Origin of the sequence: Corynebacterium sp. EPI-003-04-2554_SCH2473622 (genome assembly GCF_001665955.1) — a bacterium.
Classification (GTDB): domain Bacteria; phylum Actinomycetota; class Actinomycetes; order Mycobacteriales; family Mycobacteriaceae; genus Corynebacterium; species Corynebacterium pseudodiphtheriticum.
Window position 1 is genome coordinate 1 of sequence record NZ_LZMN01000077.1, and the last position, 57,671, is coordinate 57,671.

Here is a 57,671-nt window from a genome sequence, read left to right on the forward strand (position 1 = left end):
GGTGGCTGACACAGCTCCAGAAATGGCGCGTTTTATAGCAGAACTGAACTCCGAGACGTTTGCGGCCCTGCACCCCGTGGTGCAGGCTGCGTATGCGCATTATGCGTTTGTACGTATTCATCCATTCGCCGACGGCAATGGCCGGATAGCACGGGCATTGGCAAGTATCTTCTTATACCGCTCTCCCGGGGTGCCGCTGGTTATTTACCATGACCAACGAGCCCATTATCTGGATGCGTTGGAAGCCGCCGACGCCGGTGATTTCAAGCAGCTAGTGCGGTTCTTTGCCGAAAAATCAGTGGACACAGTGCTTTCGATCACCGAGGACCTGCGTGAACATGCAAGCGAAAGCTACGGCCAGGTAGATGATGAGCTAGCCCAGCTTCTCAACGCTGACGCAGCGCCGAAAGACGTGCAAGAAGCAGCGACCAGGCTGCAAGAACTAGTACGCAGTGCACTACAAAGCGAAATTGATAAATGCTCGGTCAAAGATCAGCTGCAGCTAAAAGTTTTCAGCTATGCCGACCCGCCACAGCATATCGTCGACTCCGTGGAGGAACCGTTTACTTTGCTTGACGGCAGCCTCGGGCTAGTAATTAGCGCAAAGACGATGAAAGTAAAGAAAGAAAGCCACTATTGGGATGTGGTGGCACTGGCAGTAACGGATACGAACGACGAATCACCCGCAACAGCAGCTGATTTACGTCTGCGGTCCGTTGGAGGTCAAGACTTTGATGTGTTTCAGCGTGAGCTCATCCCCGCGGTCTCCCAAAGTCTGCGAAACCGCACACAATCGTATGCCAAGGTGGTGCTCCGAGAGTTCCTGCACCACTTGAAGCAGCTTCTCTCCAAAGAACAGTGAGCACACCCAGAATCCGTCAATAGGAATCGCTTAATCCCGCCGGACCAACCGCTGCGCCGCAACGTCGTAGACATAGTGCACGATTTCGCCGCTGATGATCTTGTCGACGGCATCGACAATTGCTTCCAACGGGGCGATAAACCACTCGGTGGCTGCCGGTTCCGTGCCGCGTGTGATCTTTAGCCGCGCCGGGGCAAAAACCCGGTGCAACAAGTGCTCCAGCGCAGACGGCCGCAGGTTATACGTGCGGAACGTCTCGACGATCTCCACCGGCGCGTGCAGATACGTCGCGGATTTCTCTGCACCTCGGATGCGCTGTTCCACGGTGGTGGTCGAATACCCAATCTTGTATAAATCGCGCAGGCTAGCGATCTCGGGGTCCGTGCTCAACGAGCGCAAGACGTAGATCCAACCGGATAGCTTATCGGCATCGCCGATCTCATCCATCGTCACACTGCGGTTATAGGCGAGGACTTTACCGTCTTCCTCATACAAGCGGATGGCAAAGGACTTCCGGTACATCGACGATTCTGTGCCGTTTTCAAACACCACCCGGAGGCGTTGCTTGGGCAGGCCGTTGTTTTCCAATGGCGCGCCTGGTTCTGGATCGTAAACTTCGGCAACGAATGCCAGACTGCCGCGGACCACATAGAATTTTCCATCGGTAATGGATTGTTCACTCTTGAACTCCGCCAACACCACCGAGCCGTCGGCAAGCTGCTGTTGCTTCTCCTTAAACGCCTGGCGGAATGGCTCGAAGTCCTTGACGCGGGTGCGCTCAGCAACCGAATCTGAGGATTTTGGTTTGCGCCTCGGCAAACTTGCAGTGTCGTAGAGGTCGGCATCAACACCGTCGGCCTCGTCCAACAGATCAGCTAAAAAGTCGAAGTCAGAACCCGCACCGCTGCCATCGGCGCCATCACCAGTACCCTCGAACAACTCTTCCAGTGTCTCCGGAACTTCCGGCTCGGCGAGCAGCCCGACGTCGTCAAGATGCCGCAGATGCTGCTTCTTCTCCTCGCTGTTGAGGATGCCCACCAGGCGCGCGCCCAGTTTGCGCTCGGCAATCTCACGGGTATCCGGGTCCGGGCGACGCTTATGCTTGTCGTAGAATTCCAGGATCTCGATAAAGGCGCGCTCCAGCCGATCTTCCGTGGTGATCGGGCGTGGTTTCACGGGAGCCTCGAACAGGCCTTCGTCGTCGCCCTCGAAAAGATCGATCAGCTCCGGCGAAAGACCAGAATCATTCGGGGATGCTGCATCGGACATTTACGCCTCCTCGTTCTGAGCTGAATCCTGCGCGGATTGCTCGGCTCTCCTGCGCTTCTGGGCCTGGTATTCCGCACGTTTTTTCTGTAACCACAACAACGCCTCACCCATGCGGCGCTCGCGTGGCTCCTTCGAGCGGTGGTTGGGCACCCGCCCGTGCATCTGCTTAAAACGCTTGATATCCGGGGCCAGCTGCATGGCCTCCTTTTCCGTCATTTCGATCTTCGTCGCCGCGATCGCGTCCTGCACCGTGGCCAGCACCTTCGCGTTGACGGATTTGGACATGATCTCGTACGCCTTCTGGAAAGCGTTGATGGAATCAATCAGGTTGATATTGATGTCGTTGATGTTGATGAAGCGATCGGCCAGCCGCAGGAAGCGGTCGTCGCCAACTTCGCGCACCTCGCTGGCTTTCAGGGTGGTGTTCGCGATGACGGCCTGGCGCACTTCCTCGACTTCCTGTTCGCTCAAGTCAGGGTAGCGCTCGCGGATCACCCGCGGGATATGCACCTGGTTTGTGGTTTCCGGTTTGCAGCCACCAATGGAGCCCTTGGCGACGTTTTCGTCTTGCAGTACTGCCGCGGTGAGATCCGGCAGGTCTGAGGCCACGATCTGCTTCGTGCGTTCTGTGGACGGCTCCTTGAACCCAGTGATGTAGATGCTTTCCTGGGTGCCATCGGCAACGGTGGAGCTTCGGCGCTCACTACCAGCGCCGGTACCATCGGCGGCATCTGCGCGGTCCAAGTCGGCGTCGGCAAGATCCGGTTTTTTCGCTTTGAACTGGAAATTGGGCGCCAGCACTTGTTCCATCAGCAGGGAAGCGGTGATTGCTTTGAGCATGCTGTTCACAGCCAGCGTGACGTCGTCGGTCTCTGCGTCCGGCTGCGCGATCAGGTTGGTGAACTGCGCGTGTTCTTTGCCGGGGCTATCGCGGGTGATGCGGCCGATGATCTGGATGATCTCCGTCAGCGAATTACGGTAGCCGATGGTCAGCGCGTCTTCGGCGAAAGGCCAGTCGAAGCCCTCTTTGGCCATGCCCAGGGCGATGATGATGTCGACGGCGTCGCGCTGTTTGCCTGCGACGTCGGAAAGATACGTCAGCACCCGGGCGCGCTGTTTCATGTCCGTGTCCGTCACCAAATCGGCTACGCGCACCAGCTCGCCGGTATCGTGACGGCGTACCTCGAAGATGCCGTGCTCGTCCGTGCCCACTGGGGTGCCGATGACGTCCATGATGCGGCCGACTTCCTCGTATTTGTCTTTCGTGGAGTCGGAGGAATTGACCGACGGGATGTGGATGATGGTTTTGCGGTCGAGGTTGAGCACTTCGCCGATCGAGTCGGTGTAAGCGCCTTGGTAGAAGTGGTGCCCGATGCCCAGGGATTTGAGGTAGCGGTAGCCGTTGAGCTGGTCGTAGTAGTTGAAGCGCACCGGGGTGAATTTTGCTTCGTCTTCCGGGGTGAGCACCGGGGTGGAATCGCCCCGGAAGTACGAACCCGTCATGGCGATGACGTGCACGTCGGATTCTGCCATGGCTTTTTGGATCAACGCGCCCAGGCGGTTATTTTCCAGGTCGGCGCTGACGTGGTGGAATTCGTCGATAGCGAGTACGCAACCGTTGAAGTCGTGTGGGCTGAGTACGTTGAAGGCGTAGCGCAGCGTGGCATGGGTGCATACCAGGATGGCATCCGGCCCGGCCATGAACTGGCGGAAGGCCTCGACTTTGCTTTTTGTGGAGCTGGGCCCGCAGAGGTTGTTTTCTGGCTTGATGGTCCAGTCGGTGAAAAACCCGTGGGTGGTCAGATCCGTGTTGGAAAATGATCCGCCGATGGAGCGTTCCGGCACCGCCACGATCACCTTCGTGCGCCCTTGGTTGAACAGCTTGTCCAGGGCGACGAACATCAGGGCGCGGGATTTTCCGGAGGCCGGTGGGGCTTTGATGAGCAAGTATTGTGCGGCGCGTTGCTCCCACACGCGGGCTTGCATCTCGCGCATGCCCAGCTCATTGGTGGTCACCGATCGCCCCGATTGTTTGTAGGTGACGTCGATCATGTTCATGGTTTTGTCTTCGCTTGCCGACGGCTGCTGGTTGCTCATGGTTAGTTTTCTCCTGCGGTCATTTCTTCGTATCGTTTGAACAGTTCGGCTAGGCGCTCATCGTCGGAGTGGAAGGGCTTGCTTCCACGCTGGTAGATCTTGTCGACGAGCGCGTCATTGTTGTCGTGCGCTTCGCGGAGCAAGTCCGGCATTTTGTCTGGATCGTAGAGTTCTGCCAGGGTGTTTTCGCAGTAGTACTCACGCACATCCAGGATCCGCAGTGCAGTTTGGGTGAGCTGTTCCTTGGTTTTCGGTTTGAGATCCGGCACCGGGAAATTGTTGTAGACGATGGTGTTGGAGTATTGGAAATCTTCTCGCATTCTTCCACCGACAGCGCCCAGCCAAGCCATGTGCATCTTGGAGGTCAGCAGAGCGAAGAGCCATGGTTCGGCGTCATAGATCGCGAAACCTTTGTTAGAAATAACCGTGTCTGGCCCAAGGAACCCGATTGGGACATACTCGCGACGACCCGAGGAAATACTAGGCACAATGATGGACTCGGTGGGTTTATAGGCCCGCTGACGGAAACGATGTGGGTATTCAGCATAGTCGCGGGTGGATGCGGCCTTGCTATCCAGACGGAATTTCTTAATTGCATCAAGACGCCGGTCGATGTCAGGGATTGCTCGGACCTCCGGGACATCTTCGTCATTGATCCATAAACAATAACGCTCTTCGCCACGAATAAAATCAGCGGCACCCACGTAGTGCTTAATGAATTTGCGTGCGTGGGGGCTGTTTCCAACCAGATCGTCTCGTTCACGGCGATCGAGATTGAGAAATCCTCCGTCTGTAGGTTTAGATCCAAAGAGCATTTTTGGGAGTTCTGGGCGCAACGGAGTTGTTCTCCGCGGAATTGTAACTAGCGGGCCGTCGGCAAGATAACCGTTGATTTGCTTTGCCTCAATACGGGTATCGCCATCGAACAAATACTTCTGTTTAGTACTAGGCAGGCGCAAAGAAATTACGCAAACCGTAACACCGGCATTACCCCGTGCGCTGTTCGTCCATTTGAATGAGGTGTACGCGTAGCCAATTTCTAAGCCCATATTGAAGAGCTCAGGAAAGAGTAGAGATACATGATCACCTTGGGCTACCGAATTCGTACTGACGAATGCGAGCTGAGCATTTGATTCGCGAATGAACTTTGCACCTTTGATGAACCAAGCAGAAATATAATCTTGGTTTTTTGAAAAAGGTCGACTGCCGTATGCGAGTGCAAGATCTTCCTTTTGTTCCTTCGACTGCATGCTAGAGCCGAGGTACGGCGGGTTGCCGATCAAATAGACCTCGTCGTCAGAATCGTGCGGGCAGATTTCTTCCCAGTCCACGCGGGTGGCATTCGCACAGGTGATCTGGCCCATGCTGCGTAGCGGGATCATATGTAGCGTGACACCAAACTTATCCTCGAATTCCTGGTTCATCTGGTGCTTGGCGATCCACAGTGCAAGGATGGCCACTTCCGTGGCGAAGTCGTCGATCTCAATGCCGTAGAAATTGTCGATTTTCACCACGGACTGTTCGAACAGTGTCTGGCGCTTTACGCTCAGAGTTTCCAGACGCTGCAAGATTGCGTGCTCCAGGCGACGTAGCTCCTTATATGCAATGACCAGGAAGTTTCCGGAACCACAGGCAGGGTCGAAAACCTTGATATTGCCGATGCGGTGCAACAGCTTTTCTAGCCGTGGTGCGGAATCATAGGCGGCTTCAAACTGCTGCTTGAGCTCGTCGAGGAACAACGGCTCGATGGTTTTCAAAATATTCGGCACCGAGGTGTAGTGCTGGCCCAATTCCGAGCGAGAACCACTGTGGACCACTGCCTGGAACATGGAGCCGAAAATATCCGGGTTGATGTCCTGCCAAATCAACCGGCCCAGGCGAATCAACAGATCCCGGGATTTAGCGTCGAAGTGTGGTACCTGGAAGCGTTCGTCGTTGCTGAACAAGCGACCGTTGACGTAGGGGAAAACCTGCAGATGGGCCGGGGAGTCCGACTTATCTGCGACATCGAGGGCAGCGAAAATCTCCTCGATGATGGTGTTGGTACCCGTGCCGTCCTCACGCGAGTGCGAGGCAATAGCCTGGGTGAACGAACCATCCGGGAACAGCCCGGTGTCCTCTGCGAAATAGCAGAACAATAGGCGGGTGAAAAAGACGTTGAGGCGGTGGCGGTCTTCATCCGTCTGCAGGGAGACCGCGTTAGCTTTGACTAGCGCGTCGAAAAGCTCACCCATATGCTGGGCGGCTTTTGTGTCCGCGTGCTTTTCCGCAGCAAACTGCGCCTTTTCCATGCCGGCCCACGGCAAGAAGAAAGAATAGTGCTTCGCCAGCTGGCCCAGCGGGAAAATGCGGTTCTCGTTAGTCTTAATATCCACCGCGGCCAACCAGTGGTAGTCCGTGGCGATGACAAACCGCGTGTTATAGCGGATGACGCGCTCGTGCGTGCGCAGGTGCTGGACGGCGTCGAGAAGCTTCGCCTCGCGCTCCGCCGGGGAGGCGGGGGCGTCGGCGTCGACAAGCGGGCGGAAGTAGACGATGTTCTTCTGGGCATAATCCCGGGAAGGATCTTCCGCCACGTTGTAGCTGCCCTTGCGCAAACGCGTGACATTAGACTGCGCGCGGCCATAGGCGAGCAGGAGGTCGAAAAGGAGATCATCGCCGAACTCATCCTGCTCCGCGATCTGCGTGACGCGCTGCTCAATTTCCCGGACGCTAAGCGTAGCCACCTTGGGTTTATCCTTTCGCCGACAATTCTCTGCTTAGAGTGTAGGCGATTGGGGTGGGGAAGAGGGGGGCGGCGGAGAGCGTTAGTGAGTGGAGCAACGGTAGGTAGTGGCCGAGCCTGGATAGAGATCCAGCCCACTCTCGGCTGAGGTTGAGGCGGGCTGAACGATTGTCAAGATTATATTTTTTAATAGTGTTGACCCAAATTTGCATGGATAGCGTGTAAAACGTAGCGAACTGTTTCAGGTAGAGAACCGATTTTAACTAGAGTATCGAGAAGTTTAGCTTCGCGTTTAGTCGGGGAAGTAGCTGTGCCGTCCTCGAGAAAGAAAGCAGAAATTGAGGTTACCACTCGTTTAGTGGACACCCTATTAGTACGGACCTTGTGTCCGTAGGACAGGATGTTCATTGTGAGTTCGTCAAGGAAAAACTACACCCCGGAATACCGGCAGGAGGCTGCCAGACTGGTCATCGAATCGGGGCGCCCAATCGCTCATGTAGCTCAAGGAGATAGGTGTAGCCGAAGGCCTTGTGGACAAATGGGTCAAACTCGAGCGGGAACGTCAAGGCTCGGTAGATGGCCGCAGTGATGCCGATATACGAGCCGAAAACGCTCGTCTGCGTCGTGAGTTAGCTCAGGCCAAAATGGATAATGAGTTCTTGTCAAAAGCCACCGCCTTCTTCGTGGCGTCGCAACACAATCGGAAAAATTTGAGCTAATACAGCCAGAGCAAGGCGAACTACAGCATCAAACGAATGAGCAGGTTATTAGAGGTTTCCCGTTCTGGCTACTATAAATGGGAAAAGGCTCAAGCAGTACGGCATCGTGGTGAAAATCAGCGCCAGAGATTCCTCGACCAGTTGGACAAGCGTATTCATGACATCTGGGAGGATTCTGACGAAGTCTACGGTGCCCCACGTATTACCGCAGAACTCGCTGAGGATGGGGTCTATGTGAATCGCAAAACCGTGGCCAAGCGTATGCGGATGATGGGTATTGAGGGCATCTCGCCCAGGGCGTTTGTTCCGGTGACTACGATTCAATCCAAGCACAAGTCCACGCTTGCCGACCTGGTGAAACGGCTATTTGATCAAGGGCAGCTTAATCGGGTGTGGATGTCGGATATTAGCTATCTACGCACGAATAAGGGCTGGCTGTACCTGTGCGTTATCCGCGACGGGCACTCCCGCCGAGTCCTAGGCTGGCCCATGGATAGTGTGCAAGATTCTTATCTGGTTGAACGCGCATTGCGTATGGCTCATGCCTTGCGTGGTGAAGTACCCGACGGTGTGGTCTTCCACGCGGATCGTGGTACCCAGTTCACAAGCGAGAAGCTGTGGCAGGTCTGCCAAGAACTAGGGATTGCGCAATCGGTCGGCCGGACTGGTGTGTGCTTTGATAACGCGATGTCAGAATCATTTTGGTCGACATTGAAGACTGAATTTTATGACCGGAAGAAATGGGCTTCGCGTGATACAGCCCGAAAGGCTGTGGCTTGTTGGATTGAGATTGTCTACAATCGGCGCCGTCGCCACTCAGCAATCGGGATGATCAGCCCTGTCGATTTCGAAGCCCAGCTCGCTGACCAAGACGATAAAAAGAAAGCCGCTGCTTAACCACTAAGTAGCTTAATTACGTGTCCACGATTTGCGGGCAACCCCAGAGCCCCTTAGAGGGCTCCACTAAAGGAACAGATACAGGCGATAGCCTGGAGATGTAACTAGGTAGGTTGATACCGGTCTTAGGGGCCGGTCTCCAGTAGCCCCTTGAGGGGGCTAAGGGAAATTAGCCAGCCTCACTGAAGAGGCTGGAGTTAGTAACGGTCTACGTTCGTAGCCTCGTTGATTCGGTTATTCACCGCGTCAGGAAGTGTCCTGTTTCGGTCTACGGAATCGACCAGCCTAAGCGAGGTACCCGCTTCTGTCAGGCTCAACACGACGGGTAGAAGTATTCTTAACGCATGGGAATATTGAACACCCTTACCGCAGCAATCGCGTCAGCCGCCGCCGGTGCGTTAGTGTCATGGGTTATTTCATTCTTGCAGGGTGAAAAGTTAATCAAGAAACTGGAGTGGAGCGCCTTAGCACTATCGGAATCGTCCACGTCTAAGCACGCCGTAGCGATGCAGAGTGTAAGAAACCAAGCAGAGGCAGGGCTTTTAGCGTCGCATTTCGCACCGAAAACAAGCTACCGTGCAGCGGTTCTATTCGCGATAGCCATGAGTGCCATTCTCGGACTTAGGACAGATGAACCAATCCACTTTCAATTAATAAATGATGCGATTTTCGTGATGGGGATTATTTTTGTGTCTTTTTATGCTCACAAAAAATTCTGCAAACACCGAGCCGTGCGACTGTATTTTTTGAACAACAGTATCGATAAGGCCCTAGCCATTGACGAACAAGATTATAAAGAGATTCTGGACACCAAAGCAATCTTGAACATCTTATCCCTAGCAGCCTCAGGTGTGGCCATCACCTTTATTAGTTACAGTGCCTGGAGCCAAGAGCCGGTACCGGCGTGGACAATTCTAGTTTTGGGATTGTCTTTGTGCCTATTCGTAACCGGGTTCCTTGAATCGCGGTTCGTAGCCGACAGAATCGCCCGGCGATGGTGCGATAAACTCGCTGAACAGCGATAACGGACGCGAGTAGGTAGCGCCGACAAAACCGTCATGACCTGTTCGATGTCACTACTACTAACCTTCACAACACCCGAGGGCAGGAGGTGCAAATGGCAATCATCAACGAGTCCGGTCTCTACGATGTTGCGGGGCGGTCCTCGAACAAGTTCTACGGTCCTAATCCTCGTTTCCCGCAAGCCGGTGCCATAACTACCCCGACGGGGTAAAATAAGTGATTTTTGCGAGTCTGTGACCAGCGTTTTTAGAAACGCAATTTCGCTATACGCCCGTCTAAGCGATTTTAAACAATATCCTGGAGTGATTTGCCTAGAGAGCTAATTTCAACGCCTTAGAATCGATTCTAGGGCCTTGAAATTCTACCTCTTAACGCCCTGTTAAAGCAGGGCGTTTTATCTTTTTATCCCCTACTCAACAGAAAGCGATTACCACCGTGCCAGCGTATTCAAAAGACTATCTCGAAGAGCGAGAGGCCCTAGCTCTTATCGGTCAACGCCGTTGTGTTAGATGCGGCGTCGTTTACGGCCTCAAAGACGGTTTCTCAGTAGACGCATCGTGTGCCAATCGGAGGGTTAGCGTCTGTAAGCGATGCAGAGCTAAACAAGCCCGAGAGCGCCACCACCGCGCGGACTCGTTGCAGGGCGCGCTAGACAACGGATACAAGCGCGCCACCCGCCACCGGCGTAAGCGGCGCAGGATAAAACCAGAAACACTAATCAAACACTGGGAAGCTCACAGGGTTGACCCTATGACGTGTTTTTACACCGGGGTTGAGCTAACCCGGGAGTTGCACCAACCCAACACCCGGAACATAGACCACGTGGAGCCGTTGTCTAAGCCCGGTAGTCGTGGCCACGTCGTAGACAACCTAGTCCCGTGCTCAGAGGCGTTCAACAACTACAAGCAATAACAACGCGCCGTAGAAGCGGCTCTAAGAGCCCCTGAAAACCTAAGAGCGGTCAACACCTACAACGGAGCTACAGACGCTCTAGGAGCACCTATAGCCCCTCCACTGGTAGTCACGGACGCCTAATCCAGGTTGACCTTACCCATGAGTTCACCCGGCCTTGACTCACGAACTTTCATGTAGACACCAACGATGGTTGTTGTGTCTTCCTGGCTTAACACCCGGCCTATTTCCTTTGGAGTCGCCCCGGATTCAGCCAGTTTTGTGATAAGTCAGTTTCGGCCGTAGTGAGGGGTAATCTCAGCGGTCACCCCGGCCTTAGCCTTAGCGATGCTGAAACGAGAGCGATAAGAGGTATCAAACACCGGCGCGCCCGATTCTGTGACGGTCACGAACTGGTTATCCCCGGGTTGGTACGTGGCAATATGGTCACGGACGTAAGGCAGAAACTCTTTCAAGATAGGAACTGTTCGATAGCCCGCGTTAGTCTTTGGGGGATGAAGTTCCATCTTCACACCACGGCCTTGTTTAGGCACGCGCACGAGGTTTCCCTCTATTCTCACACTCGCAGAATCAGAGTTCACGTTAACGTGTTGCCCCTTGAGTCCGAGCGCTTCCCCGAGTCGTAAACCGTGGAAGAGAACCAACACCGTTATGAGCTTGTAGCGATGCGGCATAGCGTGAAGAATCGCCTTGAGGTCTTTGGTCTCTGGTAGTTCCTTTTGCTTAGCCTTAGTGGCTCTTAGCGACGCCCGGATATACACCGGGTTAGAACTGATGTAGCCGTAGTCAACGGCTAGTTGCATCGCAGCGCGCAGCTTTTGATACGCCCTGGAGTTCCGAGCCTGATTAAGCGGATAAGCAGCCACCGTCTCACGCCACCAATCCGCAACGTGAGCCCGGGATAGTTCGTCCACTCGCATCCTGCACAACCGTTCGTTGCCTAAAACGCGTATCTGAACCATTTCCTAATAAGCCTTGAAAGTGGAATTGCGAACGTTAGGCTTAGCGACCTCGAGCCAGATTCGCACCATTTCCCCCACCGTGGGAATCGCGGGCGTCTGTGGTTCTGGCTCTTTTGGCTTAGGCGGTTCCCATTCCCCGCTCTTGATTGCCTTACGCACCCCGGCAAGGTAAGCGTAAGCGTCTAGTTCGTCCGCAAAAGTGGTTTCACCGTTGTAACGAACACCGTCCACTGTGTAGCGGGCTTGAAAACGGCCCCCGGGAAGTTCCCGGATACTGCCAAAATTTTTGCCCTTAGATTTGCCCAATTCGTGACCTCGCTGTGCCAATAAGCACCCCGCGCCAGCCGGGCGGGTGGACTAGCGCAAGGGCGCCGGTAAAATAAAAAGCGGGTTATACGACAAAAAGTGTGTCCGTATGGGTGGGATCGACGCAGATGAGAGTGTCAGGATGTTTGTGTGTGAGGCTCTGATCTAGAAGGAGTTTCACAGATAATGACTACTGTGTTACCAATGAAATGCCATGCCCCGGCAAGGGTCAACGAAATCAGCGAGAAGCTGATGGAAAACCCTTGAGATGGAAAACCCTTGAGCTCGCCAGCCTGATAAGCGAGCTGTCGAGCTCTGCTGATGATACAAGAGACCTGGTCAAAGGTCTGTTGCAGGCAATCGATGAGCGCTGGTCTGCAGGCAGAAATGGATGCACATTTGGGCTATGGCCATTCCGACCGCAAGGCCAAAGCCCAGCTTGAGACCACCTACGGAAGCAATCACCGCAACGGGGTGTATACCAAGACCATCAACTCTGGTTACGGGGCCTTAGAAGTAACCGTGCCTAGGGATCGTGCTGGCACGTTTACGCCCCAAATGGTGCCTATTTCTATAGGGTTGTCAGGCAGCTGTGTGTAAGTTAAGCCACCAGTCGCAGGCGATGCGTTGTTTCTCGTCGCGCAGTCCGCGGTGGGCGTCATGGGTATAGCAACTTTTTGTTGCCGCGTTTGAATTTAGGGATCTGCTCGAAGGCGACGTCTTTGATGTAGGTTCTGGCTTTAAGCTGGGCACTCCAACACTGCCGAGTAAACTGTGGGCTAGCCGCCGAGGTTTAGCGAATCCAATGAGATGCTAATCATTTCTTTGGCGGGTTTGTTCATGTAACAATGGGTGCATCGAGAGCTTCGTTCTGAACGCGATTTAAGCCCGTGATCAATCCCGAAAGCCCAGAATGAGAGAGGATGTCAGATGAGGACTCCACATCTGCACAATCAGAATGGCCGGGTGATCGCTCGGCTGAGCGACGGCAGGATCGTTCGAGAAGCTCAGATTCACGATCCAGCCGATGGCTTAGAAAAAGGTTGGGAAGCGACCGGGAGATATCTTCGCGAGGCGATCGACAGCTACAAGACCATGACGATGAATTAACCAATCCCGATACCGTAGAAATTGATCGCTCACAACGCGATTGCGGATTCCATCCGCCGTGAGGCTGTGCCATTAAAACGCGGGCAATGGATATTTGCTGCACTTACCTTTGTTTGCAGTTCACACTGTCATTACACAGCGTGAATACAGCATTTTGTGCGGTGTCGTTCATCTAGTTAAATTCCTTATATGGGTGAAACTATCGCACGCCTGATGCATTGGCGCCTGCACCTGGTCGTGCTGGTGCTCGCATGCCTGGCAGAGGCCATCGGCATCATCCAGATCGACATCGGCATCGGCACGGTGGTTCTGCTGCCGTTGCTGTACGCGTTTTTCTTCTCACTGTTGTTCAACCCGAATATTGTTTCTGGTCTGGGCAACGTCGTCGGTAAGCAGGGCGCAGGAATTGCGCCGCGGTGGATTCTCATCTGCATGATGCCGTTCATGGCGAAATTCGCCATCGGTATTGGTCCGCAAATCGGCGACATCATCGCAGCCGGGCCAGCGTTGATCCTGCAAGAACTCGGCAACGTTGCCACACTGCTGATTGCCATGCCCGTGGCCGTGCTGCTGTTCAACATGGGGCGCGAAACCATCGGTGCAACACACTCCATTGCGCGGGAACCAAATATCGCGCTGGTTGCGGATAGATACGGTCTGAAATCCTCCGAAGGCATCGGCGTGATGGGCGTCTACGTCATGGGCACCGTCTTCGGCGGCGTGTACTTCTCGCTGGTGGCCGGGCTATTCGCTTCCTGGGAGGTATTCGATATTCGCTCGCTGGCCATGGCCTGTGGCGTGGGCTCCGGCAGCATGATGGGCGCGTGCTCCACGGCCTTGGCAGAAACCGTGCCGGATGCCGCCAACGAGATCAGCGTCTTCGCGGCCACCAGCAACCTACTTACCTACGGCACTGGATTATTCGTCTCCGCGTTCATCGCGCTACCGCTAGCAGAACGCCTGTTCACGGTGCTGGCGAAAGTGCGACGGCAGAAGGCGTCGGCAAGCAACTTCAGCGCATACACCGACGAAGAATGGGAATCCGGCCAAGAAGGCGACACCGAGCTGCCGATCCGCACAGTACTGGCTGCGCTGGTGTGGGTTTGCGCGCTGGCGCTGGTGGTGAACTGGGTGAATTCCGGGGTGAACCCGCTGGCTGCGGCCCCGGGCATGGTGATCCTCTACGTTTGCTGCATTGGCGGTCTGCTGATTACGAAGTACGTGCGCATTGGTGTGCCCAATGTGGCGTGGATTTCTGTGGTGGCTATCCTGGCAGCGTTGCCGTTTTTGCCATGGTCGGAAGCATTCATTGCCGCGACGGATCAGCTGAATATGCTGGCACTGCTCACCCCGGCGTTAACGTATTCCGGGTTGGCGATCTCGCGCACGGAAGTCTCGATCTTCAAAAAATCCGGCGTACAGATTACCGTGATCGCCCTGCTGGTGTTCACCGGAACCTTCGTGGGATCCGCTGCGATTGCGAATGTGCTGCTGTAGGGCGCTTGCTGTAGCGGGACTGTCGTGGCGGGCCGTTGCGACTGGCCTGTTGCGGCTGGCCGCTGCGACGGGCTTGTAAAAGAACTGGATAGCTGAAGCTGTAAGGAGCAAACTTCATGGATGCTAGTAGCGCGGTTACTACGATCATGGGCGACTACGCCTCGGTGGAGCAGTGGCAAACCGAGATTTACCTGGATCTGCACCGCAACCCCGAGCTGAGCATGCAGGAGGTACGCACGCGCGGGGTGATCGCTCGTGAGCTGGAGGCGCTGGGGTATCGCGTCGACAAGATTGGTGGCGGGCTCGTTGGCACGCTGGACAATGGGCCAGGGGCGACGGTCATGTTGCGCGCAGATTTTGATGCACTGCCGGTGCGTGAGGAAACCGGGCTGGACTATGCCTCGACGGCAACGGCGGTGAACCCAGAAGGCAAGACCGTCCCCGTCATGCACGCCTGCGGGCACGACTGCCACGTGGCATCGTTGCTGGCGATGGGGGCGCTGATGATGCGCCACAGTGAGCAGTGGTCCGGCCGGTTGCAACTGCTATTCCAGCCGGGGGAAGAGACCGGCGAGGGCTCGAAGTCGATGGTTGCCGACGGGCTAGTGGAACGCGTCGATAAGCCAGATGTGGTGCTGGGGCAACATGTATTCTGCGGCCCAGTGCCAGCCGGTCAGATGGGCGTGGTGCCAGGGCCGTTCATGTCGACGGCGGTGAACGTGGACATCACGCTGCATGGGCGCGGCTCGCACGGGTCGATGCCACACCTGGGCGTCGACCCGATTGTGCTGGCAGCGCACGTGGTGCAGCGCTTGCAGACGATCGTGGCGCGTGAGCTGAGCCCACATGAATTCGGGGTGGTCACCGTCGGCGTCGTGGAAGCTGGCACGCGCCCGAACGTCATCCCGGAAACCGCGCGGTTGAAGCTGAACGTGCGCGCCTACGACGAAGCAGTGCGCGCACGGATCCTCGCCGCGATCGAGCGGATCACTCGCGGGGAGGCCGTAGCTGCCGGTGCGCCGCGGGAGCCGGAGTTCCGCTATTACGAGTCCTTCCCGGTCACAGACAATGACGACGTGGTGGCCAGCCGGTTAACCGCGAGCTTCAGACGTGACCTCGGCGAGGCGAATGTGCACCGCATCGAACCACTGACGGCATCGGAAGATTTCTCCGTGCTTGCCGACGCCTTCGGTGCACCGTACTGTTTCTGGCTACTGGGTGGGGCGCCAGAAGGCGTGAGTATTCCGAACCACAGCCCGAAATTCGCGCCGGTTCTGCAGCCGACTCTAGCAACCGGAACCCGGGCGTTGGTCTCGGCAGCGTGTGAGTATTTGCGCTGATCAGACGATTGATTGGATTATTCGATTAAAAGTAATGTCGATTTTCAGGCGAAAAATCGACATTAAACATGTCTAATGTCGATTGCGTAAACATATCGGGGGATGTGCTCGTTGCCGGGCGCCGTCCGTCGCAGGTAGTTGCCCGCTGTGGGGTGGCACCGACTGTGGGGCGGGCACATACAAACCGAAGCGCATAGCCTTGTTGAGCGGTATTTGTTTAGGATAAGCTAATCCGGTGCAAAAATCTCATAACCTCCGCAAAATATGGATTGCGGCCGCAATAAGCATGTCTGTTACCGGCATACATCTTAGCGTTGTACAACCAGCTTTTGCCCAACCTGCGACGCAAGAAGCAGCACGTGGCACAACGCCGGATAGTGAAAAAGCGCCCGGCGAAGTACCACGCGGTGAAGTGCCACACAGTGAAACCGCGTCAACGCCGCAAAAAGAGCAACAAAGCAAAAACCATCAAGTCACCGCGACGTTTGCTGCCGGGGAAGTCACCAGAGACATTCTTATCGACGAAAAGCGCGGACGCGGCTGGGTAGCCGTCGACAAGCTAGGAGAGAGCCCCAGCGGAATAACGTGGTTCGACCTGGAAACCCAGAAACCATCTGAGACCGTGTACTGGGCGCCAAGCAAAGAAGCGCTAGTACAGATTTCTCTGAGCAACGACGGAAAATACATCTACGCTCTGCACCAACGAGAAGGAAAACTCACCGTCTTTAATGCAGATGACGGAACCGTGGTACGCCAGATTTCTGGGACCCCGAAGTTTCCAAAGGGCATGGTGGAAGACACAGATACCGGTGCAATCTACATTTACGATTCGAAATCCCTGGTTCATGTAGATCCCACGAACGCAACCGTGAGTGCGCCGATCCCCGTTAGCACCGAAAAATACCCGTCGATTAATGGCCTAGTCTACGATGCAACCCGCAAGATGCTGTGGATCAGCGCAGGCCGCGAAAACGTCATCACTGGGTATAACACCGCAGCCAAGCAATGGGTACAAGACCTGGCTATTCCCGTCGCGGAAACCAGTTTTCAGGGGGCCGCAGTAGGCGGGCGCCCATACGAGCTAGCTTTTGACTCAGAACTCGGGCACCTGTACGTCGTCGTCAAGCCAACTTTGCAAGACGAGTTCACAGAAAGCAAGATACTCACACTCGATGCAGCGACCGGCAAATTCCTCGGCATGCCGATCGAGGTTGGAACCAAGGTTAACTCGCTACACGTTAACCCGCGCACACACGAAATTTATGCGGCAGCAGCTGACGACAACCGTGTGTCAGTCGTGAGCCCAGAAACCTGGACTGTCGCCGAAAAGATCGATTTCACTGAGCTGGGCGTCACCAGCGGCTACGGTACTGGCGAAGCCAACCTCGCTGTCGTTACGGGAAACTCTACGGGCGATGTCGCCTACGTTTCACACCCCTATAAAGAACGATCCCGAGTAAGCCAGCTGCATCGAACCGGGCCAACACCGGCGATTACCCCCTTGCAGCCTGCCGACGAGAACCAGAAACCACCAGTCGACGCCGACAGCACAGGCTGGAACGGCCCCGAACAACCCCAGGATGTGGCAGTCCACAAACCGGCTAGCGCCGTCGATGTAAAAGAGGCGAATTTGCGCTGGGGAATCAACGAATACCTGAAGGCGTGGTCCGTAGAAGCCCTAGGAGAAGCGGTGACAGTGGACAACTACCTGCCAAGCTTCACCCGGGCTCAGGGGTGGTTCGATACAGCCACTAAACAAGCGCACCTGTCCTTCGGCAACGGTTTCCGCATCAAGCATTACCCCACGCTCGCCCCGCACGTAATTACGACGATGGGTAATCCCGAACTACAGGTCAATGCAGACGGCTCCGGTGCCTTGACAATGGACGTTGCCTGGTCAGTCTACGAAGATAAAAAGAGCGACGGTTATAAACGCGTCACGGTCGCCACGTTTAGCTCTTCGACAATAGACATTGCCGGTGGAGACATCACCTTCGAAGCAACACCAGAATTCTACGGACGTGCCTACCAGGGAGAAGAGAAGCAATATCCCAACTCGTGGCCGAAAGAATTCATCGATTATCTTTCCCCGGACACCCGGGCATGGTGGTACACCACGGGGGCCAGCCTGGATGCGGATAAAGCACCCGCACCGATCAAACTGACTGCCAAAATCCCAGTCGCGGATGCGCCAGCAGGCAGTGATCATGGAGATAACCAGGACTCCGCAACCCCGGACGCGAAACCTGGAAAGACCATGGCGGAAGAATATTCGCCCGAACCACACACCTCAGTCACAGTTGCCCCTGGCGTAGCCGTCCAGGCAGAAGATGCCCTGATAAATACTGCGCAATTGCCAGCAGACACCACCTATGCTTGGAAAACACCGCTTGACACCTCCCGGCCGGGAATACAGACCGGCACAATTGTCGTGACCTACCCAGACGGCTCGACGGATGAGGTCACAACCTTCATCGTTGTCGATGACCAACCAGCAACGGCACAGCCGGATAACACGCTCGGTAAAATCTTCAAGGTCATCACCGGGCTCGGAGTAATGGCAGCAGTATTTGGGGGCATTATTCATTTGTTGAATAACGATCCAGGCTTTGCACAACTGAAGCACAACGTCATGGAGATGCTAAAAGGAATCGGGATTCGCCTATAAACGGGGTAGCGCCCGCTGTGGGTTGCCACCCGTCGACACAGCCCACAGCAGCCGATACGGTGAGAGCATGTTGTTTGATTCTCTGCCGCGCCCGAGTGAGCGCATCGCGCCGGGCGTGGCGCACCTGCCGGGGTGGTTGGGCGTCGACAAACAAGCAAAGCTGGTGCGCGAGGTTCGCGAGATCGCCCGCACATACGCGGATACTCCGATGGCGATGCTGCGCCCGACGTTAAAATCCGGCGGACAGATGAGCGTGTACCAGCTGCATTTAGGCAGGTACTGGCACTATCCGAGTTACCGATATGTCGACAAGATTGCTGGCACCACCGTCCCACCAGTACCCGAAAGCCTGGTGGCGTTGGCGCCGGTGGCGTTGCGCGCGGCAGCAGAGGTTGCCGAAGAATTAGCCCCGTGGGTAGAGACCTTCGTGCCAGAGATGGTGCTGGTCAACTACTATCCGCCGGGTTCCGGGATGGGCATGCACGTCGATGAATTTGAGGAATCCCGGGCGCCGGTTATTTCACTATCGATTGGTGACGAAGCGTTGTTTCGCATGGGGCATACCGAATCACGCACACAACCCTGGGACGATGTGACGCTGTGCTCCGGCGACCTGGTGGTTTTCGGTGGGCCGAAGCGTTTTGCTTATCACGGGGTGGTGCGCGTGAATGATGCCACGCTTCCCGACGGCTGCGGGCTGGCAGAAGGCCGGATCAACATCACCATCCGGCAGGTTTCTGCGGCGCCGAAGCTGCAGGGGCGCTGAGCGGGGGATTTGCTTAAGGATTTCCTAGGCGATCGTAGATGCAGGCGTGCTAAGAAGACGACAACCCCAAGCTGGAGCCACCAGCACCACCACCTGGGGTGGCTAGCGGCCCGCGTGGTGGCAAGGGCTGTGGATTCTTGGAATTCGGATTTTCGGGCTTAGCGACGGGAGGTGCGGGCTCAGTGTTTGGCTGCTCGGGCTTGGCGACGGGGCCATTCTGGTGCGCGGCTCCCTGGTGATTGTCTGGGGCAGTTGTATCCGGGCGTTTGGCTTCGGCGTCGGAGGGCGTCTCGTTAGTGCTCGGCTGTGCTGGGGTAGCGGTGGTCTGCGCAATCCAATCGCCTAGCCCATGCAGCGAAGCAAACAGCGAGAAACGCCCACCACCTTGGGGAGCTTTAAACGAGGTCACCCCGGCGACCTCACCGTTGACAAAAAGCGGCCCGCCGGAATCGCCGCGCCCGGCTGTGGCCTCGTCCAAATACTGCACGAGGAATGCATCATGCTGGCTTTCCTGCGGCCGAACCCCGGAAGAAGTTTTACCAACAGCAGCGCGGGCATACTGCAAGGTCTTGCCGGTGCCAGCACCCCAGCCGTACACGCGTCCCTGCTCACCAAAGCTCACCGGTGTGTGGCGAACCTCGCGGATCAGATGCTGTGGCAACGCATCGGTGACATGCACCAACGCCACATCGCCGTGCGGCGCCCACACTGCGTAATCCGAGGTGAACCGATTTTCTTCCCGGTGTTGCTGCTCGCGGGTGGTGCCAACGTAGACCGATCGCTGCAAATTGGGAACCTCGACGCAATGCTGGGCGGTCAGCACCCACTGAGGAGCAACCACGGTGCCAGTGCAGCTGGCCACTTGAACCACGCCTTCGGCAGCGGTGTCGGTGGTGGCAACATCGGTTCCGTTTGTCAGCCCGGTGGCTGTTGCTGTTCCGAAGACACTGAGAAAACTTGCTGCAACAAGGACGGCTATTTTCCGCATACCCTTATCTTAGTACTAGCAATCAATATGTTCTATAAGCGAATAATATACATAGTTGTTAGAATTCAGCTATCGCAAGTTGCTCGATTTTTTGACGAATTACGTCTCTGTGGGGGTGGGATGAATTCAAGCCGAAAAAGCGCGAATTTTCTCGGCGAAAATCCGCCGTTTTCTAAAAGCCGAGTAAATAAACAAGGAAGTCTTTGGCGTGATGGTCAAGACTTTGAAGTCAAAGTGATTAATGAATACATCGCATTTAATGCAGTGTATGTTGAAGAATTACTCTCGATTACAGAGCAAATTACGTCTGGATTCATGATGAACATCAGTCCTGCAGGTGATGCCGTGACTCCAGACTCGGGTTCGTACTTATTATCTGCACGAGTAAAGACTAAAGACACCTTGCTTGAAAAACTGCAGAGGTTGCAGACCACGCCGTTAATGAACATTCAAGATGTAGCTGGCATTAGGTTTGATTGCGATCTGTCGCTGACTGAGCAAACAGAGGTTGCAGAAGTTTTTAAGCGCGGATTCGAAAATAGTGGTGCGAAGCGTGTAGATATCAGGGACTGTCGGGACGAACCCCACTCGGGATATCGCGCTATTCACCTCCATATCCGAGGTAATGCTGGTAGAAGCGAGATGCAGATCCGGACGGCTTGGCAATCTAAATGGGCGAACTATTACGAAGAAGCTGCTGATATTTTCGGAAGAGAAATTCGTTACCTGCACGAAGGAGCAACGATGCCTCCGAAGGCACAAGGCGTTGTGATGCAGCTACTTGAAGCGTCGACGGAAATTGCTGAGTTTGAACAACGCACAGACAGCGATTCACACTACAGTCGTGACCATGTTCGTAATTTCCGCAGACAAATCGATGATAAACTTTCACGTATCCAAGCTGAATTGCGGCAGCAGCGAATCTAAGACTGAAATGGAAGGCTAATGTTATGGCGTCATATCTAATTCAGTACCACCGTCGTTCAGGGGAACTAGACATCCATGAATTTGACTCGCTGCCAGAGGCAACATTGAGGCGCCTCGAATTGGATGAGGCCAATGATGACCCTGATCTCGAAGTTGTTGCCGTTGCCAGTGAGAGCGAAGAACATCTGCGGCAATCCCACTCTCGGTATTTTTCGAAGGCGTAATCCAACCGCAGCAGTGAACCCTTCAATCTCATTAGATGCTCTGGGATAATTCATTGTGAAAATGTTTCTTACATCCCGACGCCGTGCTACTTCGCTGTTAACTGCCGCCGGAGCCCTAGCAGTTGTGGCTGGGGCTCCTAGCCTTGTGGAACAGCACGGCGGCACTGCGCACTCCATGGCAGCAGAAGCCTCATTGCAAGCCCCACTTAACGCGAACACCACGCACCTGGCACTCCCATTCGAGATCCCACAGTTGCAGCTGCCTGCCCCGAAACTTTCCAGCGAGCACGGCGCGGGGCCAGAGTACAGCCCGCTGAGCTCGATCGGCGCGAACCCACAACACCACGCGGGCGCCCCGGTGCCGCAGCCTTTCGATGTCAGCTACCTCACCGGTTACGTCTCCGATGTGTCTTCTTACCGGTACGGCATCTATTACGAGGTGGTGCGAGAATTTAAAGACCTGCGCAGTAACCACCCGGAGGTGATGCAGAAAAACCTGGACATCGTCGCCGAGTACAACAATAATGCGCAGCAAGAACGCGTCGACAAGGCCATTCGCGATGCCCTGGCGGATAAAGATGGCGTGCTTTTTACCGCAGCTGAGGCTCTTGGCGACGAATTCGGCCGGCATTTTCTGGCTGCGTTACACGAAAAGCGGCTGCCGAAAACTGAGTTCCTACTGGGCAATGGCTATGCGGCTCGCGCGGGTGGAATCGCTAGCTGGGGTCGCGCGGAAAAGCTGCTGTTCAATAACGACCGCCCATTCGTGCAAGCCCCGGAGCGCATTCAGCGCCATGAGTCGCCGGAACGTGAGCTGTACGACGGCTCGAGCAAATCTTTCCCGTCTGGGCACACTAACCAGGCGACGTGGATTACTACGCTGCTGGCCATGATGCTGCCGGAGGTGGGTACGCAATTGCTGGCGCGCGGTTCTGAGGCTGGGGAATCGCGACTGGTGATGGGCGTGCACTTCCCTCTGGATGTCATCGGCGGGCGCATGACCGGGCAGGCGGCCGCGGCTGATCGGTGGAATGATCCAAAAATGCGCGATGCGTTGCTGCAAGCGCGTGCAGAGATCGTCGCAGAGATGGAATGGCGTGCGGGCAAGCCTTTCGCCGAGATGATTGCCGAAGACTCGCATGCGCTCAGCGACCAGCAAGCAGAAGCCGATTACACACGACGCATGACCTACGGCTTCGCACCAATTTTCGCGACCGATGAACCGGTGAACGTCCCCACAGCGGCACCAGCGTTACTGGAAACCCGCTTCCCGGAACTCAGCTACGAGCAGCGTGCTGAAGTACTGCGCCACACCGCCTTGCCGTCCGGCTACCCACTGGATGATCGTGACCCAGCCAAAGGAGACTGGCAGCGAATTAATCTAGCCCGCGCCTGGAATGCACAGGTAAGCATCGGCGCGGGCGGGGAAGTAGTGGTGAAATAAGTTAGTCGTCGAAGATGAGGTGGGTGTTCCAATTTCGGCGCCACCATTGTTTAAGCTTTGTACCAATACTGGTGTCGGCTGGAGTGCTTGTGCCCCGTTGGAGTTCATCGGTAGCTTCTGGAGGCACCGGCGCACCGGCGAGCTCGTAAACATAGCGAGGGAGAATTTCGCCAGTGAACTTCGTGCCTTCTACTGCGACTTCAGCAATCGTTTGGCGTACCCGAGGATTGGTTTCTTGGGGCATCGCTACCTCCTGTATCGTCCTGCTTCCGATTATCGTCGTTCAATGTTTCTAAGGCAAGACCAGCAATTAGTGCTTTTTCGGTTTTTGTAATGAGTGAGCTTTGGTATAAGGCTTTTGTATTTTGCCAGGCGGCGCTACGAACTCGTTCATTGTCATTAGCGATATTTTCGATTGACCAAGTATAACGTTTCCACCATTCCGAACGATTATCGCTGTTCGTTCGCTGTTGGATGGTGACAACTAGCCCTATAAGGCCTGCTAATGCAACAACTAACTGTGCTGCTTGCAGAACTATTTCTGCCGTATCCATAAAAATCCCCCGATTGTCCTCACAAGCTATAGCTCACAATAAAGCATAGCGCAGAGAAAAACGGGGGAAAGAGTTAACCAGGAAGAGCTATTTCTCCAAGCCCTTGCCAGATGGCGAGACGAGGATCTTCACGGCGGTTTCGTTGCGGTGAATGAGTGTGTCGAAACCTTCGTCGATCAGTTCGTCCAAACCAATGCGCGCGGTGACAAACGGCGTGAGGTCCACGCGTCCATCTTCGACCAATTTGATCGCAGCCGGGTGGTTGTTGACATAACCAATGGTGCCGCGCACGTCCAGCTCTTTCAGCACAATCTTGTTTAGGTCCAGCTCAGCAGGCTTGCCCCAAATCGATACGATCTGCAAAACCCCGCGTGGGCGCAGCGCATCCATGAGCGTGTCGAAAACCACCGGAACAGAGGTGCATTCGAAAGCCACATCGGCGCCGACACCGTTGGTAAGCTCCTTGATCTTGGCGACGACGTCGACTTCTTCTGGGTTCAGCGCATGATCAGCAACCCCGGTTTCCAGGGCCTTCTCGCGGCGCGCTTTGGACAGCTCGGAGACGACGACGGTCACGCCAAACGCCTTCAACACAGCCGCGGTGAGCAAACCGATTGGGCCCGCACCACCGATGAGTGCAACTTGGCCCGCGGAATCCTCGCCCACGCCAGCGCGTTCCACGGCGTGGTAACCCACGGTCAGTGGTTCAATGAGCGCGGCGTGATCGAGGGAAACTTTATCGCTGATCTTGTGGATCCACCGACGCTTGACGACGACATTTTCCGCCAGCCCGCCGCCGCGGCCACCCAGCCCGATGAAGTTCATGTTTTCCGACAGGTGGTAGGTCTTGGATTCTGGGCCGGTATTAACGTCTTCACTGATGATGTAGGGCTCGACAACGACATGATCGCCCACGGCCAGGTCATCGATATCATCGGCTACTTCGGAGACCACGCCACAGAATTCGTGGCCCATCGTCACTGGTGGTTCTTCGCCACTGATGGGGTGTGGGTTGCCGTGTGAAGGGCAGAAGATCGGGCCGTCGAGGTATTCATGCAGGTCAGTGCCACAGATCCCACACCAGGCAACATCAACGCGGGCGGTACCTGGTTGTAATTCTTGTTGCTCGATGTCTTCGATACGGATGTCGTTGCGATCATAAAAACGTGCAGCTTTCATGGTGCCTCCTCAGGTCACGGCGTGTGTATAGACAGCCTGCGGCGGTAGCGTGGCCAGGCTGCAAATCGGATGAATGTCGAAGAATGATGTGCTATAAAATTCCGGAACCTTATGGTCCCCATCATATAAGCAGTGGCGTGTGACTGGCGTATGTTTTTTATCACGAAGACTGCGCCGCAAAGACCAGAGACATTGCTTGCCAGCGTTGCATTATGAGTACCCCACAGAAATCGTCGCCAGGTTGCGCAGCGAAGTCGAAGATGGCTCGCTGGAATCGTTTTGCTTAGAACTGGGGATTGACCTGCTGGTTTTATTCGGAAGCGCATGTACTGATGCGCACAGTGCGGGGGATGCGGATCTTGCTTATTCAGTTGATTTTTCTCGCACCAAAGAAGACAGGCCGAATCTTCTCGACGTAGCCACGGCGTTTTATGTCCGATACGGGGTTGATGCTGGGGACACCATGGACTTCATGAATTCAGCATATTGCTACGACGACTTTGGATATCGTGGATTCACATAGTCGGCGCGGTTTTGAAACGCTAATCCGTGCTGGAAAATAATGCTAACCACCCGCGAGCAGCCGTTTTTCTTGCGTCTTCGGGCGCCAGTACGCGGCTTCCACTGCGGTGAGTTCTTTGAAATGCGACGAGGTCAGCTCATCCATGGCCTGTAAATAGCCGGGGATGTGTTTGCGGGGCAGGCGCAAACCCATGGTCAGGTGGGGCGTCCACAATGGGCCGTGGCCATCGGGGTTGGCTGCGCTGATTGTGCTGGCGGCAATTTCTAATTCCCGGGTGGTCTGCAACAACCACGCCACGGTCTGTTTGCTCTTAGTACCGAAGATGACGTTGCCCACCCGCCGGAATTGAGCCGGGATCACCGCGGGTAATAACTCGGCTGCCAACTCGACGACGCTGGGATCCATCGCCGCGGAAAACGTCACCGTAATATGTGGGCGCTGGTTTTGCACCGGAAAGCCCCGGGCAGCCAAGCCAGCGAAAATCTCGCGGATGCGCTGCTCTTGTTTTTCCGGCAGATAGAGCAGGATATTGTCCGGGGAATTTTTACTCACACCAACCACCACTCATAACACCCAGTAATAGCAGTGTTGGCGAGCAAAGTCAGCCAAGCGCGGGCGTCCTCCTACTAGTAGTACTAGCGCTATTGCATGACTCGGGTTTCCCGGATGCCTTTCTGCAGCCGCTGGTGGTAGCTATCCATCGCGCGACGCAGCCACAATCCCAGCACCAAAGCCGGGATGGCGAATAACAGCAGCATGCCCAGGTCGCGGAAAATATCCCCTTGGTACACACCAGCGATTGCGCTGCGGAACGCATCAATGGCATAGGTGGCAGGCAGCCACGGACTCACAGACTGGAACCAATGAGGCAGCAGCGGTAGCGGATAAGCACCGCCGGAGCCGGAAACCTGCACGATCAATAGCAGCACAGCGAGTGCCTTACCGGCACTATCGAAGGCGATCACCAGTGCATGCACGATCAACATGAATACCGATGAGGCAAGCACAGCACTCAACCAGAGTAAGAATGGGTGCTCTGGTTGAATCTGCACGAAGAAGATCAAACCGCCCACGGCGAAGGTTGCCTGGGCAATACCGATCGCCAAGAACGTAGCCACCCGGCCCAGATAAATCTGGTTGCGCGTGAACTCGCCGTCGTCGCTGAGGTATTTGTGTTCAGCGTTGCTGCGCATCAAAACGCACGTCAACAACGCACCCACCCACAGTGCGAGTGCCAGGTAGAACGGCGTCATACCTACACCAAACGACGCCACTGCGAACACTGGTTTGCGTTCCACAGCCACTGGCGCGGAAATCCGGGAGGCAAGCAATTCTGGATCCGAGCCGATGATGTCAGCTAATTTGCTCAGGTCACCACCTTCGCGCACCTCTGCAAATTGGCGTTCCAGATCAGCAAAGCGACGTGCTTGCTGATAGAGAGTATCGGCCAACCGGTCGGCGCCATCCCGGGCGCGCAACAAACTGGACTCCGGACCACCCGAGGTGCTCGATAGCGTATTGCGCACATCGGCGATTTCCGCGCGCACCGCAGCGATATCATTAACGACGGTGTTTACGCTCCCGCGCAGCGTATTCAACTGGGGCTGCAAATTCTCGCGGTAGGCAGTGCGTGCATTATCGACAGCCTGGCGGGCTGCCGCAATCGCTTCCTGGGTTTGTTGCCGGGATTGCCGTGCATTACCGGTGCCCGATTCGACGCGATCGGCGGTCGTCGTCAAAGAAGCATGCAGGGCATTCGACTGGGCGATAGACGCATCCAATTGCGCGCGAACTTGCTGGTAGCCAGCAGAAACCGGGCCTGGTAGCGGCAAGTTGCCGATTTCCCGTTCGAGTGCATCGCGTACGCCTTGGAACGCTGCTGTTTGCTGCGCTACCCGTTCTGCCGCCGTGCGGTAAGTTTGCGCCGTTTGCGCCGTGGCAGCCTGCGCATTATTCAATAACTCGTCGAATTGATCCGATAATGCCACATAAGCTTGCGAGGTCGCGCCCAAGGAATTTTCTAGCGCGCCGGTGGAATCATTTAGGGTTGCCGAAAGCGCATCAATGGGGGAAGAGCCATCGGCCCCAGCTCCGGCGCCAGAGCTAGTACCAGTATCAGTACCCGAGGCAGTGTGGCTCCCGGCAGCACGCAAAATATTATCAGCGGCCTGCGCCAGCGGGATTGCGGAATCGACAAGGTTTGCCAAACTACGCACCGTGGCGGCAGAAGAATTCAACCGTGTACCGATGTTTTCAACACGGTTGGCGACATTATCCAAAGCCGCCTGGGTTTCTTCCTCCTCTAGATAATTATCCAACGATTCGACAACACCCAGCCCAACGGTGGTGACCACGCGGGTGAAAGATTCGTCGATACGCTCAATCACACCGCTGGCACTGCGCTCGGTGATGGTCGTTGACAAGGCGTTTTTCTTCTCGTTGGTATACAGATCCAACTTTGCCGGCTCGGTGCCTTCGATATAGAAGGTCAGCAATTCCCGGCTGAAGTTTTCTGGCAACACGATGCCGGCGTAGTATTCGCCGGACTTGGTGCCCTCTAAAGCATCGTCGGCATTGGTCAGAACCCAATCGACCTGCTCATTTCGGGAAAGCTGGGACAGCACTTCGTCGCCAAGATTCAACCGCAACGAAGCCAGATCGGACTCGTGGCCCTCATCCTTGCTAGCCACGGCGATTTTCAAGCGGTCGGTATTGCTGAAGGGATCCCAGCTAGCCAAAATATTGAAACCAGTAAACAGCAACGGGATGATGACCAAACCGAAAACAATCACACCCGTCATGACATTGCCGCGGATTGCACGCAGATCATTGCGGAGAATACTCAGGATGTTGTTCATGACTTCTCACCTTGCTTGGCCAGTTGTTCTTGCAGCTCGTCATCGCTGAGATCCGCCAAGCTGTTATCGCGTGCGACGGACTGTTTAATGTATTCCAACGCGCAAATAATGACTACCGCGATCATCACCACTAGGCACGCCAAACCGAAAAAGACAGCTTTCTCATCCGGGTTGAAGCGGGAAACGATGCCCAAGATCAGCACCAGCAACGCACCCACACCAATGGTGATACCCATCCATTGCGAATAATTGCGGCGCGCGGAACGCCACTTGGAATCCAAACTCTCTTGGTAGCCTTCACGGTCCCGCAAAGCAGCGACGACGTCGGTGATGCGGTACGGGCTGCCGGTCAAATGCACCTTCTCGTTGATTACCAGGCCACCTTTTTCCAGCTGGTCGTTGACCAAAATATTGACATGTGAAAGGCCGCGGCGTGCCAACATGCCCACCAGGAAGGCCACCGCTGCCATCCCGATGATTGTGGCCAGGTTGCTCCAGTAATGGTTGCCATAGAACCCGCCGACGGTTTCTCGCATCGCACCAATGCCGTAAGTAAACGGTAGGAAAGGGTGTATCGCGCGGAAGAAATCGGGGGTCATCTCAATGGGATAGAGCCCAGAAGCGCCGGGGATTTGCACAAAAGCGTAGACCACCGCGATGATGCGTCCGATGTGGCCGAAGGCAGAGACCAAGCCGTAAATAATCGCTAAGTAACACAGGCTCAAGATGGTGGCGGTGAGGACATAACCGATTGCGGAAACGTGCTCGACGCCAATGACCAGGTTGCCGATGGACACGATCAGCGCTTGCATAATGCCAAATACACCCATGAGCAGGTAGCGCGCCTGATACGCGCGCTGCACGGTGAGGCCTTCCCGGCCGCGGGAATCGACCTCTGTGCGGAAAATGATCATCAACATGAATGCGCCGATCCACAGTGTCAGGTTGATAAACAGCGAGGACATGCCAGAACCGTAGTGCGAAACCGGGAAGACCGCGTGCGATTCCATCTCTGCCGGGGAGGCCAAAAATGACGAAATCTCGTCGGCATTCAGTGCATTGACCGAGCGCAAAGCAGGATTATCTTGGGCAAGATTGGCTAGCGCCAGAATGTCCGTGCGTGCAGTGTTGAGCCCATTTTCGATGCCGTCGAGATCTTCCCGGAAATTACCGATGACGTCTTTCGCACGCCCCAGCTGCGTGTCGACGCCGTCGAGCAAACCATCGGTCTCGCCGAGCAAACTCTTCTGTGCACCCAGGGTGGCGGACAGATTCGCGGCGGTAGCAGATACCCGCGAGATGGCCGAATTCAGCTGTGGCACGGTGTTGTTGATGGAATCACGCAGCCCCACGGAATCTGCACGCACTGCGTCCGTGGCGCGGTCGAGTGCAGCGGCAGTGTCGTTCAAAGAATTCAACGTATTTTGTGCGCTATCGTGCAATACGGAAAGCTCACCGAGCACGGCGCGGTTTTGCGAATTGCGGGCGTGCAGATCATCCACGGTTTGCTGGATCTGTCCGGAAATTTGCGGCGGTAGGGCCGGCAGTCGCGCTAACTCGCCTAAACGGTCGATGGCTTGTTCTGCTTGGGCGACGATGCCGCTGGCACCATCGGTGGCCGCCCCCACGCGGTTGAGTGCGCCGGTCAACTGGCCAGATACGGAGTTCACGCTGGCGTGCGCGGAAGCAGCGCCTTCGGCAAGCGCGGTGGTGCCCTGCACATAAGCAGCGGTGGCCTCATCGGCAAACGTGGTCAGCTGGCGCTGCACCTCATTGGTGATGGACTCCACCTGGCCCAGGGCAATTTGGGCGTCGTCGATGGTGCGCTCCACCGTAACCAGTGCTTCGCGGGCCTCGGCGATGGCTGGGCGGGAATTATCCAGGCTGGATTGCACCGCAGCGAGCCTGTCGCGAGATTGCGCTACCGTTTCTGCAGTGCGGATAAAAGAATCTGAAGCCCGACTGGCAGTGTCGCCGATGCGGAAATCCAGGTCGTGGCCCGACTTCCGCAATTCCGCGGCCACTGATTGTGCGACCTGCTCGTTAAACGCAGCGCTGATCGTTGAATCAATGGTGGAAGCGCCCTGATCCGTGATTTTCGGGGCAATCGCGTTGAGTTTCTCGTTCACCGCATATTCCAGCGTCGGCTGGGAATATGTGCCCTGGAACAAGCTGACGAAGTCCTGCGAGAAGGTTTTTGGCACCGTGATAGAAGCGAAAACATCACCCGTGTGCACCGCGTGGTTGGCCTCGTCGCGGTTAATAAACTGCCAGCCCAGGCGGTCGTTGTCTTTGAGCTGCTTTACTAACTCCGCGCCGACGTCAAGATCGCCCGTGAGATCCGAACTAGCGCCCTCGTCCTCGTTAACCACAGCAACTTTGATATTGCCGGTGTTTTCATACGGATCCCAAAACGCCGCGATATTAACCCAGGAATATAAAGCTGGGGTGATCATCAATCCGACCAGAATCACCCACACTTTCCGGGTGCGCCACAACCGGGCTAAGTCCTCGCGAAAGACCTTCCAACTAATACTCACCCGTAGAACGCTAGCACCGCTTTTAGGCACTTGCACAGCTCAGAGCCTAATTTTTGGCCTTTTTCGGATAAGTGATAGCACTTTGGCGAATCTGTTTTAGAACCGATGGTTTTTCTCGAGATGCTTAACGACGCCGCGCCTCGGATGGTTGCTTGACGACGCCATGTGGCGGATGCTTACTTGACGACGCAAACCGTGGTTTATCGACGCCGCCTGCCACGGAATTTTGCGAGTTGATTCGCGCTATCCCCGCCGTAGCGATCCTGTAAACCACGCGAACGCGTGGCTGCCGCGGGCCGCGCAGAAGCTGCTGGGGCATTGGCGCCTGCCGGGGAATTCGCCTGCGCGGCAGTCTCGTCGGCATCTGGTTGCTCGTTGGCGTCTGCTTGTTCGCCGACGTCGACTTGCTCGTTGGCGTCTGCGATCTGAGACTGCCCGTCTGTCGCGTGTTCCGCGCGCTCCCGGCGTCGCTCGCGCAGTTCGGCATACACAAAATATGCCAGGCCAGCAGGGGCCATAATGCCGAAAGCGATCCACTGGAAGCCATACGATAAGTGCGAACCACGATCCAGCTTCGGCACCGGAATTGGTTCCAGTGCTTCTGGTTGCTCAGCCGCGGTTACGTTCACGATGGCGTCGGTAAGCTCCAGGCCGGTCAGCTCTTCGACCTGTTCCGGGCTGACCGAGCGCACCTGGGTATAGCCAGCGTCGTCAATCGGCGGGGCCTCGTGGGGTGCTTCCCCGAAACGCAGCATGGCCTCGGTAGTGATGTGCGTTCCAGAAGGCGGGGTGATTTCTGGAACAGAACCGTCACGATTAGCCACCGCAAAGCCGCGGTTAACCAATACCGTCTGGCCCGAATCCAACTGGAAAGGCACCAACGATTGAAACACCTGCGAGCCTTCCAACGGGCGCAAGCGCAGCAACATTTCGTGTTCTGGCAGGTAGTGGCCGCGCAGGATGACACGGTGCCATTCCTCGTCGATGGTAATTCCGCCGGAGGCGTCGACAAGCTCTGCAAACGGCACCGGATCCTGCTCATAGGCTTGCTGAATGCGCTCGTTGCGGTCGACGATCTCATCATCCTTATTCAGCTGCCAGGGTGCGAGCACCGTGAAAGCCAGGATGGAAAAAGCGATGAGCGACAGCGCCAGGATAATCCAACTGGGCTTGGCAAAGACTTTCCACCAGGAGGTTGGTGCGCCGTTGTTGGCGGTGCGGTTGGTTTGTGGCACGTCGGTATTGCGCGGCTGATTCGGTTGATCTGGAGCTTCTGGTAGTCCAGATTGTTCAGGCTGCTGGGGTCGGGCACTCACACCGACCATGATAGACCTGCACGCCGGTTACTAGCGCAGCTGGTAGCAGCACAGCCCGGTTGCTAGCGCAGCTGGTCTTGGATGTACTCGAGCAGCCCAGGCAAGCTGGCTTCGATCTCTTTGCGCACGCGCGTGAAGCCGTCGCTGCCCCCGTAATAAGGGTCAGCGACGGAGGGTTCTTCTTCTGCCGTTGGATCGAAACTGCGCATCAAGGCCACGCGGTTTTCATCGACACCGCGGGCGATGAGCTGGGAGCGGTGGCCGGTATCCATGGCAATGAACAAGTCCGTATCACCAGCCTGTGGGCCAAACTGTTGCGCTATGTGTTCGGTACCGTCCAGGCCGATCTCGTGTAACTCTGCCACGGTGCGCTCATCCGCACCTTCGCCGACGTGCCAGCTGTCTACACCACAGGAAGCGACTTTGACGAGCTCGCCCAAACCCGCCTCCTGAATGGCCTCGCGTGCCATGACTTCTGCCATTGGCGAGCGACAGATATTTCCGGTGCATACAAAATTAATGGAATAGGTAGCAGTCATGCTGCTGTATTTTATCGTCTCGGATTTTATCGTCTCAGGTGCCTGCTGCGTGCCATAATTGTAGGAGCGTATGACGGAGTTAAAGGAGCAGCACATGAGCACCGAGACCACGGTAGGCGAAATTTGCCAGATTATGGACCGCGCCTATCCACCGCATTTGGCGGAAAGCTGGGATAGCGTCGGGCTTATTTGTGGGCGTCGTGAAGCCCCGGTGCGCCAGGTGGCTTTTGCTCTGGACTGCACCGACGAGGTGGCAGATGCGGCGGTAGCGGCCGGTGTGGACATGTTGATCGTGCATCACCCGTTGCTGCTGCGCGGGGTGGATAGCGTGGCTGCGGATACCCCGAAGGGGCGGATTTTGCACTCGCTGATTGAGGCGGGCATCGCGTTGTTTGCTGCGCACACCAACGCTGATTCTGCACGCCCGGGCGTGAACGATAAGCTGGCTGAACTCGTCGGCATCACCCCAGGGCGCCCGTTGGCACCGAAGCCAGGGCCGGGGCGGCACTTGTGGGGCGTACACGTGCCAGCGGCACACGCCGAGCCGCTGAAGCAGGCCTTGTTTGCCGCGGGAGCGGGGCGGATTGGTAATTATTCCGAGTGCGTCTACGAGATCGCAGGCACCGGGCAGTTCAAACCAGAACCAGGTGCGGATCCCACAGACGGTGAGGTCGGGCATACTTACCGTGACGATGAGCTGCGCATTCAGTTCGTCGCCAAGCCAGGCGATAAGCAGGTGCTTCTCAACGCCTTGTACGCCCACCATCCGTATGAAGAACCCGCCTTTGATATCACCGAGCTTGCCGACGCCACCCCGCTGGAAAGTGCCTATGGCTTGGGACGGATAGGTAAGTTGCCAGAACCAATGAGCTTGCGGGAGTTTAGCCAGCAAGTCGCTGATGGTTTACCTGCCACATCTTGGGGAGTGCGTGCGGCAGGAGACCCGAACAAACAAGTACAGACGGTGGCGGTGGCCTCAGGAGCTGGCGATGGTTTTATCGCGACGGCTGCGAAACTGGGCGCTGATGTGTTTGTTACCTCAGATTTGCGGCATCACCCTGTCGATGAGCACCTGCGCACCAGCGATATGGCAATTATTGATACCGCGCATTGGGCCTCGGAATTTCCGTGGACTGCGCAAGCTGAAGAAATTGTGCGCCGGGAAGCTGGTGTTAAGACCACAATTCTGCAGGTGCGTACTGATCCTTGGACGGTGTCTGTGCACAAGGGCTAAGAGCATAAATACTAATAAACGCGACTAAAGAAAATACGGAAATTAACGGAGATCCACGGAGATTCACGATGATGAAGCTAGCCCCGAAACAGCAACAACAGTTACTGGAACTGGCCAACCTGGAACGCGCGCAAGCCAGCGCTGGTGCTCAGGCTGGGTCTGGTGACACAGCTAAGCGCAAGTCTGTCACGCCAGAACGCGCCGAAGCCGATAAAGCAGCCAGCAAGCTCAAACGCGCGCGGGATGCCGCTGCGGCCGCACAAATGGCAGTGGACGATATGGAAGCTGAGATCTTGCGCATCCAACAAGACGAACGCAAGCTGAAGCGTCGCAATATCGACAACAAAAAGCAGCTGGCCACCGAACAAGACCCGGAAATCCGGAAAGACCTAGAACACGACAAATACACCACAAAATCCCGCATCGCGGATTTGATGAGTGAACTGCAAGAAGCCCACAACGAGATCCACGCGTTACGGCAAAACCGTGACGTGCACGGAGCAAAGGTAGACCAAGCCAAAAACGAGCTGGAAGCTGCTGAGCGCGCCGCCGATGCTGCGGATGCTGTCAAGACTGAAGAACCGGACCCGTTAGAAAACATCACGAAATTACGCGCGGAACTGCAAGAACAAGCCCCTGAAGCGTTGGCGGCCTATGACGAAGTCCGGGGCGAAAATGGTGTGGGCGTGGCCCGCTTTACCGGGCGTGGTTGCGGCGGCTGCTACATCCAGCTGCCACCAGCAGACCAGTCCGCGGTACGTGGAGCCAAGCCAGATGTCGTTCCGGAATGCCCAGATTGTGGCACCTTCCTGGTACGCGGCCAGGCAGAATAAGTTGCAGGCAAAATAAGGAGTAGGCAGCGATGAAGCTGATCATTTATGCAGACGGTGGCTCGCGCGGCAATCCCGGTATCGCCGGTTCTGGCACCGTGGTCTATGCCGCTGATGGCACAACCGTGCTGCGTGAGATCGTCTATGTCGTCGGCAAGAAAGCCAGCAACAACGTTGCCGAATATCACGGCTTGTTGCGCGGGCTGGAAGCAGCTGTGGAGCTGGGGGCGGATGACGTCGATTTTTATATGGACTCCCGGCTGGTCGTCGAGCAGATGAATGGCCGGTGGAAGATCAAGCACCCGGATATGAAACAGCTCGGGTTGCAAGCGCAAAAACTCATGCAACAGTTAGGCGCGGTGCATCTTAGTTGGGTGCGGCGTAGCGACAATAAGGTTGCCGATGCCTTGTCTAACGAGGCCATGGATGCTGCAGCTAAAGGACACGCGCCGGGCGTGGTGGAGCGGGGTGATGCTGCTGGTGCTGCTCCCAAACCTGCTGCGGACTCTCAAAGTGGAGATCCGACAGAAGTTCCGGGTGAAAGCCCTGTTTCCTCTGACGATGACACAACAAGTACGGGCTCACACGGCTCGTGGACTGGCGCGACCTGCCAGCCGACCACGTTGATTCTGGTTCGGCATGGCCAAACAACCTACTCCGCTGAGCACCGGTATTGCGGGCACAGTGATATTGCACTGACCGAGGTCGGCGAGCAGCAAGCCGAAGACTCTGCTGCTGCGGTTGCTGAGCGTGGAGTGATTGACCTGGTGGTTTCATCTCCACTGCAGCGGTGTCAGGTGACAGCGAAAAAGATCGCGGAAAAAACCGGTGCCGAGTTAGAAACGCACGATGCGTTGATCGAAGCAAACTTTGGCGAATGGGAAGGGCTGACCTTCCAACAGGCCCAGGATGACGATGCGGAGCTGCACGATGCCTGGGTGACAGATGCGTCGTTAGCACCACCAGCAGGGGAGTCACTCGCGCAGGTGCATCGCCGCGTACGAGAATTCCGGAAACAACTCGTCGCCAAGCACCCTGGTAAAACCATTGCGGTGGTCAGCCACGTGAATCCGATTAAATCGTTGACCCGCCAGGCGTTGAATGCTGGGCCTGCGACGTTTAGTCACCTGTTTTTGGATCTTGCCAGCATTGGCGTCGTCAAGTTTTATGATGAGAACTCGCCCGTGGCATCTGCGGTACTCAGCGTGAACGAAACTGCGCATTTGCGGCGCTAATTTTTTGTGCAGGTGGTCCCTGGAAGGCTGTCAAGCAGCGGCGGTAATTTTTCGGCTGCTGCATCGAGCATGTGCTGAGCGGTCTCGTAGGAACCGTCGGCGGCTTCTGCCGTGAGTGCGAGACCGATGACGCCATTGTCAGCAGCATTCTTCCCAGCCAACAAACCTAGCTGCCGGACTTCATAGGCCCCTGAGGGGGTGGTTGGTCCCCAGCCTCCCTTGAACTCGATAGCTAAGCGTCCTAGGCCATAGGCCTGCGCGGGAACGACAGCGCCCATCATGGAGCGGACAGTTTCCGATCCTGCGATACACGGTAGGTACGCGGCAAATTGCGCTTGCTGCACAGGTGTCCATGCGGTTTGTCCGAAGGCGGAAAATTCTGGTCGGGGAGGCACCACAGGGACGTCCACATGCACGCCAGATTGTGCAATGACCGCAGAGACTGCCTGGGCTGCTTGCTCAGGGGTGCCGAGTGACTGCCACAAACGCGTTGCCGCTGCGTTATCGGAGACTGTGATGGCAGCGGCGGCGTCAGGCTCTAAGCTTGGATCGCGATTAAGCGCAGCGATGGCTAACGGCACTTTGCTGCTGGACCAGGCAGGACGTGCAGTGTTGTCGCCAGCGGAAACAGGTCCGTCGGCAGTATAAGCCGCGATGTCGAGGCTCCCACCAAATTGAGCGGTGATCTCAGCAACAGCGATAGTCAATACATCGTGGATCCCGTGATCTGTTTCCGGCGCGCTTGATTGGATCGTGCTTTCGGTGGTGTGGCTGGGCGCAGGGGCGGAATCCTGGGGGCTGCAGCCAGCGAGAATCATCGGGATGGCGACGATGCCGGCGAGGTAGGGGACTGAGTGTGAGCCGAAAAGATTCTGTGAGCCGGAAAGATTCATAGTCGTTAGATTTCGTTGCGATCGAATTATTTTCAGCTTAGTGCTTGGAGCAAACGAAATCCTGCTTGGTTGACGGCGACGCATGGGGGAAGAATTGAAAACAATATCCGATAAGTGATTCACTTCACATTTAAAGATTTTGTTTCTATACTGAAAAATGGCAAGCATAATGTTCGCTAACCAAAGGAGGAGAGCAATGTCTGCACCAACTAGAGCAACACAGCCCACCCATACACCGAAAGAGTTCACAGCAGCAGTCGTAGAGAAATTCGGCCCTAACGTCACAGTTCGCGAATCCGCCCTACCAGAACCCGGCGAGCACCAAGCACTCGTGAAACTCGAAGCCTCCGGCATCTGCCACACCGACCTGCACGCCGCAGAAGGCGATTGGCCAGTGAAACCAACACCACCGTTTATTCCAGGACACGAAGGCGTAGGGCGCGTCGTCAAGCTGGGGCCGGGCGAACAATTCGTCAAAGAAGGCGACCTCGTTGGCAACGCTTGGCTCTGGTCCGCATGCGGCGAATGTGAATCCTGTTTAACCGGATGGGAAACCCTCTGTGTGAATGCAGAATATGGCGGCTATACCGTCGATGGCAGCTTCGGCGAATACATGCTCGTCGACACGCGATACTGCGCGCGCATCCCGGATGGTAGTGACCCGGTAGAAGTCGCGCCGATTCTCTGCGCGGGTGTGACCGTATACAAAGGTCTGAAAATGACTGAAACCAAGCCTGGCCAGTTCGTCGTGATCTCCGGAGTCGGCGGTCTGGGGCACCTAGCCGTGCAATACGCCGACGCGATGGGCATGCGTGTAATTGCCGTGGATATTTCTGATTCTAAACTGGAACTCGCGACACGTCACGGGGCAGAATTCACCGTCAACGCCCGCGAAGTGGACCCTGTGCAGGCGGTGCAGGATTACACCGCAGGTGGCAGTCATGGGGTACTGGTTACCGCTGTGCACCCTGATGCATTCGGGCAAGCGATCGAGATGGCCAAACGTGGCGGAACCATCGTCTTCAATGGTCTACCGCCAGGGGAATTTCCAGCATCCATTTTCGATATTGTGTTAAAAGGATTGACGATCCGCGGCTCACTCGTCGGCACTCGCCAGGACCTTGCCGAAGCGATCGACTTCTATGCTCGTGGCAAGGTGAAACCAGATGTCAGTGAATGCAGCATCCATGATGTCAATGATGTGTTCAAGCAGCTGCACGACGGCAGCATCGACGGGCGAAAAGTCATCCGCTACGACTAAAACGTTGAAACAACGTGTGCCAAGCGTCGGGCAAGGCCAAGTTGCAGCCAAACACTGCACATTTGCACAGGTGCGCGACTATCGACGAAGATGGAGCGAGTGAATGAGCTGGCCGGGCGATCGCGGCTGACAAACTACGCTGACAACCGTGTGGCGTAAGTGAAAGTCGAGGAAAGTCCGGACTCCACAGAGCACGATGGTTGCTAACAGCAACCCAGGGCAACCTGCGGGCAAGTGCAACAGAAAGTAGACCGCCACCGGGAACGCTGCGAGCACTCGCGACGCTTCCGGCGGTGAGGGTGAAAGGGTGCGGTAAGAGCGCACCAGCATGCCAGGTGACTGGCGTGGCTAGGTAAACCCCATTGGGAGCAAGGCATCACGGCGCGCCACGGTGCGTGCCTGCTCGAATGCTTGAGGGCTGCTCGCCCGATATTCGAAGGTAGCTGCTTGAGGTCACCAGCAATGGTCGGCCCAGATGGATGATCGCCCACGCACCACCACGGTGCGGGACAGAATCCGGCTTATAGGCTGGCTCATTCACTCACTATTTTGGCGACTTCGCCCGGCAACAAGCGCGTGACCACCAAGCCATCAGCGCTGAGATCATGCGCGAAGTTGTCGGCTTTTTTCTTGTCGACGTAGGCGATCACGGCCTTGGAGGTTCCCGCAGCAGCCGCCCGCGCGGCGATTGCGCCACGAACCTGACACAACTGCGCCAGTTCCATGGCAGCATCGAGCGTGTAATCATCTTGTAAAGCCTGCTGTGAGCTGTGCAGCAATGGCCAAATATCCCGGGAACGCTGCGAACGAAGCGCGTGTGCAAACTGTTGAGCACGCTCAGTTTCCGCTTCGTGGAAATCCAACCAGGTGCGCGACTCATGTAGCTCCGGGACACCGTCGGTGCCATGTACCTTGTGCACCGCGGACAACCATTGCGTAACGCGCGCAGGGGCGTCGGGAAGCAGCCGCAGCGACTGTGCACCAAATGCATGCTGGGCGGACTCCACAAACCGGTGGCGGGAACGGATTTCGTCGGACTGGTCGGACGACTCGGTATCCTGTGGGACTGTCACCGCAAAGGCTGCTAATTCTCGCGTCACCGGGTGCACTGCTTTGGTGAGTGAACCATCGGCATAATCCAGCACAGAGATTTGTGCAGCAGCTCCACGCAGGGCTGTGGAATACCGTGCACGTAAGGTGGCGGTGCTGGAAAACACCTCGCCGGCCTGCCCGCAGATTTCCGCCAACCGTGCTCGCAGCGGGGCTTCGTCAATATCAGCTGTTTTTGCTTGCAATGCCAGCGCTAAAGCGGAATCAATAGCAGCGTATTCACCTAAGCCCGAATCTGGGGTGATTTCAGACAACACCGTGATATTCATGCCGTTGGTTTCGCGAGAAAGTAGTTGGCGCTGCACCATCATCCAGACGATCCCGCCTAAGCGCTCGGCCAATCCGCCGCGCGGCAGTGGTGGGGTAGTTGGCTTACCGGATTCATCAATGCCCGGTTGTTGTTGGGAATACAGTTCGGCGACCTCATCCATGGTTGTGGACGCCTGCGTGGTGGAGCCGTCGGTAAGCCAGCAGCGGCGAAAGTTCACCACGAATTGCTGGTCCTCGCGGGCAGATACCGCAACTGCGGCGCGCTGCGCGGCCAGACTCATGAGTACGACGCCGCCTGCGTGATCGACGTGCTCTCCGATCAGTGACCAGGTGGCGGGGGCGTCGGCTTGCCAGGTTGGGGCACAACCATGGAGTTCTGTGTGCCATGCGGCTGCAGAAACGGTCAGTGAAACGTCAGGTGAACCGTTCGTCTGGGGCGCATGTGGCATGGGGGAAGAAAACTCCTTGGAAATCGGGAATAGCGAACCGAAAATCGAAAATACCGATCGAGAATATCGATATGGACACATCCGTTTTCGGCAATCTCGGGCGATTTTACCTGTTTAGCTGTGTCGGTGGGTAGTCAGATTTATACTGAATAGGCATGGTTCTGGCTTTTGTCTACGCAGCAAAGCTAATGGCCGGGAACTCGAATGAAGGAGCAGCACTAAAACATGGCACACGCAGATGAACAATGGTTTTTCAACCCCTCTACTGGGGAGGTGACCGAAGGTAAAGTCGCTGGGTGGAATGATCGCATGGGCCCGTATGACAGTAAAGAATTGGCCGAAAATGCGTTCGAGATTGCGCGGAAGCGAAACGACGCTGCTGATGAGGCAGAAGAAGACGATGACGACTGGGGCCAGCCTGCAGCTTGGGAGAAATAATTCTCAGAAGAGACTTTCGCCCCGCCCAATGTGACCGCGGTTGCCTAGACTGGGACTCATGAACAGCCAACACGATTACGTCTTGCGCACGGTTGAAGAACGCGATGTTCGTTTTATCCGCCTGTGGTTTACCGATATCACCGGCGCACTGAAATCCGTGGATATGTCACCGGCCGAGCTGGAAAATGCGTTTGAGGAGGGCGTCGGCTTCGATGGTTCCTCCGTGGAAGGGTTTTCGCGTGTGGCTGAATCCGACACTATTGCGATGCCCGACCCTTCGACGTTCAAGATCATGTCTTCGGAAAGCGAAAATGAATCGTTGCTGACAGCGCGCATGTTCTGCGATATCGTCCAGCCCGATGGCAGCCCGTCGCTGGTGGATCCGCGCTATATTTTGCGTCGCCAAGTGCAGGAGGCCGCGGATGACGGTTTTACCTGCATGGTAGGCCCGGAGATTGAGTTTTATCTGCTGCAACAGACCGACGATCCAGCTGATCTGCAGCCGACCGACAACGGTGGTTATTTCGACCAGTCGACGATGAACCTGGCACCAGAATTCCGGCGTACTGCTATTCAGATGCTGGAAAACCTTGGCATCGTTACTGAATTTTCGCACCACGAAACCAGCCCGGGGCAGCAAGAAATTGACCTACGCCACACCGACGCGCTGACCATGTCGGATAACATCATGACCTTCCGTTATCTGATCAAGAAGGTAGCCCAACAGCAGGGCGCACGAGCGACGTTTATGCCCAAACCGCACAAAGACTGGACCGGCTCGGGCATGCATACCCACATGTCCTTGTTTGAAGGAGACAGCAACGCTTTCCACGATCCCGATGACGAATTCTGCTTGTCGACGACGGCCAAGCAGTTCATCGCTGGTATTTTGCATCATGCGCCAGAGCTCACCGCGGTGACCAACCAATGGGTGAATTCCTATAAGCGGCTAATGTTCGGCAAAGAAGCCCCTGGCGCAGCAACCTGGGGTGTGTCTAACCGTTCTGCAATGGTGCGCGTGCCCACGTACCGGTTGAACAAGCCGGAGTCACGTCGGGTTGAGATCCGCAGCCTGGATTCTTCCGCAAACCCTTATTTGGCCTATTCAGTGTTGCTGGCTGCTGGGTTGCGCGGCATCAGGGAAGGCTATGAACTGGGAGACCCAGCCGAAGATAACGTGCAAGAGCTCACGCGCCGCGAACGCCGGGCGATGGGCTATATTGATTTGCCGAATTCTTTGGACCATGCTCTGCGCAAACTCGAAAAGTCTGATTTCATGGCAGAAGTGTTAGGCGAGAACGTCTTCGAATTCTTCTTGCGGTCCAAGTGGCAAGAATTCCGCGCGTATCAGGAACACATCACTCCTTTCGAGCTCCACAACAACCTCAACATTTAACCCCGAAGATCTGAGCGATACTGTGACTTCGAACCGCCCATCTATTCCCTCGATTGCCACACTGGGTCTTTCCAGCCCGAAAGCTAGCGAAGATATTGCATGGCTGGGGTGGAACGATCCCGACCACACCACGCTTTTATGGTGTTTGGCTGCAGCGTCCGACCAAGACCTTGCGCTGAATACACTCATGCGCATGGCAGGCAACCTTGCCGACGATGGCGCCGAACTGACCGCACGCCTGTGTGAAGATGAAGCATTGCGCGTGCGGTTTTTCGCCTTGCTAGGTGGATCCACTTTGTTAGGCGATCACCTTGCCGCACACCCGGAGACTTGGCAAGAGTTGACGAAACCATTGCCGGAAGAACACGAAATGTTCCAGCAGATGTTGGGATCGGTGGGCGCGCACGTCGCAGATTTTGCTGAGCTCGAATCAGTGGAAGACGACCCGGCCAGTAAAGATCTCACGACGCCAGGAACTTACCGGGCGTCGGTGACTGGCAGTGAGGCGGTTTCTGCGCTACGCGATGCTTATCGAACGCTGATGCTTCGGATCGCCGCGCATGATCTCGCTGGCAGTTATTTCGCCCGTAAAGGGCAATCTGAGCCGCAACCAAAACTGTTATTTAGCACGGTTACCGGTGCGCTGTCGCGTTTGGCGGATGCGGCTTTGACTGCTGCACTTGCGGTTGCAGTCGCGGAAGTCTACGGGCCGTACCCCACGGACCCCACGGAAAATGCAGATGACAAAACATCCGGAAGCCACTCGGCGACGGAGACGACGCAGACGGCGGCCCGGACAGCTGCCGGGACAGGGCCAGGGGCAAGGAAAACCACCGCAAAAAAGGCTACACCCGTCGACGCCCGCTTGGCCGTGATCGCGATGGGGAAGTGCGGTGCGCAGGAGCTGAATTACATCTCAGATGTCGACGTCATCTTCGTCGCCGAGCCTGCGAGCAATAAAGCCACCCGGCTGGCGGCAGAATTTAACCGCATTGGCTCAGCCGCGTTTTTCGAAGTCGACCCCAACTTGCGCCCGGAGGGCAAATCAGGCGCGCTCGTACGCACTTTAGATTCACATATTTCTTATTATCGCCGCTGGGCAGAAACCTGGGAATTTCAAGCATTGCTGAAAGCCCGTGCACAAACAGGGTACCTACCACTGGGGCGTCGCTACGAGGACGCCATCCGGCCGATGGTCTGGACTGCCTCGGAGCGTGATTCCTTCGTCGAAGACGTGCAAGCAATGCGTCGTCGGGTCCTAGCCAACGTGCCGAAAGACATGCGCAACCGTGAGCTGAAACTTGGCACCGGCGGCATGCGCGACGTGGAGTTTGCGGTGCAACTTCTGCAGCTGGTGCACGGACGCTCTGACGAGCGTTTGCGGGTTTTATCCACAGTGGAAGCTTTAGATGCTCTGAAAAACGCCGGCTATATTGGGCGCGAAGATTCCTGGCAACTCATCGAGGCCTACGAATTTTTGCGGCTGCTGGAACACCGCCTGCAATTACAGCGCTTTCGTCGCACGCACACGATGCCTGCCGATGACGACACAGAGGCTTTGCGTTGGCTGGCACGCGCGGCCGGCTTCGATGCCCACGGCGCGAAATCATCCTATGACTTAATGGTGAACCACCTGCGCAAAGTCCGCCTGCGCATTTCCGAACTGCATTCGCGCCTGTTTTACCGGCCGCTGCTGGATGCCGTCGCCTCCATGTCCGCCGAAGAACTGCGGCTGTCCCCGGCAGCGGCGAAGCTGCAACTCTCCGCCCTCGGTTACCGACACCCAGGGCGCGCATTTGACCACCTCACCAAGCTGGCATCAGGTAGCTCCCGAAAAGCCCGCATCCAGTCGATTTTACTGCCTGGGCTGATGGAGTGGCTCGGAGAAACCGCCGATCCTGATGCCGGGTTGTTGAACTATCGCAAACTATCGGATGCGGCATTCGATAGGGCTTGGTTTTTGCGCATGTTGCGCGATGAAGGAATCGTCGGCAAGCGCTTGATGTCGATCCTCGGAAATTCGCCATACACGGCAGAACTCATTATCAATTCGCCGGATACCGTGAAGCTGCTTTCCGACGGTGCGAACGGACCGAAGTTCTTAGACACTAACCCACAGCAGGTGTCGAAATCGCTAGTAAACTCGTCGAAACGCCACGCGGACCCAGACAAGGCGGTCGCGGTGGCGCGATCCTTAAGGCGTGTTGAGCTAGCGCGTATTGCTGCAGCAGATCAGCTTGGATTCATGCCGGTAGAACGCGTGTGCCGGGAACTTTCCTTGATTTGGGACGCGGTACTAGAAGCAGCAATCCGCGCGGAAGTCCGCGCCAGCCTACGTGAGATGGACCGAGAAGAACCACCTGCGCGCATTGCAGTGATCGGCATGGGCCGGTTGGGAGGCCAAGAACTTGGTTTTGGCTCAGACGCAGATGTCCTCATGGTGGCCGAGCCAGCCGAAGGCGAGGATGAGACTGAGGCGATGGCCTGGGCGAAAAAAATCGTCGACAAGCTGCGTGCTCGGCTGGCGAAACCCTCCGGGGATCCACCGTTGGAGGTAGACCTTGGGCTGCGCCCAGAAGGTCGCAGCGGGGCGGTGGTGCGCAGCATTTCTTCGTACCGACGCTATTATTCGCAGTGGGGTGAAGCCTGGGAAATCCAAGCCCTGCTACGAGCAAATGTGGTGGCTGGAGACCCCGAAGTCGGGGCGGAATTTATCGAGATGATTAACGATTTCCGCTACCCGGCAAGCGGAATTTCTGATGCCACAATTCGCGAGATTCGCCGAATCAAAGCTCGCGTGGATAATGAACGCCTGCCGCGCGGAGCCGACCGTAATACTCACACCAAGCTCGGCCGAGGTGGATTAACGGACGTGGAATGGACTGTGCAATTACTGATCATGATGCACGGCGCAGAACACCACGAACTACGCACCCCCTCAACGTTAGACGCACTCGATGCTTTGCGCGATTGCGTAATCTTAAGCGCTAAGGAAGTCACACAACTACGGGAAGCGTGGTTGATGGCTACGAATGCCCGCAACGCGCTGGTGTTGGTGCGTGGCAAACGCGTCGACCAATTGCCACAACCCGGCAACCACCTGGCCCAAGTTGCTGGTGTTGCCGGATGGGCGCCGGAAGAAAACCAAGAATTCCTCGAGGCTTATCTGAAGGCAACCAGACACGCGCGCCGGGTCGTTGACCAAGTTTTCTGGGGTGAACCAGACTCTTATGAATACGAATAGGCCCTGCGTATATCAAAAAACTGCATCCCAGCAAACCTGTAACTAGGTGCTGCCACCAGTGCAGCTGGAGATAGCTGTTTCCGGTGGCTAAATAATGTGATATACCTAGCAAACTGACAGGAATATCTACTGTTGCAGTCACATAACCTGGTTAGACTAAACGATGTCGAATCGTTATTGGTGAAAATGCATCAAGGAAGATTACCCAAATGCCACAACAACAAGCACCTACACAGAAGCCCAAAACAAGCACACGTTGGGTCTGGGGTGTAATCGGTCTAGTGACCGTCGTCGCTGGCGTCTTTGCATGGCAATTCGCTTTACACAACGACGAGCAACGCAGCGGGCGTACCGTCGGTGCGATGCTAACTGATCAGCCACACCCGTTCGACGATGATGCAACTGCTGGCAGCAGTTTCGCGGCCACCCCGAACGGGGAAATATCGGCAGAAATCTATACCAACCGGCTTTCTGAGCTTGCCTCTGCATTGGGGCTGCCCATGGAACTTGCCACGTCTTCTGACCGGCCGGACATCACCATCACCGTGCACAACGAAAACCGTGCTGCCATGCGAATCGTTCTCGAAAATATTCTGAACCAAGCGGTAGAGCGCAGCGAAATTTCCTATGTGGACCGAGACCGAGTGCTTTATACCTTTGACCTGGGTTTGATCGATGCGCCCACTAGTGCGATCGCAGAGCACGCAATCGGTGGGGCAGAATCCGATGCGCAGGCCCCGGATACTTCCGCCATGCAGAAGCAACCAACAACCCAATAACGCCGACGGCCCACACCACACCAGCGGCTAAGGCCGCAACCTGAAAATCACCCCAGGTGTATTCACCACCAGCAGAAGAAATATCCAAAACAACGCCGATCCCCTGCGATGCCGCCATTCCGGCCAGGAAACCACCCATATTAGCTAAACCAGTAGCAGTAGCCACAACTTCGCGGGATACTCCCTCGCGCACGTTATCGAAACCATAATTAGCTGAAGACGCGCACAAAGCCACAATCACGTTAACCACCACGATGGCGGCTAGCCCCCGCGGCGTAGTGCTGGCGAAAAACACCACCCAGGTGAGCACGATCGTGACAGAAAAACCCACAACCGCCCAGTGTCTGGCAGCGCCGATACGGGCAGAGAAGATGCCATGCAACGGCCCAGAAAACACGGTGACGACGGTGTTAATTGCCAAGACCGCACCGGCCTGTTGTGCGCTGAGCCCCATTCCGAGTGTCATCAATGGGAAACCCCACATCATCAAAAACACCAGCTGAAACATTAGGCAGGAATAGTGCATGAAAAAACCCTGCCAGGCAACTGGTGTGCGAAGCAGCATACGCATGCGGGCGCGCAACGAATCGCGCCCGCTAGCAGCCGTACCGTATTCCGACGCATCCGCTGCGTGCCGATCTACATCGGGAAGATCTTTAATGGCCAAGCCCGCTAAGCCAGCAAGCAAAATGCTGGTCGCACCCAAGGTCACAAAAGCGCCCGTCCAACCAGCGCTACCGAGCAAAGCCAAAAATGGCACAGCGGAAATAAACTGGCCTGTCTGCCCAATCGCGCCGGTCAACTGCGTGAACAACGGCGTCTTGCGCAAAGGGAACCAATAGGGAAGCAACCGCATGACAGCCAAAAACGCCGAGGCATCACCGGCGCCGATCAATACGCGAGCAACAATCGCCAGCGGATAGGACGTCGTCAAAGCCAACAGAAACTGCCCCAACCCCATGACTACCGCACCAAACATAACCATCGCACGCGGGCCAAACCTATCGATACCCAGCCCAGTGGGAATTTGCGCTAAGGCGTACACACCTAATTGCACTGCCGCGAAAACCGCGATGCGTGAGGCATCCACATCGAAACGCGCAATGGCTTCTACACCGGCTACGCCAAAGGAGGTGCGACCTGTGATCGCGACTATGTAACACGCCACGCCAGCTACCCAGACCACCAATGCCCGGCGAGTGACTACCTCGCGGGGGTGCGGTGCCGAGCCACCAGTCCGGGATATCTCGGCGCGGGAGGTGCCGCTTAAGGCAGAACCAGGTGGGACAGCTTCTGTGGCGGAGGCTTGAGGGCGGCTAGCTTCCGGGTGAGAATACCCCGAGCGTGAAGCTCCTGAATGAGAAGCCGGTGAAGCGTGATTTTCCATACAAGTCATTGTAGGTAGACGCTAAGATGAAACTCGTGGATTATATTTCAACTCGTGACACCCAGGCACAACCCGCTCAATTTACCGATATTTTGCTCGGTGGCCTCGCAGCCGACGGCGGGCTTTACTTACCTACGCAGTACCCCCAGCTGGATGCAGAAACCTTAGCGAATCTGCGGGAAGTTTCCCGCAGTAGTGGATACGCAGGGCTTGCAGCAGAAATTTTGCAGTTATTCGTCGACGACATTCCTGCCGACGAACTCGAAGCCATGGCGCGCCGGGCCTACAACACAGAAAAGTTTGCGCACGAAGAAATTGTGCCGGTGACCAAACTAGATGAGCAGTTTTATATCGGCCATTTGTCTGAAGGCCCAACCGCGGCGTTTAAAGACATGGCTATGCAGCTGCTTGGAGAGCTGTTTGAGTATGAGCTAGCGAGGCGGGAAACCACGCTGAATATTCTGGGGGCGACCTCGGGCGATACTGGATCCTCGGCGGAATACGCTATGCGTGGACGTCAAGGCATCCGTGTATTCATGTTGACCCCGAAAGGCCGGATGAGCCCGTTCCAGCAGGCCCAGATGTTCGGGCTGGATGATGAGAATATTTTCAATATTGCGCTGGATGGAGTTTTTGACGACTGCCAGGACGTGGTCAAGGCCGTTAGCGCGGATGAGGCTTTCAAACGCGAATACCGCATCGGCGCGGTTAATTCCATCAACTGGGCGCGGTTGTTAGCACAGATCGTTTATTACGTCTCTTGCTGGATTAAAGTCACTGAAGCAACCGGTGATTACGCACAGAAAGTGTCGTTTAGCGTGCCGACGGGCAACTTTGGTGATATTTGCGCAGGGCACATCGCCCGGCAGATGGGGCTGCCGATCGACCGGCTGATCGTCGCCACGAATGAAAACGACGTGCTTGATGAGTTCTTCCGTACAGGTCAGTATCGGCCTCGCTCTGCCGCGGATACGCACGAGACTTCCTCGCCGTCGATGGATATTTCCCGGGCCTCAAACTTCGAGCGCTTCATCGCGGACCTGTTGGATCGTGATGCCGCCCAGGTGGCAGAGTTGTTTGGCCAGCGCATTAAGGACGGAGGTTTTGCACTGTCCGACGATCTGCTCGCTCGCGCACGTGAAGAATTTGGTTTTGTGTCCGGACGGTCGCTGCACTCGGATCGCTTGGCGACGATCGCACAGGTACAGCAGAACCACAACATTGTCGTCGATCCGCACACTGCCGACGGCATCAAGGTCGCGTGGGACGCCGTGGCTGAACACAAGATCACCAGCCCCGTGGTGTGTTTAGAAACTGCGCTTCCGGTGAAATTCGCCGAAACTATTGAAGAAGCTCTCGGTACTACGCCGCCGATGCCACAGCGTTTCGCTGGCATTATGGATGGTGGCCGGAAGGTTGTTGATTTAGCGAACGATGCCGAGAAGGCTAAGGACTACATCCGTACTTCGATTGAGCAAACAGAAGTCCGTTAATTAGTATTCGCCGGGTTATACTCTGTAGCTATGACCGGGCATGAACAGCACAGTTACGCAGCGCGCCCTGCCGCACGGCGGGGCAGTGTTGTGGCAGCTTTAGCCATTCCAGTGCTGTTCGCCACGGCTTGCAGCACTGCCTATTTTGGTGCGGGCGAACTAAACCAAGCAGGCGGCAACGGCGGTGCTACGGGGGGATCCGGAGTCCAGGAAGCCCCAGGTAATTATGACCAAGCGGCGGCCCAGCCCCGGCTGGCGCCCCCGCCGCGAGTCGACGCACTCAATGGTGCGGACAACCAACGCCTACCCCGAGAACCAGAATCGCAAACTCGGATTATTCATCCAGTGAATGCGCCGCTGGCGCCAGGAGCGCCCATTGATATTTCTACCCATGTGCCCGCACCGGGCGAGCAATTTAATTACAACATTTGTACCGTTGCGTATTCGTTTACTGATGCTAATGGCACCGGTTATGCCGTTACTGCCTCACACTGTGGGCGCGAAGGCGACCTGGTGTGGGCAGGCCAAGGCAACAATAAATTCCGCTGGCCTGCAGAGCCGATCGGTACTTTTGTCTATTCCGATTTGTATACCCTGAATTCTTCAGATTTAGACGTTGCGATTATCGAACTCAACGCTAATGCATACGATGCCAGTTTGGCCGGCGGGGCCGATGCTGCGGTGCACCCAATGCCGACTGCAATCGCGGAACGGCTTGATTTTCTTCCAGAACAGGTGTGCAAGAATGGCAGGATCACGGGCACCACGTGCGGGCACACCACGGCGTCTCAGGCACTAGGCAAGCTGAACACGCATGATGGCGCGGTGTTGAATGCGCGTTCGGCGCGGGCGGCTTTGTGTGCGACCACTGGTGATTCTGGTGGGCCGGTATATACCGAAATAAATGGCGAAAAAGTCATCGTCGGGCTGGTTTCCGGCACCACTACGCAGCAGGCCACACACCAGTGTCACCTGGAAGAATCCGGGCACAATGCCGGGGATAGTGCCGGGGAAGACATTAGCGTCTCGTATACACCGGCCACCGAATTTCAGCGCATCATTAACGCTGTGGTGCCCGAGGCTGCGGCGAATACAGAAACCTGGTAAGCCAGCTAGAATACGGATATGGCAACCCCGGAATTTATTACCCAACTGCGTGAACATATCGGCAATGCACCCTTGTGGGTTCCAGCCACTACCACGGTGGTGATACGCGAAGTGCCTGCCGATGCTCCCATTTGGGAGGTTCCGACGGTGCTGTTGGTTAAGCGTGCCGATACTGGCGATTGGACGCCGATTGGTGGTATATGCGAACCCGGTGAACAACCGCACGCTACTGCTGTGCGGGAGGTAAAAGAAGAAACTGGGTTGGACATTGAACCAGTTGCCTTGCTCGGCTCCGGCGCGGTGGGGCCAGTAACCTACCCCAATGGCGACGTGTGTCAGTTCATGGACACCGCGATATCTGCTAGGTTGCTCGGAGACTACGATCAGCAGCCGGTGGTTGCTGACGATGAATCCGTTGCTGTGCAATGGTGTTCCGTAGCCCAGTTGCCACAGTCTGTATCGGCCCGCCACAGGCTGGTTATCGCTGATGCAGTAGCGCATATGAAAAACCCGGCTCGTTTTCGCCCACGCTTAGGATTCACAAAGCGGAATGGCTAATACCCGGCTTGGTGGCACCTGGGTCGGGCTTATGGTTAGTGCATTAGCGCTGACTGCATGCAGCATCACCTCTTCCGAAAGCCAACCGCCTGCCCACGAGCAGACAAATCCAGTGGAACACTTAGGTGCCAATGGAATTGGAACGTATGTGGCCCTCGGAGATTCTTTTGCTTCCATGGCCTCGCGTGCTGGTGCACAACGCCCAGATGATCCGGTTGCTGATTTTTGCCGGCGCTCGCCGGATAATTACCCAGCAATAGTCGCGGAGTTGCTGGGAACGGGTACTGCTATTGACCGCAGCTGCCAGGGAGCGATTATTGATAATCTTTCAGAAACCCGCGAAGCCGGCGGAGTAGAAGTACCCGCACAATTAAATGCTTTGCGTGAAACCGAACAGCCGGTAGAGCTCGTTACAATGACGATCGGGGGCAATGATATTGGCTTCGGGGAACTCGTGTGGTGTGCCCAGACAGCGATGCACACCGGTGAGCCGTCCAATTGCAGTACTTTTTTGGACCGCAAGGTAGCGCACGAAATCGGCGTGGTTTCTGATCGCTTGGACCAGGTTTTTCAGGCCATCGAAAACGAGGCCCCACAGGCGCGGGTGATAATGACAGGCTATTTGCCTTTGCTCGCAGCTTGGGATGACTGTGCAGAAATCGCCGCGATTTCGGGAACCGACCGCACGTGGTTGCAAAGCGTAACTCACCAGCTCAACCACGCACTTGCAGAAGCCGCCCACCGCAATGGTGCGGAATTTGTGTTGCCTGATGACGTCGACAAGCACACCGTGTGTGCACAACCACAACAACGCTGGGTGGATCTGACTGGTATTGAAACCGGGTCGTTCCCATTTCACCCCACTGCGGCGGGCCAAGCGGCCATGGGCCGGGAAATTCACCAGCGGGTTGCAACGCTGCGGTAGCGGGACTGCCCGATAGCACTGCAGCGGGTGCAAGCATCGTTAGCGGCAGTGACAGGCAAGGAAAGCGACAGCGACAGTCGAGGAATGTTCTGTCTGGTTTCGCTGCCCTAAACCTGGCTTGTAGATTAGAGACCATGGCGGAAAGAAAGCGAAGCTGGCTCGATGGGCCGGCCATTCCCGGTGAAAATGAAGATCCCAATGCGCCAAGTCGGTGGCCAGGCGAAAAACTTGGCATGCCGCAGCATGGTCGCGGATCTATGGCACCGGTGGGTAAACGTGCGCTAGCGGTGCTTATTGACTGGTTTGTTGCCTTGGCGCTGGCTTTTGGTTTGCGCTATGGCCTGGGACTTGGCGACGTGAGCCAAGGAGCAACCACCACGTGGAATTATGTGCTCTGGATTGTTATGGGAATTGTGTGCGGCTGGTTGTTTGCCCGCACCCCAGGCATGATGTTGCTCGGCATGGGGGTTGCGCGGGTTGATGCAGAAGAACGTGTCGGCCTATGGCGGGCAGTGGTGCGCACCTTGCTTACCGCATGTTTTTTCCCGGCTGTGATGGTGGATTCCGACGGCCGTGGCATGCACGACCGTGCGACAGGAACCACCGTTATTCGCACGAACTAGCTGGAGTTATTTTCCCTTTTTCGCGTTCATACGACGCATGCGGCGGTTCATGCCCGAAGGGTTCTGTGCCTGGCTGGGCAGCGGGCCTTTGGGCATACCGGCACCGGGGCCAGCTGCAGCATCCATGGCTTCGATGCGGGCGTTGATGTCGTAGACCTCAGTTTTGCTGTAGTTACGTGGCAACTTCAGCAGTTTACGCTGCAGTTTGCTGAGTGGAACCTGGTCTTCACCGGTGCCGGTGTAAATCACATGTACCGGAACTCCACCAGCGATGCGATCAATACGGCGACGTTCCTTGTCGACGATCTTCTCCAAGCGCTTCGGGTTGCCCTCACCGACAAAAACCACGCCCGGGTTGCCGACAACGCGGTGCAGCAAATCCTGCTGACGCGTCATGCCTACACCTTGCTTGCTAAACCAGACGATGCCAAAGGTGTTTCGAAGGTTATCCAAGGTCCAGCCGGCAGCACCCGGTTGATCCTCTACGCGCTTGTACATCGAGGACTGCAGACGACGGGTGAAGATCCACATGGCCACGACAGCACCTAATACGATGCCGAAAGGCAAGGTAAACCACTGGCCGCCCCACAACATGCCGATGAAGAAAAACGCCACGGCGATGCCAACTACCGCCAGCAACATCAGCGGGATCAGCGCTTTATCTTCCTTACGCTGCATATTAAACGCTTGCCACATTTGCGAGCGTGTTTGTTTGCGTTGTGCCTTTTTAGCCTGTTTTGCCTCGCGCTTTTGGGCTTTCAGCTTCGCCTTGTCGTCTTTTGCCATGTCTCTCACTTTAGGGGGTAGTCAATCAATTTAGAAAACGCTGCCAGCACTCATACTAATCAGCACTCGCACTAGTAAATGTCCACGAGAAAACGCGCCCCGGGCAAGACCCGAAGCGCGTTGCAGAATAGCAGCACACCCCTGCGCTGCTATCCGGGGGTGTGCTCCTCCGTAGAAGAGCTAGTATCCACGGCCCCTTAGCGGGTGGTTACCGGGGTCTCCTGGGAAGCGCCATATTTGCTTAACAGGGAAGAAGCTTCCTGCGCGGTTGGGCCTTGCGAAGTCTCCTGCAAGTGAGACAATCGCTCTGGCAGTTCACGGCCGCGAGCCTGCATCGCCTGCACATACAATTTGCCAGCGCGGTAGGAGGAACGCACCAGCGGACCAGCCATGACAGCGCCGTAGCCCATTTCGCGGGCGGCCTTGGAATGTTCCACAAATTCTTCTGGTCGAACCCAGCGGTCAATTGGGTGGAACAGAGGCCCTGGGCGTAGGTACTGCGTGATGGTGATGATGTCGGTTCCCGCATCACGCAGATCCTGCAAGGTATCGAGAACTTCCTGCTCGGTCTCGCCCATGCCCAAGATCAGGTTGGACTTGGTAATTAAGCCATAATCGTGTGCCTGACGAATAACATCGAGCGAGCGATCATAACGAAACGCCGGACGAATGCGCTTGAAGATGCGTGGCACTGTTTCCAGGTTATGCGCGAAAACTTCTGGTTCGGCTTCGAAAACCTCTTGCAGCAGATCCGGTTTGCCAGAGAAATCAGGAGTTAGGTTTTCAATACCGGTATTCGGGTTTAACTCCCGGATCTTCCGCACAATCTCTGCGTACAACCAGGCGCCTTCATCCTTCAGATCATCACGAGTAACACCAGTGACAGTGGTGTAGTTCAGATCCATTTCGCGGATATTTTCCGCTACGCGGCGTGGTTCGTCGGTATCTAACAAACCAGGCTTACCGGTTTTAATATCGCAGAAGTCGCACCTGCGAGTACACAAATCGCCGCCGATCAAGAAGGTAGCCTCACGCGACTCCCAGCACTCGTGAATATTCGGGCAGCCAGCCTCTTGGCACACGGTATGCAAGCCTGCGCCGGCGACCTTGGCCTTCATGTCTTTATATTCCGGGCCGTTGCGGACCTGGTTACGGATCCAGCGTGGCTTCTTCTCGATAGGATTTTCTGCGTTCCGCTTCTCAATGCGCAGCAGTTTGCGCCCTTCGGGGGTGACACTCATAATGCCCCAGCCTACGCCTTGTTGTAGCTTCTGACGAACAGGGTTCGCTGTGCCTTATTGTGGGGATGGGCCGACTCGCGAACTATCCAAACTGTGATCGCTAACGGCTAAGTCACCGGCCAGTGCACGCACCAATGACTTGTGTAGTAGTGGGATCATTTCTTCAGTAGTAACCTCCCGTCCATGTTCCAAGGACAAGGTGGTGACATCCGCGTCGTCAATGCCACAAGCGACGATGTGCTCATAAAATTCCAGCGAGTTATTGCAGTTCAGCGACAGCCCATGCATGGTGACGCCACGAGTGACGCGGATGCCCAGTGCCGCGATCTTGCGGTCCCTGCTGGAAGCACTCTTGTCGACGGCGGACACGCTGTGCGGAACCCAAACGCCGGAGCGGCCTGCAATTCGGCCCACTTTTTGGGTGCCGAACGTAGTCAGCGCGTCGATGATGGCTTCTTCTAAGCGACGCACGTAATCGACTACATCGACTGGTTCTGCGAGCTTGATGATGGGGTAGACGACTAATTGCCCGCGACCGTGCCACGTTATGCGGCCACCGCGGTCGACCTTGATCGTCGGCAAGCCATTAGTGGGCATATCGGAAGGTTGGGTTCTTTTGCCAGCGGTGTAGACATCCGGGTGCTCGAGAAATAACAGTTGATCCGGAATCTCTCCGTCGGCACGTTGCTTGGCTAATTTCGCTTGCAGCTCCCAAGCTTCTTGGTAATCCACGGTTCCTAGCTTTTGAATCTCTAGGGCTTCTTCGGCACGAATGGAACGGTCAGCGGGGAAAAACGGAGCACGCGGGGCAGTCATAGTGCTCATTTTAACGCGGCCCGTCAGAGCAAGCCGCGCGTGCACCTAGCTGCGGGCTATATTCGTGGTTTCTGGGGCTTTCTGTGCCCGCCGCCGGGATTTTTTGAAAAACCGACCGTCGAAGCGTAACACCATGAAGATGGTGAACAATGCCATTGCGATACCAAATGCGAAGCACATGATGTAACCAATTGCTGGCCCCAAAATAGAGATGACAAACGGGAAGACGAAGCCGATATAGGTCAACGAATAGAACGACGCGCTGGCGGCACCCAGTTCTTCGTCTGGGGCTTGACGCTGTGCTTCCTGTAGTCCCGACGACATGAGGATGCCGTAGGCGAAACCCAGCGGGATAGTCGCTAGCAACCCGAAGATGACACCAACGATGGAATCTTGCCAGAGGGCAACGCAGATTGAACACAGCATGCCAACGATGATCAGTGACAGACCATAGACCGCTGGCGGGTAGGTGCGCGAGGTGCCAACGAACCGCTGAATCAGATTGCCGAAGACCATAGCCAAACAAGCGATCGAGCCGGTGTAGACGACCGGGTAGTCCATCTGTGCTTCCAGCAAACGAGTGTTGACCGCGAAGGCTGTTGAAGCCGCACCGAATACCCACGGACCGGACAAGCCTAGGGTAAGCCAAAAACGCTTGGTGGCTACCTGGCTGGCAAACAGTTTGCCCTTGCCGGAACTACCAGTAGTAACCGTCGGGGTGTTCCATACCAGCGGAGTAATGAGAGTTACTAGTACTAGGTGCAGCAGGTAGGGGAACAAATCAGGCTTTGGTAAAAACTCAGCAACTAGACCCGCCACCAGAGGTCCGCCAGCAAAACCGGAAGTAAGAGCGATGGTCGCGCGGCGCGCACCCTGGATTGAAGGTCCAGCTGATAGCTGCTTCAGCCAGGCTGCGCCGGAGGCCATAACCAGGCCGGTAGCCAGACCGGTGATGAAGCGGCCAGCGCCGATGAAAAATGCCGGGCCGAAAGCACCGAGTGCCAAAACTGCGGAACCGAAAAAGGAGAGCACCAGTGCGGGGCGAATCAGCGCACGGCGACCGTAGGTATCTGATAGCGGGCCACCAATGATCAGAGCGGGGATAAGGCCCACGATGTAGATGGCGAGGAAAGCTGTCACCTGGCCGTCGCTAAGCCCGGCTTCCAGGCGGTAGGAAACCATCAGTGGAGCAAAGGCGTTGGCGCCGAATGCGACGACGAACATACCTAAGCCAACTCTTAACCAATCGCTGATACGCATGTGTTCCTCTTTTGGCTACTGGAGATCGTGTGTCGATGACCGCCGACAAGACCGGCGGTGTTTGTGATCTTTCATTACCTTGTGCGGTCATGTGACTGTGCTTAACATGATGACCGTTATGTTACGTGATTCAGCTCATAACACGAAAACCGGGCCTTCCTACTCTGCGTCCTGTAACGAGAACAGGAGCTAACAGAGGGAAGGCCCGGTATGCGCGCCAGCTAGCTGCTTAGCAGGGCTAGGCGATTGGTCCTCCGGAGTTTATCCAGAGAATGGGGACCTATTTATAGTTCCAAATCAGCCTCGAAGTCGGCAGTTTCGAGACGATCCTTGATGGTGGTGATGAAACGACCTGCGTCGGCACCGTCGACGACCTGGTGGTCGTAGGTGAAAGGCAAGTAGCACATCTGGCGGATCGCGATAGCGTCCTGGCCGTCTTCGGTAACGACGACTGGGCGCTTTTCGATGACTGCCGTTCCCAGGATGCCGGCCTGTGGCGGAACCAGAATTGGGGTATCCAGCAACGCACCTTCGGAACCAATATTGGTGACCGTGAAGGTAGCGCCAGTGAGGTCATTTGGCTTCAACTTGTTGTTGCGTGCACGGTCAGCCAAGTCGATGATCTCAGCGGCGATCTCGGGCAAGGACTTGTCCTGTGCCTTCTTGATCACTGGAGTCAACAAGCCCTTAGGAGTATCCACCGCGATGGCGACGTTGACGTCGGCGTGGTAGGTCATCTCCTTCTTTTCAGCGTTGTAGGAGGCGTTGACGTTTGGATGGGATACCAGGGCTTCGACGGTGGCCTTGACGAAGAATGGCAGGAAGGTCAACTTCGAACCGTGCTTGTCTGCGAAAGCCTGCTTGTTGGCCTTGCGCAGGTTGGACACAGCAGTCATGTCGATTTCCTGCACGTGGGTCAGCTGAGCGGAAATCTGCAGCGCTTCCACCATCTTTTCTGCGGTGATCTGGCGGATGCGGTTAACCTTTTGCGTGGTGCCGCGCAGCTCAGCCTTTTCTGGATCCACCGACTTGGTGGACCAGTTCGAGCCCGCCTTCTTCGCATCCTTTTCGGAAGACTGCGCAGAGTCCTGGGCAGAAGAATCAGCCGAGCTACCTTCGACAGCAGCCATAACATCCTGCTTACGGATGCGACCACCGACGCCAGTACCTTCCAGTGAGCTCAGGTCAACGCCGTGCTTATCTGCCAGTTTGCGTACCAGCGGGGTGACGTAAGGAACCTTTCCGGAATTCTTCTTCGCTGAATCCTTCGCGGCTCCCTCGTTAGCCTTCTTGGTTTCTTGGTCGGAGTCTTGCTTCTTGTCCGCAGAATCCTTCTTCGCAGACTCGGCTTCTTTATCCTCGGACTTCTTGTCTGCGGATTTCTCGTCTGCATCCTTCGAATCGTCTGATTCGTTGGAGTCGTCTGCTGCGGCGTTTTCGTCGCCAACGCGGACGATGACTTCTCCGACCTCGACGGTGTCGTCTTCTTCGGCGAGGATTTCGATGATGGTACCGGCAACTGGGGAAGGAACTTCGGTATCGACCTTGTCGGTGGATACCTCAAGCAGTGGTTCGTCGACTTCGACGGTATCGCCGACGGACTTCAGCCACTGGGTGATGGTGCCTTCGGTTACTGATTCGCCGAGTTCTGGCATTTCTACGTCGGTAGCTTGGGATGAGCCACCGGAAGACTTCTTGTCGTTCTTGGACTCTTTGTTGTCTTCCTTTTCCTCAGAAGCGGAATCCTCGGAGCCTGCGTTGTCGTCAGCGTCGTCAGAATCATCGGCGTTAGCAGCATCAGCAGAGTCCTGCGAGTCTGCGCTCTCGCCCTCGTCGCCGATGATGGCAATGACGTCGCCAACTTCTACGGTGTCGTCTTCTTCGGCTTTGATCTCCAGAAGCGTACCCGAGACCGGGGAAGGGACTTCAGTGTCCACTTTGTCAGTGGAAACTTCGAGCAAAGGCTCGTCGGCTTCGACGGTATCGCCGACGGACTTCAGCCACTGGGTAATGGTGCCTTCGGTAACCGATTCGCCCAGCTCGGGCATCTCTACGGAGTGCGACATGTGTGAGAGACTCCTCTAAAGTCGT

Annotated in this window: 45 protein-coding genes, 1 other RNA gene and 3 pseudogenes; 27 read left to right on the top strand and 22 right to left on the bottom strand. The window is 56.1% G+C overall.

Annotated elements, in window-relative coordinates; translation table 11 throughout:
- A partial coding sequence (locus tag A5774_RS08890) for a Fic family protein (protein ID WP_197490278.1) occupies positions 1-862 on the top strand: 862 nt, incomplete at its 5' end.
- 30 nt (positions 863-892) lie between these two features.
- Here A5774_RS08890 and A5774_RS08895 read toward each other — a convergent pair.
- The 3 genes from A5774_RS08895 to A5774_RS08905 are packed head-to-tail and all read right to left on the bottom strand — an operon-like array spanning position 893 to position 6,954.
- Entirely contained in the window at positions 893-2,131 is a 1,239-nt protein-coding gene (locus A5774_RS08895; RefSeq protein ID WP_064834438.1) for a GIY-YIG nuclease family protein, read from the bottom strand.
- Positions 2,132-4,228, bottom strand: coding sequence for a DEAD/DEAH box helicase (locus tag A5774_RS08900; RefSeq protein ID WP_231892404.1), 2,097 nt, complete (start codon positions 4,226-4,228; stop codon positions 2,132-2,134). It lies immediately after the preceding gene.
- 2 nt (positions 4,229-4,230) lie between these two features.
- Positions 4,231-6,954, bottom strand: a complete 2,724-nt coding sequence (locus A5774_RS08905; protein ID WP_064834440.1) for a DNA methyltransferase — start codon at positions 6,952-6,954, stop codon at positions 4,231-4,233.
- Positions 6,955-7,353: 399 nt separating this feature from the next.
- On the opposite strand from A5774_RS08905, the pseudogene A5774_RS08915 reads away from it, so the two are divergent.
- Both A5774_RS08915 and A5774_RS08920 read left to right on the top strand, forming a co-directional pair.
- Positions 7,354-8,569, top strand: a pseudogene (locus A5774_RS08915) (IS3 family transposase).
- Between the two features lie 344 nt (positions 8,570-8,913).
- Complete coding sequence (locus tag A5774_RS08920; RefSeq protein ID WP_064834444.1) at positions 8,914-9,594, top strand: hypothetical protein; 681 nt, start codon at positions 8,914-8,916, stop codon at positions 9,592-9,594.
- Between the two features lie 1,179 nt (positions 9,595-10,773).
- On the opposite strand, the gene A5774_RS08930 is transcribed toward A5774_RS08920, so the two are convergent.
- The gene (locus A5774_RS08930; protein WP_064834448.1) at positions 10,774-11,418 is read right to left on the bottom strand and encodes a tyrosine-type recombinase/integrase; all 645 of its coding nucleotides are present in this window, start codon (positions 11,416-11,418) and stop codon (positions 10,774-10,776) included.
- 51 nt (positions 11,419-11,469) lie between these two features.
- Positions 11,470-11,772, bottom strand: coding sequence for a hypothetical protein (locus A5774_RS08935; RefSeq protein WP_156519601.1), 303 nt, complete (start codon positions 11,770-11,772; stop codon positions 11,470-11,472).
- A gap of 186 nt (positions 11,773-11,958) precedes the next feature.
- On the opposite strand from A5774_RS08935, the pseudogene A5774_RS08940 reads away from it, so the two are divergent.
- The 6 genes and pseudogenes from A5774_RS08940 to A5774_RS08965 form a co-directional block, all read left to right on the top strand.
- Positions 11,959-12,339: pseudogene (locus A5774_RS08940) on the top strand (transposase); the annotation flags it as partial.
- Between the two features lie 363 nt (positions 12,340-12,702).
- Positions 12,703-12,882, top strand: a complete 180-nt coding sequence (locus A5774_RS08945) for a hypothetical protein (protein WP_064834452.1) — start codon at positions 12,703-12,705, stop codon at positions 12,880-12,882.
- Between the two features lie 189 nt (positions 12,883-13,071).
- Positions 13,072-14,379, top strand: a complete 1,308-nt coding sequence (locus tag A5774_RS08950) for a DUF3100 domain-containing protein (protein WP_064834454.1) — start codon at positions 13,072-13,074, stop codon at positions 14,377-14,379.
- A 116-nt stretch (positions 14,380-14,495) separates the two neighbouring features.
- Positions 14,496-15,719, top strand: a complete 1,224-nt coding sequence (locus A5774_RS08955) for an amidohydrolase (RefSeq protein WP_064834456.1) — start codon at positions 14,496-14,498, stop codon at positions 15,717-15,719.
- Positions 15,720-16,005: 286 nt separating this feature from the next.
- A complete protein-coding gene (locus A5774_RS11365) occupies positions 16,006-18,387 on the top strand; it encodes a Rib/alpha-like domain-containing protein (RefSeq protein ID WP_064834458.1) in 2,382 nt (793 codons plus the stop codon).
- 67 nt (positions 18,388-18,454) lie between these two features.
- Positions 18,455-19,153: an alpha-ketoglutarate-dependent dioxygenase AlkB gene (locus tag A5774_RS08965; RefSeq protein ID WP_064834460.1), complete on the top strand. Its 699-nt coding sequence runs from the start codon at positions 18,455-18,457 to the stop codon at positions 19,151-19,153.
- 280 nt (positions 19,154-19,433) lie between these two features.
- Here A5774_RS08965 and A5774_RS08970 read toward each other — a convergent pair.
- Positions 19,434-20,141, bottom strand: a pseudogene (locus A5774_RS08970) (trypsin-like serine protease); the annotation flags it as partial.
- 120 nt (positions 20,142-20,261) lie between these two features.
- On the opposite strand from A5774_RS08970, the gene A5774_RS08975 reads away from it, so the two are divergent.
- The 3 genes from A5774_RS08975 (at position 20,262) to A5774_RS08985 (ending at position 22,736) form a co-directional block, all read left to right on the top strand.
- Positions 20,262-21,068, top strand: a complete 807-nt coding sequence (locus A5774_RS08975; protein WP_023019174.1) for a hypothetical protein — start codon at positions 20,262-20,264, stop codon at positions 21,066-21,068.
- A 23-nt stretch (positions 21,069-21,091) separates the two neighbouring features.
- Complete coding sequence (locus A5774_RS11015) at positions 21,092-21,292, top strand: hypothetical protein (protein ID WP_082936187.1); 201 nt, start codon at positions 21,092-21,094, stop codon at positions 21,290-21,292.
- A gap of 61 nt (positions 21,293-21,353) precedes the next feature.
- Positions 21,354-22,736 carry a phosphatase PAP2 family protein gene (locus tag A5774_RS08985; protein ID WP_231892408.1) on the top strand — a complete coding sequence of 461 codons (1,383 nt, stop codon included), beginning with the start codon at positions 21,354-21,356 and terminating at the stop codon, positions 22,734-22,736.
- Position 22,737: 1 nt separating this feature from the next.
- On the opposite strand, the gene A5774_RS08990 is transcribed toward A5774_RS08985, so the two are convergent.
- The 3 genes from A5774_RS08990 to A5774_RS08995 all read right to left on the bottom strand — a co-directional run bounded on the left by A5774_RS08990 (position 22,738) and on the right by A5774_RS08995 (position 24,469).
- Positions 22,738-22,980, bottom strand: a complete 243-nt coding sequence (locus tag A5774_RS08990; protein ID WP_021353773.1) for a hypothetical protein — start codon at positions 22,978-22,980, stop codon at positions 22,738-22,740.
- Positions 22,937-23,290, bottom strand: coding sequence for a hypothetical protein (locus A5774_RS11370; RefSeq protein ID WP_126856434.1), 354 nt, complete (start codon positions 23,288-23,290; stop codon positions 22,937-22,939). Before A5774_RS11370 ends, A5774_RS08990 begins: the two co-directional genes overlap by 44 nt.
- Before the next feature lie 87 nt (positions 23,291-23,377).
- Entirely contained in the window at positions 23,378-24,469 is a 1,092-nt protein-coding gene (locus A5774_RS08995) for a 2,3-butanediol dehydrogenase (RefSeq protein ID WP_027018416.1), read from the bottom strand.
- 196 nt (positions 24,470-24,665) lie between these two features.
- Between A5774_RS08995 and A5774_RS09000 the strand changes: the two genes are divergently transcribed.
- Positions 24,666-24,992 (top strand): hypothetical protein, encoded by a 327-nt coding sequence (locus A5774_RS09000; RefSeq protein ID WP_231892405.1) that lies wholly within the window; start codon positions 24,666-24,668, stop codon positions 24,990-24,992.
- A 42-nt stretch (positions 24,993-25,034) separates the two neighbouring features.
- Here A5774_RS09000 and A5774_RS09005 read toward each other — a convergent pair whose 3' ends face one another.
- From A5774_RS09005 to A5774_RS09025, 5 genes are all read right to left on the bottom strand, one after another.
- Positions 25,035-25,544 carry a 2'-5' RNA ligase family protein gene (locus A5774_RS09005; RefSeq protein ID WP_023019180.1) on the bottom strand — a complete coding sequence of 170 codons (510 nt, stop codon included), beginning with the start codon at positions 25,542-25,544 and terminating at the stop codon, positions 25,035-25,037.
- A gap of 89 nt (positions 25,545-25,633) precedes the next feature.
- Complete coding sequence (locus tag A5774_RS09010) at positions 25,634-27,850, bottom strand: YhgE/Pip domain-containing protein (protein WP_064834464.1); 2,217 nt, start codon at positions 27,848-27,850, stop codon at positions 25,634-25,636.
- The gene (locus A5774_RS09015) at positions 27,847-30,390 is read right to left on the bottom strand and encodes a YhgE/Pip domain-containing protein (protein WP_082936188.1); all 2,544 of its coding nucleotides are present in this window, start codon (positions 30,388-30,390) and stop codon (positions 27,847-27,849) included. The genes A5774_RS09010 and A5774_RS09015 overlap by 4 nt, the downstream gene beginning before the upstream one ends.
- A 200-nt stretch (positions 30,391-30,590) precedes the next feature.
- On the bottom strand, positions 30,591-31,706 hold the full coding sequence (locus A5774_RS09020) for an SURF1 family protein (RefSeq protein WP_231892406.1): 1,116 nt from the start codon (positions 31,704-31,706) through the stop codon (positions 30,591-30,593).
- A gap of 62 nt (positions 31,707-31,768) precedes the next feature.
- Positions 31,769-32,245, bottom strand: a complete 477-nt coding sequence (locus tag A5774_RS09025) for a low molecular weight protein-tyrosine-phosphatase (RefSeq protein WP_064834467.1) — start codon at positions 32,243-32,245, stop codon at positions 31,769-31,771.
- A 94-nt stretch (positions 32,246-32,339) separates the two neighbouring features.
- Between A5774_RS09025 and A5774_RS09030 the strand changes: the two genes are divergently transcribed.
- The 3 genes from A5774_RS09030 to A5774_RS09040 all read left to right on the top strand — a co-directional run bounded on the left by A5774_RS09030 (position 32,340) and on the right by A5774_RS09040 (position 35,544).
- Positions 32,340-33,479, top strand: coding sequence for a Nif3-like dinuclear metal center hexameric protein (locus A5774_RS09030; protein ID WP_024272896.1), 1,140 nt, complete (start codon positions 32,340-32,342; stop codon positions 33,477-33,479).
- 71 nt (positions 33,480-33,550) lie between these two features.
- The gene (locus tag A5774_RS09035) at positions 33,551-34,312 is read left to right on the top strand and encodes a zinc ribbon domain-containing protein (RefSeq protein WP_064834501.1); all 762 of its coding nucleotides are present in this window, start codon (positions 33,551-33,553) and stop codon (positions 34,310-34,312) included.
- A gap of 29 nt (positions 34,313-34,341) precedes the next feature.
- On the top strand, positions 34,342-35,544 hold the full coding sequence (locus A5774_RS09040; protein WP_027018411.1) for a bifunctional RNase H/acid phosphatase: 1,203 nt from the start codon (positions 34,342-34,344) through the stop codon (positions 35,542-35,544).
- Here the strand turns inward: A5774_RS09040 and A5774_RS09045 are convergent.
- Positions 35,541-36,437: a hypothetical protein gene (locus tag A5774_RS09045; protein WP_064834469.1), complete on the bottom strand. Its 897-nt coding sequence runs from the start codon at positions 36,435-36,437 to the stop codon at positions 35,541-35,543. The two genes, A5774_RS09040 and A5774_RS09045, sit on opposite strands and share 4 nt — an antisense overlap.
- 196 nt (positions 36,438-36,633) lie before the next feature.
- On the opposite strand from A5774_RS09045, the gene adhP reads away from it, so the two are divergent.
- Together adhP and rnpB are read left to right on the top strand one after the other, a co-directional pair.
- Positions 36,634-37,698 carry an alcohol dehydrogenase AdhP gene (gene adhP / locus A5774_RS09050; protein ID WP_064834471.1) on the top strand — a complete coding sequence of 355 codons (1,065 nt, stop codon included), beginning with the start codon at positions 36,634-36,636 and terminating at the stop codon, positions 37,696-37,698.
- A 104-nt stretch (positions 37,699-37,802) separates the two neighbouring features.
- An RNA gene (gene rnpB, locus A5774_RS09055) (RNase P RNA component class A) lies at positions 37,803-38,238 on the top strand.
- Here rnpB and A5774_RS09060 read toward each other — a convergent pair.
- Positions 38,232-39,527, bottom strand: a complete 1,296-nt coding sequence (locus tag A5774_RS09060) for a galactokinase family protein (protein ID WP_064834473.1) — start codon at positions 39,525-39,527, stop codon at positions 38,232-38,234. The genes rnpB and A5774_RS09060 overlap by 7 nt on opposite strands.
- A gap of 225 nt (positions 39,528-39,752) precedes the next feature.
- On the opposite strand from A5774_RS09060, the gene A5774_RS09065 reads away from it, so the two are divergent.
- The 4 genes from A5774_RS09065 to A5774_RS09080 all read left to right on the top strand — a co-directional run bounded on the left by A5774_RS09065 (position 39,753) and on the right by A5774_RS09080 (position 45,384).
- Positions 39,753-39,965 (top strand): hypothetical protein, encoded by a 213-nt coding sequence (locus A5774_RS09065; protein ID WP_023019189.1) that lies wholly within the window; start codon positions 39,753-39,755, stop codon positions 39,963-39,965.
- Between the two features lie 58 nt (positions 39,966-40,023).
- Complete coding sequence (locus A5774_RS09070; RefSeq protein WP_021353789.1) at positions 40,024-41,361, top strand: glutamine synthetase family protein; 1,338 nt, start codon at positions 40,024-40,026, stop codon at positions 41,359-41,361.
- A gap of 22 nt (positions 41,362-41,383) precedes the next feature.
- Positions 41,384-44,605 carry a bifunctional [glutamine synthetase] adenylyltransferase/[glutamine synthetase]-adenylyl-L-tyrosine phosphorylase gene (locus A5774_RS09075; protein ID WP_064834475.1) on the top strand — a complete coding sequence of 1,074 codons (3,222 nt, stop codon included), beginning with the start codon at positions 41,384-41,386 and terminating at the stop codon, positions 44,603-44,605.
- Between the two features lie 209 nt (positions 44,606-44,814).
- Positions 44,815-45,384 carry a hypothetical protein gene (locus tag A5774_RS09080; RefSeq protein ID WP_064834477.1) on the top strand — a complete coding sequence of 190 codons (570 nt, stop codon included), beginning with the start codon at positions 44,815-44,817 and terminating at the stop codon, positions 45,382-45,384.
- On the opposite strand, the gene A5774_RS09085 is transcribed toward A5774_RS09080, so the two are convergent.
- On the bottom strand, positions 45,290-46,771 hold the full coding sequence (locus tag A5774_RS09085) for a nitrate/nitrite transporter (protein ID WP_082936190.1): 1,482 nt from the start codon (positions 46,769-46,771) through the stop codon (positions 45,290-45,292). The two genes, A5774_RS09080 and A5774_RS09085, sit on opposite strands and share 95 nt — an antisense overlap.
- Before the next feature lie 35 nt (positions 46,772-46,806).
- Here A5774_RS09085 and thrC point away from each other — a divergent pair, with 35 nt between their 5' ends.
- From thrC to A5774_RS09110, 5 genes are all read left to right on the top strand, one after another.
- Complete coding sequence (gene thrC, locus A5774_RS09090; protein ID WP_064834503.1) at positions 46,807-48,264, top strand: threonine synthase; 1,458 nt, start codon at positions 46,807-46,809, stop codon at positions 48,262-48,264.
- Positions 48,265-48,294: 30 nt separating this feature from the next.
- On the top strand, positions 48,295-49,371 hold the full coding sequence (locus tag A5774_RS09095; RefSeq protein ID WP_082936191.1) for a trypsin-like serine protease: 1,077 nt from the start codon (positions 48,295-48,297) through the stop codon (positions 49,369-49,371).
- 18 nt (positions 49,372-49,389) lie between these two features.
- Positions 49,390-49,929, top strand: a complete 540-nt coding sequence (locus A5774_RS09100; RefSeq protein ID WP_064834479.1) for an NUDIX domain-containing protein — start codon at positions 49,390-49,392, stop codon at positions 49,927-49,929.
- Positions 49,922-50,854, top strand: a complete 933-nt coding sequence (locus tag A5774_RS09105) for an SGNH/GDSL hydrolase family protein (RefSeq protein WP_064834482.1) — start codon at positions 49,922-49,924, stop codon at positions 50,852-50,854. The genes A5774_RS09100 and A5774_RS09105 overlap by 8 nt, the downstream gene beginning before the upstream one ends.
- A 134-nt stretch (positions 50,855-50,988) precedes the next feature.
- A complete protein-coding gene (locus tag A5774_RS09110) occupies positions 50,989-51,477 on the top strand; it encodes an RDD family protein (protein WP_021353797.1) in 489 nt (162 codons plus the stop codon).
- 6 nt (positions 51,478-51,483) lie between these two features.
- On the opposite strand, the gene A5774_RS09115 is transcribed toward A5774_RS09110, so the two are convergent.
- The 5 genes from A5774_RS09115 to sucB all read right to left on the bottom strand — a co-directional run bounded on the left by A5774_RS09115 (position 51,484) and on the right by sucB (position 57,646).
- A complete protein-coding gene (locus A5774_RS09115) occupies positions 51,484-52,263 on the bottom strand; it encodes a DUF4191 domain-containing protein (RefSeq protein WP_023019198.1) in 780 nt (259 codons plus the stop codon).
- A gap of 197 nt (positions 52,264-52,460) precedes the next feature.
- Complete coding sequence (lipA, locus tag A5774_RS09120; protein WP_021353799.1) at positions 52,461-53,504, bottom strand: lipoyl synthase; 1,044 nt, start codon at positions 53,502-53,504, stop codon at positions 52,461-52,463.
- Positions 53,505-53,558: 54 nt separating this feature from the next.
- Positions 53,559-54,320, bottom strand: a complete 762-nt coding sequence (gene lipB / locus A5774_RS09125) for a lipoyl(octanoyl) transferase LipB (RefSeq protein ID WP_064834506.1) — start codon at positions 54,318-54,320, stop codon at positions 53,559-53,561.
- A gap of 45 nt (positions 54,321-54,365) precedes the next feature.
- Positions 54,366-55,580: an MFS transporter gene (locus A5774_RS09130; protein WP_231892407.1), complete on the bottom strand. Its 1,215-nt coding sequence runs from the start codon at positions 55,578-55,580 to the stop codon at positions 54,366-54,368.
- A gap of 284 nt (positions 55,581-55,864) precedes the next feature.
- Complete coding sequence (gene sucB / locus A5774_RS09135; RefSeq protein WP_064834484.1) at positions 55,865-57,646, bottom strand: 2-oxoglutarate dehydrogenase, E2 component, dihydrolipoamide succinyltransferase; 1,782 nt, start codon at positions 57,644-57,646, stop codon at positions 55,865-55,867.
- Positions 57,647-57,671 lie beyond the last annotated feature (25 nt).

Bases quoted from the DNA above. Each gene is read 5' to 3' on its own strand.
- A5774_RS08895 (WP_064834438.1), bottom strand. From the start codon at position 2,131: ATGTCCGATGCAGCATCCCCGAATGATTCTGGTCTTTCGCCGGAGCTG.
- A5774_RS08900 (WP_231892404.1), bottom strand. From the start codon at position 4,228: ATGAGCAACCAGCAGCCGTCGGCAAGCGAAGACAAAACCATGAACATG.
- A5774_RS08920 (WP_064834444.1), top strand. From the start codon at position 8,914: ATGGGAATATTGAACACCCTTACCGCAGCAATCGCGTCAGCCGCCGCC.
- A5774_RS08945 (WP_064834452.1), top strand. From the start codon at position 12,703: ATGAGGACTCCACATCTGCACAATCAGAATGGCCGGGTGATCGCTCGG.
- A5774_RS08950 (WP_064834454.1), top strand. From the start codon at position 13,072: ATGGGTGAAACTATCGCACGCCTGATGCATTGGCGCCTGCACCTGGTC.
- A5774_RS08955 (WP_064834456.1), top strand. From the start codon at position 14,496: ATGGATGCTAGTAGCGCGGTTACTACGATCATGGGCGACTACGCCTCG.
- A5774_RS11365 (WP_064834458.1), top strand. From the start codon at position 16,006: ATGTCTGTTACCGGCATACATCTTAGCGTTGTACAACCAGCTTTTGCC.
- A5774_RS08965 (WP_064834460.1), top strand. From the start codon at position 18,455: ATGTTGTTTGATTCTCTGCCGCGCCCGAGTGAGCGCATCGCGCCGGGC.
- A5774_RS08975 (WP_023019174.1), top strand. From the start codon at position 20,262: ATGAATTCAAGCCGAAAAAGCGCGAATTTTCTCGGCGAAAATCCGCCG.
- A5774_RS11015 (WP_082936187.1), top strand. From the start codon at position 21,092: ATGGCGTCATATCTAATTCAGTACCACCGTCGTTCAGGGGAACTAGAC.
- A5774_RS08985 (WP_231892408.1), top strand. From the start codon at position 21,354: ATGTTTCTTACATCCCGACGCCGTGCTACTTCGCTGTTAACTGCCGCC.
- A5774_RS08990 (WP_021353773.1), bottom strand. From the start codon at position 22,980: ATGCCCCAAGAAACCAATCCTCGGGTACGCCAAACGATTGCTGAAGTC.
- A5774_RS11370 (WP_126856434.1), bottom strand. From the start codon at position 23,290: ATGGATACGGCAGAAATAGTTCTGCAAGCAGCACAGTTAGTTGTTGCA.
- A5774_RS08995 (WP_027018416.1), bottom strand. From the start codon at position 24,469: ATGAAAGCTGCACGTTTTTATGATCGCAACGACATCCGTATCGAAGAC.
- A5774_RS09010 (WP_064834464.1), bottom strand. From the start codon at position 27,850: ATGAACAACATCCTGAGTATTCTCCGCAATGATCTGCGTGCAATCCGC.
- A5774_RS09025 (WP_064834467.1), bottom strand. From the start codon at position 32,245: ATGACTGCTACCTATTCCATTAATTTTGTATGCACCGGAAATATCTGT.
- A5774_RS09030 (WP_024272896.1), top strand. From the start codon at position 32,340: ATGAGCACCGAGACCACGGTAGGCGAAATTTGCCAGATTATGGACCGC.
- A5774_RS09035 (WP_064834501.1), top strand. From the start codon at position 33,551: ATGAAGCTAGCCCCGAAACAGCAACAACAGTTACTGGAACTGGCCAAC.
- A5774_RS09040 (WP_027018411.1), top strand. From the start codon at position 34,342: ATGAAGCTGATCATTTATGCAGACGGTGGCTCGCGCGGCAATCCCGGT.
- A5774_RS09045 (WP_064834469.1), bottom strand. From the start codon at position 36,437: ATGAATCTTTCCGGCTCACAGAATCTTTTCGGCTCACACTCAGTCCCC.
- adhP (WP_064834471.1), top strand. From the start codon at position 36,634: ATGTCTGCACCAACTAGAGCAACACAGCCCACCCATACACCGAAAGAG.
- A5774_RS09060 (WP_064834473.1), bottom strand. From the start codon at position 39,527: ATGCCACATGCGCCCCAGACGAACGGTTCACCTGACGTTTCACTGACC.
- A5774_RS09065 (WP_023019189.1), top strand. From the start codon at position 39,753: ATGGCACACGCAGATGAACAATGGTTTTTCAACCCCTCTACTGGGGAG.
- A5774_RS09070 (WP_021353789.1), top strand. From the start codon at position 40,024: ATGAACAGCCAACACGATTACGTCTTGCGCACGGTTGAAGAACGCGAT.
- A5774_RS09080 (WP_064834477.1), top strand. From the start codon at position 44,815: ATGCCACAACAACAAGCACCTACACAGAAGCCCAAAACAAGCACACGT.
- A5774_RS09085 (WP_082936190.1), bottom strand. From the start codon at position 46,771: ATGGAAAATCACGCTTCACCGGCTTCTCATTCAGGAGCTTCACGCTCG.
- A5774_RS09095 (WP_082936191.1), top strand. From the start codon at position 48,295: ATGACCGGGCATGAACAGCACAGTTACGCAGCGCGCCCTGCCGCACGG.
- A5774_RS09100 (WP_064834479.1), top strand. From the start codon at position 49,390: ATGGCAACCCCGGAATTTATTACCCAACTGCGTGAACATATCGGCAAT.
- A5774_RS09105 (WP_064834482.1), top strand. From the start codon at position 49,922: ATGGCTAATACCCGGCTTGGTGGCACCTGGGTCGGGCTTATGGTTAGT.
- A5774_RS09110 (WP_021353797.1), top strand. From the start codon at position 50,989: ATGGCGGAAAGAAAGCGAAGCTGGCTCGATGGGCCGGCCATTCCCGGT.
- A5774_RS09115 (WP_023019198.1), bottom strand. From the start codon at position 52,263: ATGGCAAAAGACGACAAGGCGAAGCTGAAAGCCCAAAAGCGCGAGGCA.
- lipA (WP_021353799.1), bottom strand. From the start codon at position 53,504: ATGAGTGTCACCCCCGAAGGGCGCAAACTGCTGCGCATTGAGAAGCGG.
- lipB (WP_064834506.1), bottom strand. From the start codon at position 54,320: ATGACTGCCCCGCGTGCTCCGTTTTTCCCCGCTGACCGTTCCATTCGT.
- A5774_RS09130 (WP_231892407.1), bottom strand. From the start codon at position 55,580: ATGCGTATCAGCGATTGGTTAAGAGTTGGCTTAGGTATGTTCGTCGTC.
- sucB (WP_064834484.1), bottom strand. From the start codon at position 57,646: ATGTCGCACTCCGTAGAGATGCCCGAGCTGGGCGAATCGGTTACCGAA.